This window comes from Neoalteromonas facilis, from assembly GCF_002807665.1.
GTDB lineage: Bacteria > Pseudomonadota > Gammaproteobacteria > Enterobacterales > Alteromonadaceae > Alteromonas_E > Alteromonas_E facilis.
The window spans coordinates 1-57,671 of sequence record NZ_PEAY01000009.1; the positions used below are offsets into that span (position 1 = coordinate 1).

Sequence of the window (57,671 nt, forward strand, 5' to 3'; positions counted from 1 at the left end):
TTATAAACATCCTCTATAGCCTGTTTCTGATTTGGGTACTCCTTTGCCGCGTCATTAAAGGGACGTTTAGAGATAATGTGCATGCGAACTCCAATTGACAATATGGCAACACTAACTCATGGTTGACAAACTGTCAACTTCAGGAATAGACAACTTTCTGCACGTCATCCTCGTGTAATCGAGGATCTCCTTAAGACAAGGAGCCGACGTTCGCATTTTGGGGTTTCAAACATTGGAAATTTTTTGAAATGGAAATAGGGGTAACTCTATACAGTTTCCAATTTGACAACTTGATTTGAAACGCAAACAATGAAGTTTGAGTTCGCAACCAATACGACACAATGCAGTCACCAAATACTTACATGGCCTTTATATCCTATCGGCATGCGGATAATACTGAGCAAGATAGGCAATGGGCCACGTGGCTGCATCAGCAGCTGGAAGTGTATGATGTACCGCCTGAGTTAATTGGTACCACAAACCTTCGTGGTGAAGTCATTCCTGAGCGGATTTACCCCGTGTTTCGTGACGAGGTATCGCTACCGGCTGATGCCGATTTAAGTAATTCTATTACCAGCGCGTTAGATAAATCTGCCTTTATGGTGGTGTTATGCTCGCCCCGAGCCACACAATCCAAATACGTGAATCAAGAAATCCTGCACTTTAAACAAACCGGCAAGCAAGACCGTATCATGGCAGCCCTATTACTCGGTGAGCCGAATGCGTCGATTGATGAATCAAAAATAGAAGACCCCGAAAGTGCAGCTACACTGGAGTGCTTCCCTGAAGCCTTGCAGTATCACTTAGACGCCGATGGCAATCTAAATAAAGGCTCTCAAACCGAGCCCATTGCGGCTGATTTTCGCCTGCCCGGTGGTGGTAAAGGTTTAACCAATCCTTCGGCATATAAAAAACACTTACTTGAGCAAGGCAAAAGCCGCAAGCAAGCAGAGCATTTAGCCACACTGTATGAAGAGCAATTGGCGAATGCCAAGCTGAAAATCATTGCAGGGATACTCGGGGTATCGCTTGAGCAGCTGACAACCCGAGACAAAGTTCACCAATTAAAACTAGCGCGCAAGAAAACGCGCCAAGTCAGCATTGTAGCCGGTGTCTTTGGCGTGTTATTCGTACTGGCAGGAATTGCCGGCACCATTGCTTATCAACAATACACTAAAGCGAATGAAGTGCTTGGCTCATTAAGTAGCAATTTACAGTTTATGAACTTTGAGTTGCGTGACGTGCTTAGAGCTTATGTCCCCACTGAGCAACGCTTACAAGTCAGTGAACAAATCGATGCTATATTGGCTCAGTTAGATGCCTACAGCATGGAAAGCAAAGAAGACCTTTTTCAAAAAGCCGTTGCTTTAACTCAAAAAGCGGATTTGCTCGCACAGAGTGATACAGCGGATTTGTCGCAAATACTAGCACTGTATCAACAAGCGCTGGCGATTAAAAAAGAACTCGCTGCGACTTCCCCGAAGGAAACCAGCTATCAACAAGCACTATCGGTATCGTATGAAAGGTTGGGCGATATCCAGCTGCGGTTAGGCAATACCGAAGCCGCTCTTGAGGCTTATCAGCAGGCGCTGACCATTAGAGAACAACTCGTTACACAAGACCCAGAAAATACCGGTTTTCAGAATGGCCTGTCGGTATCGTATATCAAGGTGGGCGATATCCAACTGCGGTTAGGCAATACCAATGCCGCCCTTGAGGCTTATCAGCAGGCGTTGACCATTAAAGAACAACTCGTTGCACAAGACCCGCAAAATACCGAGTTTCAGCGCAACCTGTCGGTATCGTATAATAAGAATGGCAATATCCAGCTGCGGTTAGGCAATACCAATACCGCCCTTGAGGCCTATCAGCAGGCGCTGACCATTGCGAAGCAACTCGTTGCACAAGACCCGCAAAATGCCGGTTTTCAGCGTGATTTGTCGGTATCGTATGAAAGGTTGGGCGATATCCAGCTGCAGTTAGGCAATACCAATGCCGCCCTTGAGGCCTATCAGCAGTCGTTGACTATAGCTAAGCAACTCATTGCACAAGACCCGCAAAATACCGGGTTTCAGAGTGATTTGTCGGTATCGTATAACAAGGTTGGCGATATCCAACTGCGGTTAGGCAATACCAAAGCCGCCCTTGAGGCCTATCAGCAGGCGTTGACCATTAGAGAACAACTCATTGCACAAGACCCGCAAAATACCGGGTTTCAGAGTGATTTGTCGGTATCGTATAATAAGAATGGCAATATCCAACTGCGGTTAGGCAATACCGAAGCCGCCCTTGAGGCCTATCAGCAGGCGTTGACCATTAGAGAACAACTCGTTGCACAAGACCCGCAAAATGCCGGTTTTCAGCGTGATTTGTCGGTATCGTATAACAAGGTTGGCGATACCCAGCTGCGCTTAGGCAATACCAATACCGCCCTTGAGGCCTATCAGCAGGCGTTGACCATTAGAGAAAAACCGTTGCACAAGACCCGCAAAATGCCGGTTTTCAGCGTAATTTGTTTGTAAGTTTGTGGAAATTGGCAGATACCCTAGAGAGCTTAGAAAAACATGAAGAGGCTAAGGATTTATGGCAACAGTGCCTTGAGCAACTGTTATTAATGCAGAGTAATGACACGCTCCAAGTCGATGACGTCCGATTCATTGAAATAGTCAGAAGTCGACTAGCTAACTACAACTGAAAAGCATGTATTGACTGTCTGCTTTAAGCCCTTCTTAACGTGGAGCTATTTCTGACTATTATCTTGGTGAGTCTGAATGTCTTCTGTGGTCATTAACAGCAATTATTTTGCTCCTTAGGTCCTATTGGTTTTTAGCGCAATACTTATTATCCATTGAACAGTTCATAGCGAGCCTCCTCGATTCAATAAAGTAGCTATTATTAAATAATTTGTTATTATGATTACTAAAGGAGACCGCAATGAACAATCAAGCTATTGCTCACAATCTAAAGCGATTGCGCTCAAACGCGCGATACAATCAGTCAGATCTAGCTGAAAAGGCTGGTATGTCTCTTAGTGGTTACCAAAAACTTGAGCGTGGAAAGGCTACTCCGAGAGCCGAGTCGATCAAAGCTCTAGCTCAAGCTCTACAAGTACCAATTCAAGAAATACTGGCTGAAGTGAAGCCTCTTAAGCATATTCGGTTTAGGTCTCTCAAAAGGCTTAAAACTAGGGAACAAATTATTTCTGATGTGGTTACTTGGTTGTATGACTTTAATTCTCTAGAAGAGCTTACTCAAGACAAGCAAGTAGCCGATTTACAAGAGTTTTACGCTTACAAGGAAAGTAATACCTGCGGAATACCTGAGCTTGCAAACTATTGCAGAAGTAAGTTTGGATTGGGTCCCAAGGAGCCAGTCATGGATATTTGTGGACTTCTCGAAGCAAGAGGAATTAAGGTCCGCTCTATTGAAGTGGAAACTGATTCATTTTTAGGGTTGTCAGTTAGTGAGCAAGAAGAAGGCGGCCCCGCTGTTATCGTTAATACTTGGAAGAGACTGCCGGTAGAAACTTGGATATTTAGCGCAGCCCACGAACTCGGTCACCTCCTGATGCATCTAAATGCATATGATATTGACCAAACTACCGAGATTGAAGAACAAGAGGCAGAAGCTGATCAATTTGCATCACATTTCCTTATGCCACAAGACGCCTTTGAAAGAGAATGGAATGAAGCGGCCGGCTTGAGTTTTGTGGATCGTGTCTTAAAGGTAAAAAAAGTCTTTAAAGTCAGTTGGAGGACTGTTCTTTATCGATACGCTGAAGATATGCCGTCTGAAAAGAAAAATAAGCTTTGGATGAATTTCAATATCGAGTTTAAACATCGTTACCGTAAATCTCTTCAGAAGCATACTGAACCGGTAGGCATTGAAAGCGACCATTACAGGATTAACCATAGGTATACCACTGCAAGCGAGCCCTTCAATCTTGATGTATTTGATTTTAGGGAAGATCGCTTACCATTCCTTGTAAGAAAGGCAGTTGAGAGTGGCAATATTTCACTTTCACGAGGGGCAGAAATACTGAGACTGCAGAATAAAGAAATGCGTCAACTGGCGTCTTCATGGGTTGGTTAATTCGGGAATAAATAGTGCCAGTAATAACAGATGCAAATGTCCTCATTGACTATGCCGATGCCGATATAATGATGCTGGCGTTATATTCAGAGAAGATTGAAAGAGTTGTTATACCTTCAGTTATTCTAGGTGAAGTTGAGCAACTTAGTCATGATGACTGTTTGCAGTATGGATTTGACGTAGTTGAAGAGGATCTAGAAGTTCTTTTTGAAGCATCAAATGCACAACATGGGCCCTTGTCTTTTCAAGACAAGGTTTGCTTGTATTTAGCAAAGAGCATTGGGGATATAACTTGTATTACAAACGAGAAAGCACTCCTGAAATTTTGCGAGGAAGATAACATACCAACGAAGCGAGGGTTGAAGCTGTTACTTGAACTCGCCGAACAAGGTTTTATTTCGAAAGACGAAGCCATTGGTACGGTTTACGCGATACACGAGTGCAATCCGCTTCATATTCACCAAGGCGTGGTAGAGGATTTTATTCGTCTTATCGGGTGACTCATGGTGAAAGCCGCGACGATCTGCATATGGTTACTAGTTACCTTTAACATGCACTAACAGTAACTAATCTGTCTTGATGCCTAAGTCAGAACGGCAGAGTTGGTTGGCATGACGGATTCAAAATCCGCCGCCCGCGAGTGTGCACCGTCCGAGTGTCGGCCCATCGCGTGGCGACCAATCAAAGTCCGCCGACTGGTACCATCTACATGACTCAGGTTTAATGGCCTTTTGTTAAGAGGCCAATTGTTGGTTGCGGTACTGACCAGGTGTTAAGCCTGTAAATTCCTTAAACGCTCGTGTAAACGGAGCCGAAGAAGCAAAGCCACTTTCAATACCAACAACTAATACTGGCCAGTCTTTTTTGTCGTCCGCACTTAACAGCGTCTTTGCATGCTCAACGCGCATTTGGTTAATGTAATGATTAAAGTTTTTGGCATTAAAGTGATTGAGCATAATGGCTCGGATACGATATTCAGGCACATCTAAGTCGCGAGCAATGTCGGCAACCCGCAAATTCGATTCCAAAAAGCGTTTTTCTTCTACAAACAAAGTATGAATTTTTTCGGCGAGTACATCTGCTTCCTGAGCGGAGGGTTCGCCATTTTGCTCTTGTAAGTCGACCTGTTGTCTGCGAAATCGAATCAGCGCGTAGGTACTTGTTAATATCAGGGTATAAGAAAAAACGACAAGCCAGTCTCGTCCTGCGCCAGCTAAGAAATGAGCTGGAAGCGCAGAGGCAATAAACACAACGCTGACAATTCCTGCAATGAGTGTCGATAAGTAAATAATGGATATTTTGCGCTGTATTGCAGTTGCATTTTGCAGTACTCGGTACCCTTCCCAAAACGCGAGGATGAGCATTCCAGAAGATAAAAGAGTAATCGCTTCAGATAAAATAGTGGTTAACACGGGGATCCAGTCTGTATTTGCCAACCACATTTGTTCAATAAAACGCAAAAGGTGCCTGAATATGATTGCTGCGGCTAGCAGCCCGACAAAAACCAGATGATGACGTTTGATTGAGTTAGATTTACGGAAAAACGCTCGAGCAAATATCCAGTATCCACTGCAGGTGGCAAAACCGAGTGAGCCTATCAAATGGTGGTAGGGTGCCCAAAAGTCACTGGTTAATATATATGACATATGCATAGAAGATGATGCACAGAAAAAGGCGAACGCTAAGTGAAAAAGGTTCTTTTCTCGGAGTTGATAATGAATGAAAGCTAGCACAACAGCGAGTACAATGACAAAGAGTTGTGCTATATGTAACAATTCCAATTCTTATTCCTCTTCAAACCTACCGCAATTTTACATCAAACTTTTTCAATTTCGAAAATCTTATTCTTTATTTGTGCATTTCGTAGATCGATTTTCAAATTTGATGCTTCTGGAGCCCTTGTTGATGGCAGCATAGCAGCGAATTTAGAAAACGAGGCATGCATATGCAAAATAAATCAGTTGTAGATATCGAAAAAGAAAACGGGGCGCCTTCAGTACCTCTTTGGAAAACATGGGGGCTGCGATTGTTTTTTGCTGGAATGGTGGTTGTTCTTGGTAAAAATCAGTTACTTTATATTTTAGACGGTGCGTCTGAATGGACGCCATGGAGAGGGTTAGGACATTCAATGTTGTTCGCACTTTCCCTGTTTGCAATAGGGGGGCTGTTGCGTCCATTAGCGTTTTTACCCCTTATGATTTACGAGGTGGTGTGGAAAGCCATTTGGCTGACGGTGGTTGCAATGCCTCCATTTCTGGCTGGAGACGAGATCCCTGCCATTGTCAGTGCAAAAGGATCGTTAATTGGGATTTGTTTAATATGCCTTGTGATCCCATGGAGATACGTTTGGTGGAAATACGTCACTCAACCTATAGAACCGTGGAGAAGAAAGAAGCAAGAGAATAGTAACAAGTATTAACGGTTTAGCAGGAGGCGCCATGACAAAACTTTGTGACTTTGATATCAACATCAAATTAAAGCTCAGTGCCATTTGGGGAACTGTCATGTCTTTATATATCTATTGTGATTATTTTGATTTGTACAGACCCGGAAAACTGGAGTCTATGATGGATGGTACTGCGCTTTTCGGCGGCATGAGTCAAGGGATAGTTCTGGGACTATCCTCAATATTGCTGGTAACAAGCTTAATGATTTGTTTATCGGTCCTTTTGCCACCCAAAATGAATAGGCTACTCAATATTGTTGTCGGGACAATAATGACGGTGATGATGGCATTAATTTGTTATGCTGATGGTTGGTATTTTTACAAAATGTACGCCGGTTTTGAGACAATACTCACGGCGTTGATAATTTGGCTCGCGTGGCATTGGCCGAGAGAAGGTAGCGTTTAGTAAGAGGGGAGTTGATACTTTTTTTAACTCTCCCAGCGTGAGAGTGTAAAAAGATCTGTGTAAGTGGCATTCTTAACCTGTTGAAAGGAATGCAGAATGCCAATATCAAACAAACTTATCGAACAGCTTCTTGATGGCTGTAACTCCCCTGACGATATTCTCGGCGAAGCCGGATTACTTAAGCAACTGACCAAGAAGGTTGCTGAGCGAGCGTTGAGTGCTGAGGTGGAACAACATCTTGGCTACGCCAAACATGCACCAGAGGGGAAAAACTCCGGCAATTCCCGTGACGGTAAATCCAGTAAGAAGGTGCGCTCTGTGCACGGTGAAATCGAGCTGGATATTCCACATGACCGCAATGGCAGTTTCGAGCCGCAGCTGGTCAAGAAAGGCGACAAGCAGCTCAATGGTTTCGATGGCCGTATCATCTCGCTGTATGCGCGAGGCATGACAACCCGTGATATTCAGGCGCATTTCGAAGAATCTTACGGCGTAGAAGTCTCACCAACCTTTATCTCACAAGTTACCAATGAAGAGCTGGATGAGGTAAAGCAATGGCAGCGACGTCCACTGGACGCATTATATCCTGTGGTTTACTTGGAGCTCGGCATCAACACCGATGGTGAAAAAGAGTTACTTGGCTTATGGATGGCACAAACCGAAGGCGCTAAGTTCTGGTTGTCTGTGATGAACGAACTTAAGAGCCGTGGCGGACAGGATATCTTCTTTGCTTGCTGCGATGGCCTAAAAGGCTTCCCTGAAGCCATCGAGGCGGTTTTACCCGAAAACACAGATACAACTGTGTATTGTACATCAAATTCGCCACTCGCTGCGCTATGTGAACTGGAAACAGCGCAAGGTCATTGCCGCTGACCTGAAACGTATTTACGGCGCGGCCTCACTAGCTGAAGCGGAGCTGGTCCTGTCATAGTCAGAGGTAAAAGCTCTACCTTCGCTTGCTGCTTCTTTTTCCGCTTGTTGATATGCCGATTTTGCTCTGGATAATCGGCCACCGCTTTCAAGGCAAGTTTCAAGAGTACTAAAGGCTTCGAAATTCATGGTTCGATTATAGGATGCACTCGACGAATCATGACATATGCCCGATGTGCTTTTCTTTACTTGGGCGTATGCGTTATTCGGAAACGTGCATGCGAATATAAAAAAGCTCAGTAGAATCAGTATTGATGTATTGCGAATTATGATTGCCTTATTCTTATTTCTTTTACATTAACGTTATGATGCCAAGGTTATTGATTATTATCACCGTTAAACGCATTTCTAACTTTTCCGATGTTAGTAATACCGAGTCTAAGAGGCTAGCACGAATCAGCTTCGTTGTAAGGCTTGCTAACTGCCGTGCTGAAAAAATTGAATAGTTGCTTTTAAGCTGCATTTGCCGTTGACTACCAATCAAACCTGAACAGCTGAAATACGTACGCAATTGAAAAAAGGCCTTGTCTGGCAATAAAAGACAAATAAAAGACATTGGAACAAGCAGCAACATTTTTGCTGCTTGATGTTACTCAATGACATTTACCACACTTTCTTTTTGTCTCCGTACCGAGTTATCCATCCCATCACATAAGCAAAAAGAAAAATAGCTGGCGTAAGCGATGCATTAGGCTCAATAAAAACCCAGCTAATAAAACCAAGCAACACCACAGTTATCTCAGCCGATATGGCAGAACGTTTAGTACGAGAGCCTGCCAGAGACATCTTGAACCACCAAGGTAGAGCTTTCCAGTTTTCGGAATCTTTATCTATCACTATGATTTCCTCCGTTAGTATTGAAATATCAACTTCAAAAACAGAGGCAAGGGACATCAATGTTTCAATGCTAGCTTTGTTTCCCGATTCAACTCTTTGAATCGTGCGCACGCTTAGCCCACAAAACTCCGCGAGCTGTTCCTGAGACCAATTACGTTCCATTCTCATCTTTTTGACAATCATTGAATTACCTCACCAATCTGCCGGAGAAAATCTTGCAGTAAATACATCACTGTCGGCCATGACAATGCTACGACATTAACATGACATCTATGATATTTAGCGATAATAACAGGTGAAAACGCTCAGGCTGACGAAATGATGACCTATCGTAAAGTTTGAAATTCAAAACTAGAGAGTGACAAATTGTGAAGGACCGGAAAACGTACGCAATTGAAAAAAGGCCTTGTCTGGCAATAAAAGACAAACAGCAGACGTTCAACGCCCGCATTTGCGGCTGGTTTGGAGCGCAACGGAAAACCAGCCCGACAACATGCGTTTGTTACATGCTTTCTTCAAGACTTTGCCACCTTTATCAATTTTCCTATTTGATCCATGCCGTCAAATGTTGATGGAAGACTGCCATCATCACTTACGATCCCTGAAAACACGACACTCTCAAACTTATCTAAAGAATTTGCATCCTTTTTCTTCATTTCGCTCGAATAATCTGAGTAGTTTTGAATAAATCGACAAAGCGTTTTTCTAAGATCTATCTGCAGAAGCTGTGATTTCACCGACTTATAGTTAAACAAAAGAACTCGAAAGTAATATACGGAAATTGCAACCAAGGACACCGTTGGGAAAATTGAAACCAAAAGCCCGTCCTTAACAGCGGCAATATTATCTAGGTGCATGTAAACAAAGATCAGCTCTGCAAATATTGGGGATACTATCAGAACCGATAAGACCCGGAGCCAAAACAATATCCCATCTCGCTCTTCTTTCTTTTCAGTCGAAAGCTCATCGAAACCTTGATACAAACCAACAAAATTGAACGCATTTTCATATTTTGACAAGGATTCTTTAAGTGAATTAACCCTAGCTTCTCTTTCCGACAGGTCAGAGTCCCAATCATCTTTTAGCTTTTCTGCTTTAGCAGAAACCTCATCGAAATTTTTCAGGCTATCTATAGCGTCGCTATTGGCTATAGCCTTGAAAATATTAATTGGCATATCACGAATCGCATATTCGATTTGTTCTTTTGCGTTGTGTTCAAATGAATCAACGTTGTTAAAAACAAATCGTCTGGCTGCTTCAAACTCCATAGCCAAATCGTTTTTCATGGAAAGGTATAGCTCGAACAGAAAGCGAAAGCACATCGAACAAATATTATCCATCCTTTCCTTGGAGAGCTCTTTTTCTTCATCAGCCAGACGACTAATGAATTGATCGCCAATCCATTGAATGTTTATCTGACAAAGTTCATCCCATTGTTTGGGCTTATTTTCCATTGAGCCTACTACTAACCGAATCAGGCTATTCCTTTGTTTTTCAAAATCGTCCGCAGGAGTCAAGCCGTCGACCTTATGTTTGAACTTAGCGAGAACCGTTTTGCTTTGATTGGTATTAAAGAGTTCTTCCATGTGGTTCCCTATTTATAATGCATGTAACTTCCCACTAAAGGACGTTAACACATGGTCTAAAATTAGTAGCGAAGTGACGCAGCCCATACGTTAGCGTCCCATCGAGAGAAGCGAGAGCCTTGTGTGGTTTGTTATATTGCATCTAAAAATTTCCTTGCTTTACTGATACTTAACTTACCTTCTAATACAGGTTTTGCAAGAATATAAATTAGATTTCTAAATACTTCGTAATTTAAATCTTCGCGCCCCTCTACGAGATAGGCCCACTCTTCAACTTTGTCATCAGATATTTCGCCATTAATATACATGCTCAGGGCTTTTTCAATATGGTGCAGTTGATTACTATTAGCCCCTCATCTGAGTCAAAAGGTAGCCCTTGAAATCTGGTTTTGGCACGCATTAAATTGGGGCCAAAATGGATGATTTCATTTAGTGCTTGGAGTCTATTCATTCTAGGCAATATAACCCCCGCAGCAGAGGTGCGAGTTTGCGAGCGTCCTTTTGCCTGCGTTTGTTATACGTTTTTTCTCGCAACCCACTGTGTATGTTCCCTTGAAAAAGCTGACTCACTGTTGATTATGAACTCGGATAGGTGATTCTCCTCTTTCACAGATACAGATTCACCCTTTATCAAAACAATTTCGTGAGCAGCTAAAGCATATGAGGAATTAAGCTCATTATGTTTTTTTGCTTGCACCCAAGTAAGAACCGCACTCGCCGCAGTAGCGACGACTTCAATAGGCAATGAGGCCGATGGCTCCTTAATACGATATAGCAGCAATAGTATTGCTAGGGAATGTAGCACTATTGAAACAACAAACCATCGTTTTGCTAAACGTTTGTTGAGCTGAGATTTTTTTGAATACCAGTGGGCTTGGTTATCAATTCTTTCTGAAACATATACTTCTAGACGCTTCTCCCAAGGTAACGATCGAACATCAATCATTGCACTTGAAATTGCCTCGCCTAAATCGGGAGTCCATTCCAGTTCATTTGATAACGACCTGTTTTGATTTAAAATTGCTTTAAGGTCATTTAGAAGCTCTTTTTGTATTTGCTGATTTGGTCCATCTGTTTCGTATGGCTCAGCCTTCATCATCCAACGCCACGTCCGTGTTTTAACAGATTCTGCGACAGCCCTTCCGTTGTACCATGTATCCTCTGGCTTCTGAACTTTTAGCCAAATTAGAATGCCTAGAGTGATTAGGAATAACGAAGCAGATGCTATAGCGGCGTATACATTTGCCGGATAAGAAAATGAGACGAGTGCAGCTATGATTAAGAGAATAAGATAGCATCTTAGAGCGTTAAAATATGAGCTTTGAGCTTTTAAAGAAGCACTATCCGCAGAGTTGTACAGTGCTGGAAAATCATCTTCCTTTATAATCACAATTAATACCCTAAGTTCGTGTAGACATGATCTTTGTAGTGATAATTATCGTTGTCATTATGCATTTCATAATTCTGGATTGCGTACGCTACTATTGCAGGCGAAAATGGGACGAAAATGGCTCCTATATCCCTGACTATAGGAGGGCACGTATCTCTGACCATGGATCTTGAGCCATCTAGATTAACCCCTATTATCGTACAGCCCTTTTCTATGGCAACCTCCGCTTCCCAACGAACGTATTTGTGCTTGCTTTTAGTGTCCTGCCCGATTAATAGGACATACTTTCCGGCCAAATTAATTCGTTCGCGACACTTTCGCTTAATGTAAGCTTCATTTTCAGAATTTACTTCAGCCTGAAGCTGACAATTCGCAAAATTGAAGTCAATATTTTTATTAGCTTTCCAAGCTTGCATTAGGCGCCAATAATGAATGTCGGTGCTACTGAATCCTACAAAAGTCCTTGGTAATGACATCGATCTCTCCTTACGAATAACAGCTTATTACCGAGACTTCATAGTAACACCTGTTTCCTGTAAAAAACCATTACCTGTGTTTCCATAGGAAAGAACTTTAGACGTCCGCTATACGTACCAAGCCGATCCTGATTTTCGTCAGGATGATGGGCTGATGGACGTACAAAATAGGCTAGCGACTTGTATATGTCGGGTGTTATACACGTTCAAAATAGCGTTCGATAAGTTCTGCCAACCGCTCATCAAGCGCTTCTTCAAAATCGTCAAATGCGATATTAAATTCAGCGAAGAAAGATCTAACACGCTGGGGTAACGCTATTTCTTTGTCCAATTGATATTCGATTTCAGGAAGAGACTTATCGTAACGCGGCTTTATCGACCAGCGGATGATCCCACCGTGAAAACTTTTAAGTTCAGATTTAGCATGGATACAAAATGCTTCAATATGATTCTTTCCATCAGGGCCCAAGCAACCGGGCTCAAGGCGAATCAATATCGACATCTTCTTGTATAGTGGCAAGCGTTCGGCCATGAGACCCCAACTATGAATGGCTTTGTTTTAAGTATTGGCACAAAACTTAACATGTGACAAATTACTGTGAAAATTCAACGAATACTGATAGCCAAATTGTTCTGCTCATTGTCTCAAGTGATTTCCGGCCTCGCGCTATTGAAGTTCAGGATATCGCACAAAGCTGTTTGAGATTTGTGCCATTCGCAGTCATTGGGCAACTGAGAATTGAATGATCGCTTTGGTTGTTTAATAAGCTGCCAAGAAAGACGCAATAATCGATATGCTTCAAATTGTCTCGGTCCATTTCAAGGCAATATTTCTATAGTATGGTCGTGCTCAGGAATGACTTCTTTTTTTAATTCGCGAGCAATTGTATTGCGGAAATTGATGGTATCTTGATGCAGCCTGATTTGCATACGAGCCATATCATGCTGGTTATTGATAACAATTGAAAGAAGCGCAGAAAGTTCTTTGTCTTGTCTAAGCTCTTTGAAATCAAATCGAGGACTGAGCATGGGGTCGGTCTTGCCGTAGCCTCGATCGATTTTTTTGTAAATTTCAAAAACCGCGGGCGAGCTATCGCGTCTATTCCGCGACACCACATATTTAATACGTTCTAATATTTCTAATAGTTGCCCAATTGCCAGTTTAACGTCTTCAGATTTGATCAGTTTTAAATCGCCCGCAGAAATTAATTCATTTAGCGTTGTTATATTGATATCGATACCGATATCCCTCTCAACCGTACTTATTCCATCTATAAAAGCCTGCTCATCATAAGCAGAGTCATCGGGAGCTCGCAACATTCGGTAGGTTTCAACGAGCTGTTGTCTTCTTTTTTGGAAGGCGGGAATTAGTATCTCTTGAAGCTCAATATTATTATCGAAGTCGATCAGAATACGCTCTAAATATTCAACGCTTCTGTTATTTTCAATCCGTTGATTATTCCATTCAGTGACTTGCAGACCCAGGAAAATCCCTGAGATCACTACCAATAAATCAAGGAAAACCGCTACCCAGTTTTGTTCATTAAGATTCAACATGAAACGACGAAGAAGCATATATAAATTCTCTGTTTTTTTAACTATTCAGAATAGTTAAGGTAACTATGCTGACATCATAGTCTATTTTCATACACATAGACTTTATGTTAGCAATGTTAGCTTCACTTTGAACTCACCGTTCCAAGCAGATCCTGATTTTCATCAGGATGACGGACGAATGTACGTAATAAGCAATTTAAACAAGTGACGACTAAAATCTTTAGTCGCCCCACGAGTAACGCTTAGTCGTTTTTATCTTTCGAGCTAAACAGGCCTATTATCCCTTGGAATAACACGTTGATCCCACCCGCAACAATATCATCATTTTTTATTCTATTGTCGGCGCTTCCCGTTTCTCTGATTTGCTTAGCTTGGCGCTGCTCGTAATTTGATTCAGCACCATCAACAAAGTCGTAGAAGGCTGGTTGATTTTTTGTGCTAGCACAGCCAGCAAACAATGTGGTTAAACAGACCAACACAGCGATCCGCAATCTCGTTTTCATGTATCTCCCTTATATTTAAATTCCCGCCTCATGCCTGCTAAAGGCCGCGATTGGTATTAGTTCATGAGAGCGCTGATTAGTTCACTCAAATGTATACGCTAGCGATTAACGTGCAGCATGAGGAATTGAAGATTAACTGGCTTACTATTGGATGAAATACCCTATTGCTAACCACTCATCTCCTTCTTTTTTCATGGTTAGGGTTTCTATAGCATGTGCTTTGTGAGCAAACTGTGAAGTTATCGACAATACAACGTATTCTCCATCAGGCGCTCCGGGTAAGGAAGCGTGTTCAGAGGAGCCCGATACTTCACGAGCCAACAATTGTCCAAATGGCGCTCTGGCTTTTTGTATAGTCTCAGCCCACTGTTTAACTGATACTTGTGCCTTAAATAAGGGAGCGGTTTCTGCCCAACTAGCCTCGTATTGTTCAGCATCGACGAGCGCCAGCCAAGATAACCCGCGATCAGCGGCTGAAGGAGTATTGGTGTATGCCGAAAATGACAACAACAATGAAAAGCAAAACAAACCTAGTCGTTTCATGATTAATTCCTTTTAATAGAGATTTAGGCAAAAACAAGGCGGTATTCTTCATCAGCAGTGGCCGAACATCAAGCGTACTGGCCACTGCTTAAAATTACTAGAAACATCCTTGTTCAACAAGCGTTGCAGACAATTTCCATATTTACGTTTACACGATGCGACGGTGCATTAATCGATACACGGCCGGGATCACTAACATTGATACGAGCGGACTAACGATCATGCCGCCCAACATAGGTGCAGCGATACGCTGCATCACTTCACTGCCGCTACCATCACCTAGCATCAACGGTATCAGGCCCGCAATAATAGTGAATACAGCAATTGCTTTGGGTCTAACGCGTTGTATTGCGCCATGGCGGATGCGCTCATCTGCACTACCATCATGTTGCTGCCAACTGTTGTTCAAGTACAGCAGCATTACAACCCCAAATTCTGCTGCAACACCAGCCAATGCAATCATGCCCACGGCCAATGCTACCGACAACTGAAAATCAAGCCAATACACCGCCCACAGTGATCCTGACAGGGCTACAGGTAAGGTTGCCATGACGAGCAATGCCTGCCATGTTTGCTTAAATAGCAACTGCAATATCACAAAAATAATCAGCAAGGTCGCCGGTATAATCCAGGTTAACTTTTCCTCAACACGCTGCTGATATTCATATTGACCCGCAACGCTCCACGTTACTTTTTGCGGCAATGTGATATTTTCCATCACCTTATTCAGCTCTTTGACATAATCGCCAATGACCACCTCGGGCTTTAAGTCAATAAACACCCAGCCTATCTTTCTCGTATTCTCAGACTTAATTAACGACGGGCCATCAATGATTTTAATATCAGCCACTTGCTCTAACGTGACCCATGCACCATTAGGACTGACGAAAGGTAGCGTTTTGATAGATTCCAAATCCGTACGGTAACTGCGTGGATACCGGAGGTTGATTGGGAAACGTTCGGTTCCTTGAACGGATTCACCGACAGCTTGCCCTCCTATTGCCATGCGCACCACATCCTGAATATCATCAATACTCAGTCCATACTGATTTGCAGCGAAACGGTTCGGTGTAATATCCAAATAACGCCCTAAAAGCGGCCGTTCTCCGATAACCGAAGACGTACCATCAATTTCTGTTAACGCTTTTTCGATAGTACTTGTCGCTTGCGATATGCTGGCTAAATCGTCGCCTGATAGCTTTATTCCAACAGGTGTTTTGACACCGGTACTTAACATATCGATACGGGTTTTGATTGGCTGTACCCATGCATTGGTGAGTCCCGGAAATTGCACTTTGGAATCTAGCTCTTCAATAATATCGGCTAGTTCAACACCTTGTCGCCAATCAACTCTAGGCTTAAGTTGGATAGTGGTTTCTATCATGGTAAGCGGCGCTGGATCCGTAGCGGTTTCAGCTCGGCCCACTTTACCAAAAACGGTTTCCACTTCAGGTACCGTTCTGATGATACGGTCGGTTTGTTGCAGGATTTGCCCTGCTTCCTGAATAGAGACGCCCGGCAACGTGGTCGGCATATAAAGCAAATCGCCTTCATCAAAGGTTGGCATAAACTCACTGCCTAACTTTTGCCATGGGTAGATAGCAGACGCGCCCACCCCAATCGCTAGCACGACCACCAACCACGGCCAGCGCAACGCGCCATTCAAGAATGGCTTATACAACGCCTTTAAACCTCGATTGAGCCAGTTACTTTCCTCATGTCGGGCTTTGCCGCGCAAGAATAAATAAATCAACGCAGGTACTAAGGTGAGCGATAAGACTGCGGCAGCCGCCATTACGAATGTTTTAGTGTAAGCGAGTGGTGAAAATAGTTTCCCTTCTTGCCCCTCCAACACAAAGATCGGGGTGAAACTTAAGGTGATGATCAGTAACGAGAAAAACAGTGCTGGGCCGACTTCAACACAGGCTTTTCGCACTAATTCTCTATGCTGATGTTTGTCTTTGCTATCAGAAGCAGCCTCCTGATGTTTCTGCACATTTTCAACCATCACAATGGCAGCATCAACAAGTGCACCAATTGCAATTGCAATCCCGCCCAGAGACATAAGGTTGGCATTGATATCAAATGCCCTCATCAATGCAAATCCCAAAAGCAAAGCACTGGGTAGACACACGGCGATGATCAGGGTAGCTCTAACGTGCATTAGAAAAAGTCCGCACACCACTACCACGACAAGCATTTCTTGAATTAATTTGTCTTGTAGGTATTGAATCGCCCGCGTAATCAACCCGGTTCTATCATAAGCCGTTTCAATTGTGACACCATCCGGTAAAGCTGACTTGATTTGCTCGAGCTTCTCTTTCACCGACTGGATGACGGACAGAGCATTCTCACCATCTCGCATGACAACAATACCACCAACGACTTCTCCCTCTCCGTTCCATTCTGCGACGCCACGTCGCGTCTGAGGCCCCAGTCGTAGCGTTGCCACATCTTGCAACTGAACAGGGGTTCCCAATGCGTTTTTTACGCCTATAGGGATCTCAGCTAAATCATCCAACGACGTAAGATAGCCATCACTGCGCACCATGAACTCGGCTTCACCTAACTCTACAACCGAACCACCAACGGAATTGTTGGCGGCGTTAATAGCCATTGATACATCTGAGAGTGTGAGTTTGTAATGTAGCAGTTTGAGCGGATCGACGACCACTTGATAGGTTTGTACCATTCCCCCCACTTTTGCGATTTCACTCACGCCAGATACAGACTGTAACTCAGGCTCAATAAACCAATCTTGCAAGCGAGTCAGGTCAGCCAGATGATGGTCCCCACTCGTATCTCTCAGTATGTATTGAAAAATCCAGCCAACGCCCGATGCATCTGGCCCCAACTCTACTGAGACGTTTTCCGGCAGAAGTCTTTGCGCTTGGTTTAAGTATTCCAGTACCCGAGAACGCGCCCAGTATAAATCCGTTCCTTTTGCAAAAATCACATACAAATAGGCGTCACCAAAAAACGAAAAACCTCGCACAGTCTCACTGCCAGGCACAGACATCAGTAAACTTGAAAGCGGATAAGTGATTTGTTGTTCGACTAAATCGGGTGATTGCCCAGGGTAATTTACTTTTACAATGACTTGGACGTCACTCAAATCAGGTATGGCATCGACCGGCGTATTGATCATGGCGCGATAGCCCAATGCGAGCAACAAACCAGAAATCAGCAACACCAACATTGGCGATCGCAAGCTAGCGGTAATAATTTTAGTTAACATTGACCGCTCCTAATGTTGATGACCCATTGGCATAGCGTCTCCCGCAGTTGCCACGTTGTTCAAATTGGCTTCTGCATCCAACAGGAATTGTCCTGACGTCACTATCCGTTCACCTTCATTCAAGCCATGTCTGATCTCAGCCCTGCCCTGCGTTACAATTCCCACTTCAACATCCCGCCGTTCGAAGCGTCCATTTTCCATTTGCACAAACACACGGTTGTGTTTTTCTGTTTGTATTAAGGCTTCAACAGGAATGTTTAACGCCAATAAAGGCCCAGCGTATATGCGCACCGTGGCCAGCATGTCAGGTTTTAAGCGTTGTTGAGGATTCTCCAAGGCCAATCGAACTTGCAGGGTACGAGAAACGGGGTCGAGAGTTGGATAGATAAACTCTACGTTGCCTTCCAACTGATAGATATCGAGTGCAGGTAAATCGATTTCAACTGCCTTACCCACTTTTACCCAATCAATTTGATGTTCAAATACATCCGCAATAACCCATACGCGTGACAAATCAGCCAATGTCATAATGCTCACGTTGGGCTCTACATACATCCCTTCTCGCACATCAAGCGCTGATACAATGCCATCATGCTGCGCGTAATAAGGAACGCGATAGAACACCTTCCTTTTTTGCATGAGCTCGGCTATCAATTTATCACTGAGCCCAAGCAGACTGAGACGTCGTTTGCTGCGTTCAAGCAAGAGCGAATTTTTTGCATCTGAAGACAGCAGCAAAAGAAAGTCCTCTTGCGCGACTAACAATTCGGGCGAATAGATCTCATAGAGTAACTCGCCTTTTTTTACATTTTGCCCTAGCGAATTGACCGTTAATGTTTCTAACCAACCCGATGTTCTTGGGTGAATATGATTCAAGCCAGTTTCATCAAACTGAACTGAACCGTATGTGTTGATAAAGCGCCACATTCTACTTTCTTGAGCAATTTCAGTAGTAAGCGCCATGGCTTGCTGCATTTCACCCGTAACACCAACATCAACCGACATCGACATTTTTTGCTCTCTGGGCACAAGATCCATTCCGCATATCGGACAGGTGCCCGCATGGTCTTTGACGATATGGCTGTGCATGGGGCATACATAGCGCACAGCCGGTGATGTCAGTTCATCGAGCGCTGACGGATTTGATGATGCTTGCGCAAATACGCCAAGCGGGGAAAAACTTAACAATAATAACGAAAATAGAGCGTATTTCACGCAAACCTCCTGACTAAACCAAAAACGTAAAAAAACGAATGGTTTAACCAATAGGCGGGATGACAGACTCTCTGAAGGGGGATTCGGGCAATACTGCAACGCCACCAATAATGGCATTAGTAGGTGTTACAGGCAAAACGCCACACAATGACACGAGCGCGAGGCTACTAGTACCAATATCTGTGCCGCATTTTCCACAATCATTATCACAATTGTGCACTAAGCCAGACGACATGTTTTGCTCATCACAGCAATCATGCTGGCTATCACTCATAGTCGCTATGGGGTCCATGTCACAACACTCTGATGAGTCATGGCTAGATGTGGGTGCTTGCTTTGAATGAGTCATATTGTTGTGTGCAGTGTCATGCGGCATCGCCGATACATGCTGGTTCGACCCGCTATAGCTGATAGCAGGGAAGCTCAACATGAGTAAACACAGGTACACAAAAACAGTCTTCATGTAAGGCAGTATACTCAAACCACAAAAACATTCCTAGTTGTATAAGATATACGTGATAAGAATAGCGACGAAGCGCAAATACGGCTTAGCCAGACAGGGACGGTAAACTGCTTAATCCTAAGACTAAAACCCACGTAGCGAAAAACACTTTTAATTTGGTCGCTGAAAACATCAGCACAACCCGTTTGGCAATGATCCCCCCTATCACCGCACCAGCGCCGGCAAACAACAGGACCGGCCAATAAATCCCGTCAGTAATAAAAGCGTGATATCCAACAGCGCCCCATACCGTAAAAGCACTCAGTATCACTGCAACTGCAATAGAAAAGGTTACGTTGAAGCCCCTTACAATTAAATACACAGCAACCAACTCACCGACACCAACAGATAACCATGCGGTCACGGCACCACCTAGCAGCCCAATAATCATTAGCGATATCACATCGTAAAATACAAAGGTACGCTCGAATTTTGTTCGCTTGAGCATTGGAATTGAGGCGTAAATCGCAAGCGCCAATAGTACGGAAAATATCCCGAACCAAAGATGCAGTTGATTCACACCTCCACTATGCAAATTAAAACTGTCCGTAAGTTCTAATAACTGCACGATCCAGACACCTACCCAGCTTGTGGGTATCGTAACAAGCAGTGCTTTACCCAACATTTGCCACTCTTCTGAGAGACGATGATTTGCCCGATAATAGCGATACCAGGTCACTGCTCCAGCGGACATACCACAACATTGGATAGCGAAACTTGTGGCAACAATAGTCGTCGCCGAAAACCCTAACTGGTTAAAAAATGGCACAAAAATGACGCCACCACCTGCACCAGTAGCATTTGCAAAGATCGCCCCGGTTATTCCAAGCGCAGCAAAACCACCATACCCCGAGAAAAGTTCTAATGTATTAGGCAAGGTAAAGAGCAAGGCTAACCAAGCCAGTAAAAGCACAAAGCGAAAAGGATGACGCGCGATTACACTGTACAAATTTTATTCTTACCTTTAATTTAAGCGGCTGTGACTGTGCCAGATTTTTTATCGCAGTTCCAACATCTTTAGCGGTGATCACTTGGTTGAATTTTTGAGTATCAAGTACATGATAGAAATAATACAACTCGATGAAAACGCCAGAGCAATACGGATGATGCCAAACCGCTCAGCCACTTGGCTAGACACCAAGTTTTTGATGTTGGCCATGGTCGTGTTTGTTATGTTTATCGCCATAGCATGGGCTTTTGTCGGGGCTTGGGTCATTCTACCATTTGCGGGATTTGAAGTTGGATTATTGGCATTTATTATGTACCGCGTATCACAGCGTACCTATCATAATGAAATCATTACCATTAGCGCTGACAATGTCACAATCCAACGTGGCCAATATCCGTCAACAAGCTTCAAAGAAGAGCTCACATTATCGCGTAACGAATTGCATGTTGACGTTACCGAAACCGAACAGGATTGGCACCTACCTCAAATACACTTCATTACACCGAGTAAGCACTACTGCATCGGTGATTTCTTAAACTTGTCCGATCGAAAAGCGCTGGTTTATGAGTTGAAAGGGTGCGGCATTCCAACCTGTCGCACCCATTGGTGGAAGGAACATTAATCTTGATTAAATCGCATCACATGCATCGTACGAGGGTCAACTTCACCGTTTAAAAAAGCCTGAAACTCCTTCACGATGGCTTGCACACCTGTATGAGACTGCTCTTGTAATATTGATTGGAAATGTTCAATAAAACCACGCCAATGCTGGACGTATCGCTCTTGAAACGTCTTAGCTCCCCATGACTTAGTAAAATTGCGTACCTCATCGGGTGCAAAAAACACATGACCAACAGTGCTAGTGCGGGCAATTTCCTGCGCCCCAACATCCGTTGCACCGATCAATAGCGTTCTTTCTTTTGCATTTTCATGGCTTGCTCGCCACCCGACTAAACGTGATTGGTCCCCGGCAAAATCCAGTAACCAGTCACTGTTACCGATCGTATTTTCATCCAACTGATCATAAGTGAACACGCTGTCGTAACACCCTGTCTGCTCAACAAAATCAACCTGTTTAGCCGATGTAATCCCCATCAAACGTGCATTAGGCATTACTTCTCGCAATATTTGTGCAGTGCCATAAGCCGTTTTGCTAGAGGCACTTGTCATCCAGATAGTCGCTTGTTCATCGCATTTCCGCTCTTTTAACGCATAAGCCAGTACAAACGACGTAGTAAACAAAGGGCGAAACGTCAGGATCCAGGTTTTCAGTGCATCAGAATAACTCGGGTCCGTTTTACAGCGTATGTACTGATCATACACGGGCGATATTGACTGCCGTTTTGGGTTAACGTCCATGAATGAATGGTCGGTGATTTTATCCGCATGCACCACTAGGTGAGTTGCCATCGGTAAGTAACCGTACACTTGCTCACCCACTTCCAGTTCAGGCGTATTAGACTCAATCACGGTAGCAAAGCCCCACACAGGTGTAATGCCATATCCCGCTGAAGCTGGGAAAAAGCCCCAATAGCCAAAACGGTCACCCAGTAGCGCGTAAGTAATGTTGTTTGATGAAAATCCAAATTCTTCCGTTTTCAGCACAACGGCATTATCAGCAGGATCATTATGGAATGAGGAATCAATCTGACGTAGGTTCATCAGTGCATCTTTTTGCACTTCGATTTCACTGCGTGAGTATTGCATGACGGTATCTCCTTAAAAGTCAGAACATAATCCTAGTTAATTCAAAATAGATCTGCGCTCATTTTTATGAATATACGCATACCCAGTTTAATTTATTCGAAAAGCCTAGAAATAATGCTTATGATTGTTTGAAAGCTTAGATGGAGTATAAGTAAATGACCAAACCTTTTGATGTTGTTGTCTTCGGTGCAACCAGTTTCGTCGGTAAAATCACCTGTCGCTATTTAGCTCAGCATTACAGCAACTCAGATGTTAGTTGGGCGATTGCTGCTCGTTCACAATCTAAGTTAGATGAACTGAGTAAAACAATGCAATTAGACAATATTCCCCAAATCATTGCCGATGCTGATGACCAAGCCAGTATTGACGCACTAGCACAGCAAACCCGTGTGGTTATTTCAACCGTTGGGCCTTATGCGTTGTATGGTGAGCCCATGATCAAGGCGTGTTGTGAATACGGAACCGATTATGTGGATTTAACTGGCGAGCCGCAATGGATCAGGGCGATGTTAGATAAATACGAAACGCAGGCTGCAGCTAGTGGTGCACGGATCGTCAATTGTTGTGGCTTCGATTCAATCCCCTCAGATTTGGGCGTTTATTACTTACAGCAAGAAGCGGAGAAAGCATTTGGAGAATGCTGTGACCAAGTAAAAACCCGCGTTAAAGCGATGAAAGGTGGCGCCTCGGGTGGCACTGTTGCGTCACTGATCAATGTCGTCAAACAGGCTTCAAGTGATGCAAAGCTCCGAAAACTCCTCGCAAATCCCTACGCGCTGTGCCCCAAAGAGCATCCTTTTAAGGCTTATCAACATAACGTATCTCATGCGAAGTTTGAAACGGAAACAGGCAGTTGGGTTGCCCCTTTTATAATGGCCAGTATTAATACACGAGTCGTGCATCGCACCAACGCATTGCTCGGCGCGAAGTATGGCGAGCGCTTCTTGTATGATGAAGCAATGATGACCGGTAAAAACGCCAAGGGTGGCATCATGGGTTGGACCGTCACCGCAGCGATCTCTGGACTCATGGTAGGTGCTGCGATTCCTCCCACCCGCTGGCTGTTAGAGAATACCATTCTACCTAAGCCTGGCGAGGGGCCGAGTGAAGAGGAACAAGAGAAAGGATTCTTCGATTTCCGCATTTTTGGCATCACCCCAAGCAACAAACAAATCACAGTGAAAGTAACCGGTGATCGTGATCCGGGTTATGGCTCTACGGCTAAGATGCTTGCAGAATCAGCCATTTGCTTAGCCAAAGATGAAGATATGCAAGAAGTACCAGGAGGCTTTCATACGCCGGCGTTTGCCTTCGGGGAACACTTGATTAAACGATTAGAAACCAATGCTGGGCTAACATTCAGCGTTTTGACACAACAGTAGTATCCAAAGGCTAGCGGAGAACCTATTGGCTTTCCGCTAATTCTGTTGACTCTGCTGACTCTGCTGACTCTGCTGACTCTGCTGACTCTGCTACGCGAGGCTGACACTGCACGACTTCAAAGTCAAAGCCATAATCCGCTTTAGGGTTTCGTGAAACCATCAGCGCTAAATTTTCATCTAAGATAACGGAGCGCTGTTCCGGCCGTTTAACACACATACTGCGCGGATATGCTTCAAGGTTAAATAAGAAGGCCGCAACGACTTTACCTATCGTGCGAGATTTTTGCTCTAGTTTGTCTTCTTCTTGTTCCATTTCCTTGAGCTTTGAGTCAATGGCTTCGCGCTCAATTTCTGATATACGATCTTTCACGCGAGGATCTTCCAACACCATTTTAATATCTTCGGAATCGGTAATAGGCTTAATATCCATCGGCGTTTCATTGCCGTCCTTATCTTTCGTCACCACAAATGGTGTTTGAATACTGACGTCGGAAAAGTAAGGCTGAGTCAATTCAAATAAGCTAACCAACACCACAGGTATCAAGCATATACGTAATAACATTGTAATGAGTGGTCGACGCTTATCTTCCCAATGGATCGCCGTTTTGACACCAATCAAACGCAATGGAAGGCGCAACAATAGCCACATATTGGCCGCCACCATGGCCAATGCAAAGAACACGGTTGACGCAATGGTAAGCCAGAATGGCAAAAGCACTAGCGTTGTAAAGCCCAAGGTAAAAACAAAGGCTGTCGGCTCAACGCCGGTGATCTGATTGATCTGCATGGCCGAATACGCAATTGCAATATTGGCTGTCGCCGCGTATAACACTAATATAAAGGACTTGCCTAACACGGTTGCCCAAATGCGGTGAAAAACCGTTAATAATTCACGCAATAAACCGACAAAGGCAATAATGCTTGGCAATAACAAGCTGGGCTCATCGTTGCCGAATAGTTGGACCAAAATGAAAATGGTGGCAGTGAAATAACACAGCTGTGAGAAATTATAATTGTGCCACCACAAAGTACGTGTTTCCGTGGTGTCAGACATCGACTCTTGTTTGCGCAAACGCTTAAAGCGACCAACCACTGTATTCAGCAAATTGGGGATTCCCCCTTTGCTTTTCGTTTCCTCAAGTTCCTTTTTATCGGTGTGTTCGGTCTCTGTTAACGAATTTTCCATCTCTAGACTCTAGACATTACTGACGATGCCTATCCTATCCATTCATTTTTGATTCGCCAAACGTTTTGTGAGATTCAGCGTTCACGTTCACCTGTACCAAAAATTGCTTGTACTTCATTGACGCTATGTTTAGCCTTGCGCAAAAGGAACCAAAACATAGGAAAGTTTTATGCGCAGATGCTACTTAATCTCTTTATTACTCGCACTTTCATTTAACATCCAAGCCGCGTCTGTTTGGAAAGTAAGCCATGAGGGTAAATCGCTTTACATTGGCGGTACCGTTCATATTTTGAGTGAAAGTGACTACCCATTACCAGCAGAATACAAGCGCGCATACGATGCTTCAGAAAAACTTATTTTTGAAACCGATATGGCCGCCTTGCAGTCGATGGAATTCCAACAAAAAACCATGGCGATGATGACCTATCAAGATGGTCGCACGTTTAAAGACGAGTTATCGGAAAGTGTCAGTCAAGCTGTCGAGACTCATTTAACCGCCCGAGGCGTACCCGTTCAGAACTTATTAACCTTTAAACCGTCGCTACTATCGATCACATTGAGCATGATTGAATTTCAAGTGATAGGACTTACTACTCAGGGGGTTGATAAATATTACGCGACCCTTGCAATGGGCGACAATAAACCAACGGGTTGGCTAGAAACGCCTGATCAGCAACTGAATTTCCTTGCCAGCCTTGGTAAAGGTCAAGAAGATCAGTTGATCCAATATACGCTTGAAGAAATCAAAACGCTCAAACCTTCAATTGACGAGCTACTACAACAATGGCGAGCAGGCGATATGAAAGCCCTAGCGGCGTCTAATGTTGACGAAATGAAAGCGCAATTTCCGGCGGTTTATCATGATTTGTTAGTCGCGCGAAACAATAATTGGCTACCTCAGATAGAGGCAATGCTCAGCGATGATACAACTGAATTTGTTTTAGTTGGCGTATTACATTTAGCTGGTCCAGACAGCGTATTACATCTTCTTGAATCAAAAGGCTATAGCGTAGAGAAACTTTAAATAAAAATAGCGTGATAATTAATGCGAAGAAGGCACCAATAGGTGCCTTCTTACTATTTAATTTGAGATAAAAAGTAGTGATACGAATGCACAAATGCGTCGCGAATTTTCTTCGCTTCTTTTGCATATTCCTCTAATTTCTCATCACTTTCATCTTTCCACTGCTCCAGTTTACTCGCCAGAGGCTTAAGTTGCTCTTTAACAGGTGCCACCTTTTCTTCAATTTCGGCTTTCATTTCAGCTTGGGTTTGATGGGCTTTACTTTCAAGCTCGTCCACCTTGGTGTTAATTTCGTCAATTGCGTTTTTTAACTTTTCAACATATTCGTCACGTGTAGTCATTAGTTTCCCTCTTTTTGAAGTGCTCAGTTAACTGCTGATCAAACTTTAAACAGCTACAACAATATCTACTTTGACTTATATCAACTTTCTATTCGGTAACCTTTAACTGATCGGGATAGTCGAGAGAGATCCTAACAATTGTATTGCGTGTTCAGTGTCTTGTTTAGGAACGAAAATATGATCGTGGTAGTAAGCCGCAATCACGTTTGCGCTGATCCCATTGTCGGCTAGCACTTTCGAAACAGCAGCCGTCAAACCAACCGCTTGAAGGCTGGAATGAACCGACAATGTAATACAACTAAAAATAGCTTCGTAATCTAACCCTGCTTTTTCGGCATCAGATTGCAAACAAACAATCGTTAGGCCTTCGGCTTCCCTGAAAGTCGCTTTGGGCACAAATCCATCTGGAAGCTCGTTACGAGGTGAGCAACAAAAAACGTAATCATGCTTGTCACATATTGGTTGGAGCTGAGAGAGTAATGTAGCGAGATCGTTGATGCCTGACATAGATGTTTCCGTTACACTTTTACAAATAAAGACTATCAATGATCTCCTCATCATTTTGCAAGGTATAAAAAAACCGGTCATGAGACCGGCTTTTTGATTTGGCTCTGTTAAGCAGCCTGCATTTCTGATGTTTCCTCTTCCACTTCATGGCTAAGAAGGTATTCGAATGCAGCTAGCGACGCTTTCGCTCCTTCACCCATTGAAATGACAATTTGCTTATATGGCACAGTGGTCACGTCACCTGCGGCAAAAATACCTGCCTCAGACGTTTGGCACTTTTCATCTACAATAATTTCACCATATTTCGTCAGCTCTACAACCCCTTGCATAAACTGGCTATTGGGGACTAAACCAATCTGCACAAATACACCTGCTAAACCCAACGTATGCACTTCTTCTGTTGCGCGGTCTTGATATTCAATCGCGTTGACCTTGCCACCTTCAGCTAAGATCTGGCGAGTCGCTGCATTTTTAATGATCGTAATGTTTTCGCGTTTGTTGGCCTGATCAATTAATACTTGGTCAGCTTTTAATTCAGGCATAAATTCAAACACCGTGACCGATTTAACTATCCCTGCAAGGTCTAATGCAGCTTCAATTCCAGAATTACCACCACCGATAACCGCAACATCTTTACCCTTGAAGAATGGACCGTCGCAATGCGGACAGTACGCTACGCCATTACCGACATTCTCTTTCTCGCCGGGAACACCCAGTTCACGCCAGCGCGCACCAGTGGCAACAATCACTGATCGAGTACGGATGATCTCTCCTGACGATAGCTGGATTGTTTTCACATTACCCTGCTCAATCGAATCAACACGCACGTGTTCTTTGAGGGTGATGTCGTAATCTTTAACGTGCTCCATCAAGTTTCCAACTAACTCAGGCCCTGTGGTTTTCGGCACCGAAATTAAGTTTTCAATGCCCATTGTATCTTTAACCTGGCCACCAAAACGGTCTGCTACTACCGTTACTTTCAAGCCTTTTCGCGCACTGTAAATCGCTGAGGCAACTCCCGCTGGACCACCGCCGATAACCGCAACGTCTTGAATGGGTAATTTCTGCCCTTTGTTTGCATCTTTGAGCGATGGATCACGTTCTAACAGTTTTTCAATCAAGGTTGACGCATCAACTTTACCGTTCGCAAATAGCTCACCGTTTAGGTAAACACTCGGTACACCTTGAATGTCTCGCTCTTGGATCAACTGTGGATAGACGCCACCATCAATCATTTCTGCTTCAATATGTTTATTCAACAAGGCGAACTGATTCACCGCCTGCACTACGTCTGGACAGTTGTGACAGCTCAGACTGATAAACACTTCAAATTTTAAATCTTCTTTGACGGCTTCAATAATACCCTTAAGGCTCTCGTCAACCTTCAACTCGGTACCTGAGGCATGCAGCACAGCCAATACCAGAGAGTTGAATTCGTGCCCACCTGGCACACCTGAGAATCGGATCCCAGTGTCTTCGCCATCAGCTTCTAATAAAAAGCTAACAGAACTGCGTAGCTTAGCGCCCATATCACGCTGTTCTACTGAAATTTTGTCGCTCACCCCGGCAATGTCCGACAAGAACTTCACAAGCTCTTCGCGCTTGCTGTGGTCACCGGTTTGTACGACGAAAGTAATGTTTTTTTGCATTGACTCAAAATAGCCTTTCAATGCATTTAAGATATCCTGATTTAACACGGTTCTCTGCCTTATCTGTTTGTTCGAGGTAGGGAGCGATTACTCGCTCCCTCGCGATGCTTTATCTAAGTAATAAGACTTAGATTTTGCCTACTAGGTCTAGAGAAGGCGCTAGTGTTGCTTCACCTTCTTTCCATTTAGCAGGACATACTTCACCTGGGTGAGACGCAACATACTGTGCAGCTTTAACTTTACGCACTAGGTCGTCTGCGTCGCGGCCAATACCTTCAGAGGTGATTTCCATTGCTTGGATGATACCGTCTGGGTCAACCACGAAGGTTGCACGATCCGCTAGGCCCATGTTTTCACGCATACAATCGAAGTTGCGCGTGATTTCACCCGTAGGGTCACCAATCATCGCGAACTTGATTTTAGCGATTGTGTCAGACGCTTCGTGCCATGCTGCGTGTGTGAAGTGAGTGTCAGTAGACACTGAAAATACTTCTACACCGCGTGACTGAAGTTCTTCGTATTTGTCAGCAATGTCGCCTAGCTCTGTAGGGCATACAAACGTGAAGTCCGCTGGATAAAATACAAATACAGCCCACTTACCTTGGATGTCGTCACTACTTACTTCAACGAATTCGCCATTTTTAAATGCGTTAGCTTTAAATGGTTTAATCGCAGTGTTAATCAATGCCATGTTTACTCTCCGTTTTTAGAATGAAAGGTGACAACGACGTGTTCTCACCTAGGTTATTTAGTTAACAGTCCACGTTCAGAAGCCCGTGAATGGGTGTTAATTAAGAACTGGTGAGTATAGTAGAGGGGCCTGCAAAAAAAAGATAATTGGTAAAATCGAAAGTCTTAATCATGTTTTTCAATTAACAGACTTAAATCTGTTCAATTGTTCATAATTTCCACATTGGCTGTACATCGAGCGTACAAGACCATTCGCTTTGTTCCGCAATGGCTTGCCCTGTTTACTGTGGGACCGTATGACATCCTTGTCCGGCCACCTGTGACTATCCCCGTTGGGCGGAATCTATCAACGCAGAACGTTGTTTTTTCCAAAGGCTCAGCACTGCAGACTCTTTCTGTGGGCTTATCGTCCCTCTGCCGCCAAATAAGAAACCATCATCGGGATTTCTTGAAAAGTAACCTTTGAGTTGATCATTGATCATGGCCGTCATCGGGCGATTTTCTAAGCCGGCATCGAGCGCTTTTGATACATCGATGTGGTAAAACCCTTTTAATTGCGGACGCCACAGGGGGAGATCGCGATACGGTTGTATATCTTGCTGCTCAAGAAATTCTGGAGTAACCCATACTTTTTGATGCGGTTTACGAGTAACAGCCTCAACCTGTTGCAAATAATCAGAGAAATCATTCGTTGGATAGGCAACATTGAACGCCCCCGTATGACCAACATCAAAACTTTTCAGCATAAACTTCGACATAGACGTGACGTCACAAACTTGCATGACATGGTTATCTTGTTTGGGCAGTAAAATTTCTCCTCCGCGATAAAATCTAACTGGCCAGTATGGCTCATATATTCTCGCAGGCGTCCTATCGCTTCTCATCCCATGAGACCGGAACGTTGAGGATTTATCGGGTAATTCCTCAAATAGAAATAACTCGGCAAGCGTTTTACGTTGTGCATAGTGTAAATTGTCGGCTTTGGCATCGACCGAAGACACATCCAACAGTGGATACTCCTCGTTTATGCCAACATGCTGACGATCTTTATACACTGAAATACTTGATACATATTGATAGTGTCCGATCTTACCTTTTAACAAGCGGACCATATCTAAAACGGCTTGTGGCGATTTTTGCCATGTATCAATGACCAAATCATACCGGTGTGAGCGTATATGGGCTTTTAAGTTGGCCAGACCGCTACCGTCTTTAATTTCTCGGTCGCCGCGGATCCAAGTCAGCTCTTTAAATAAATCTGGATTAGTAAAGCCTCGATTAAATAAGGTTACCGTATACCCTTGCTTTAATAACGCATTGACAATATTGGGCCCAAAGAAATCCCTACCGCCTAACACTAATGCGCGTTTCTGCGCTGATGCATACGCGGGAAAACTTGTGGTCATTGCGACTGTTGCTGAGGCGGTAATAGCCGCTTTGATAAAATCTCGTCTGTCCATAAGTACCTCTAGATGTAACTACTATGGACATGAGAATGTAACACTCGTCCCTTGAATCAAAGGGGCTAGGGACGAATGTTCGGGCTATGGGGACGTGTGTAAGCAATCGTGCACTAACTTGGTGTAAGTACGACCGATATTCACCGTTATCTGATTTGGCAGTACAGCCCGATAACTCGCGTTAGAGTATTTCTCAATCTGCTTAATTTGTGTTTTGTTTACGATGGCTGATCGGCTAACTTGAACAAACTCGCCCTGCTCTAACAGTGTTTGCATGTTTTTCAAGGTTTCCCTAATCACGATTTCTTTATCCATTGTGTATACAGAAAGATAATTCTTTGCAGCTACAACGGCTAAAACCTCATTATCCTCTATCTGGTATGTATGTAATCCATCATTTAACAGTAGAGGCTGCTTTTTTATCTTATCGGCATGGGCTGATTTTATTGCGATCAATTGACGTAAGTACAAAACAGTGGAAGCAATTGCTGCGGCAATCAACATGTTTTGTAGCCAGCGTTTATTCATTAAATGGATAAACGATTGCCAAAGTGTTTTATCCACCTCTAGCAGCAGCTGATAAATGGATGAAGAGACCATAATTTGCGCAGGGCCGGCAAACAAAATAAACCCGAAAAATATCCATCGGCGATGATGCTCAGGCATATACTGGATTAACAATAACGTTAACCCGGACCAGCACAGCCAATCCACCAAACTCCACAGTAATGATATGGCGACTGGTTGGTTAAAATACACAGAAAAATGGATCCACTGGAAAACCACAACCAGTACCAAGCCGGCTAAAAACATCATTCGGTGTTGCTTAGATTGAAAGAGCTCCATGCCTCGCCTCCTAGAGAAACTCACTTCATTGTATAATACGGACTTGCAGCACTAGCCTCTAATTCAAGCACCTTAAAATTCGACAAAACACAAAAAATCCGCGTTGTGACAACGCTGTTTACAATTTGAAATGGGTTTAAGCACCAAAGCGCCTCACGACTGGCTTTGCAGAAGCTCCAATGCGGCACGGATGTTGGCGGGAATTGGCACACTTTTATCACTAACCCGATCGACGAATACATGAACGAACCGTCCCAAAGCCGCTGCGGTTTGATGTCCTTCAGCAAATACGCCGAGCTCGTAAGTCACCGAGCTGTTGCCCAGTTTAGCCACCCGCAAGCCAATCTCTAAAGATTGAGGGTATGCTAAAGGCGCATAATAGTCGCAATGAGAATTCACGACATAAGCGACCGTGTCACTATTGTGAATATCTAGCCCACCTTCTTCTATCAGGAAGCGATTTACTGCACTGTCAAAATAGCTGTAATACACAACATTATTGATGTGCCCATATATGTCATTGTCTGACCAGCGTGTAACGATGGGTAAAAAACGATGAAACTGAAGTCGTTGTGGACGTGAGTGAGCCGTCATTTTTCTAGAACGCCTGTTGGTAGATCGTCAAGGCATCATGCAATTCGACTGGCCTTGGATTGTTTATCAATAACCGTTGTTGCAACATCGCGTCAGCAGCTAACGTATCCAAACTGTTTTCTGTCACGCCGCATTCACGGAGTTGGGTGGGTAATCCTAATGTCTTCGAAAGTGAGGCTACATGTTCAATCATCGCCATCGCAGCCTTTTCTTTGCTGTTCCCCGCTATCGCATCAGGACACAAGATTTTAGCCAACTCAGCGTACTCAGTAACAGCATGACTGAGATTAAAACGCAGCACATGGGGAAGTACCAGTGCATTACTCAAGCCATGAGAAATATGATAGTGCCCACCTAACGGGTACGCCAACGCATGCACACCAGCCACCGGCGCATTGGCGAAAGCTTGCCCAGCCAACATCGCACCAAACAACATATTGACTCGCGCTTCTCTATTGCTGCCATTTTCAACTGCTTGTTGAATATTGCTATTGAGTATCTCCAACGCTTGACGCGCCAACATATCTGAATAGGGGTTCTTGCGCAGCTTACTGGTGTAGGCTTCTATCGCATGCACCATGGCATCAATACCCGTCGCAGCCGTTATATGCGGCGGTAGTCCAAGGGTAAGATCCGGATCTAAGATGGCTAAGTCAGGTTGAAGCTTATCGGATACAACGCCCGCTTTAGTCGTGCCTCCGGTCGTCACAATAGAAATAGGCGTAACTTCTGATCCTGTGCCAGCTGTTGTCGGCACTTGCACTAACGGCAAACGGTAGCCGCGAATTTGATCAACCCCATATATGTCGTCTAAGTTTTGCTGGTTCTCAGGGTGAGCCAATAGTGCGACCAATTTAGCAACATCCATAGAACTACCGCCGCCAAATCCAACCACTGCTTCAACAGACTGCTGCTTACCCAACTCAACCGCGGTTAATACGGTTTGACTCGATGGGTCAGCCTCAACCTGATCAAAAATGGTTAAACTGATGTTGCCTTCCTCTAGCGTGGCTTTTGTCTTATCCAGCAAACCCACGCCACAAATACCGGGGTCAGTGACTAACATGACGCGGGAAAAACGATGCTTCTGACAATACTCCAGTAAAGCCTGATCGACAGACTTGCCCAATATCATCTTAGCTGTAGTGGCAAAGGTAAATTCGTTCATAGCGTTCTCATTTAAAGCCGCAAGCCTTAAGTAAAAACGAAGACACCAAACCAAGTCAAATCACTGAAATTAAGTCGTACCAATTCATCAAGTGCATGGTGGTTAAGCATCAATAAGGGGGTTGAAACCGAGGTTAAACCGTAATGTCCAAATGCACGCTCGGACCGTCGTCGTCGTCGTCGTCTTTTTTCTCCTCTGATTCACCCTGCGCATATTCCGCTTTAGAATGAATTATTGGCTCATCATCAGGTGTTACCGATTCGTCAGTGGTATCAATGATAAGTCCGACGTGTTCGTCGCTGTAATCTTTAGCTTGAGAGTCATCTTCTTGTGATTGATGACGAGATTCTTTTTCTCTAAATAACGCAAGGTTTTCACCAATTAAAGGCAGATTTTCTTCATCACGAGACGCGTGCACAGGGGTTTTCTTCGCCACCTTTTTGACATTACCACGGTCAGTTTTTACCGCTACGGTGCCACGTCGCGGCAACACAGAAAATAATAAGTCATTACTCATAGGCCCTCCCTGAATGGCCTCACCGGCAATATGCATGCCTCTATTACTCGTTTGGACGCCACATATAACTAAAAGTTTTATGCTATAGCCAACAAACGTGAATATTTCTTTAATGTTTATAGCAAAAACGTTGCAATATTGCTGCCACTTCGCTAATGTTTCGGCCCATTGAGGCTTTTATTTAATCGTTCGAGCCAATTAAGGATTCAAATTAACATGATTTTCATTTGCGCTGCTCATCACCATCAAAAAGCATAACCTTTCAGGTTTGTGCTGGAAGGTATATTGTCCTTCCGGCGGCGCGAAAGTAATTGACACCCTCGGAAGGCTCTTCCGGGGGTTTTTTGTTTCTAGCGCTGTGAAAACACTTATCAACAAGAGGATAAACACTCATGAGTGACGTAAAACGACTGCGAATAGCCGTGCAGAAGTCAGGCAGATTAAGTGATGACAGCATTGCACTGCTCAAAGCTATTGGGATCAAATTACAAATCAGAGACCGATTGCTCATTGCGCATTCAACTAACCAACCGATTGATCTCTTGTTAGTGCGTGATGATGATATTCCGGGCTTAGTTATGGACGGCATCGTAGATCTCGGATTCATCGGCCAGAACGAACTCGAAGAGAAAATGCTTGAGCGAGAAGCCGCTGGCCGCCCGCATGAATTTAAGACCTTGCGTGAGTTAGATTATGGTGGCTGCCGCCTGTCTATCGCCGTACCGAATGAAATGAATTATACCGATGTCAGCGCGCTTGAAGGTAAACGCGTCGCGACAACCTACCCTTTCTTGCTAGAACGCTTTTTCAGTCAGAATAATATTAAGGCATCTGCCGTAATGCTAACCGGATCTGTTGAAGTTGCACCGCGTGCTGGCGTAGCCGATGCGATATGTGACCTAGTTTCAACCGGAGCCACGTTGGAAGCTAACGGACTGCAAGAAAAGGATACGGTATTTGAATCTAAGGCTGTATTGATCCAAAACGCGCGTCCACTGGATGACAACAAACAAGCACTGATCAATCGGCTATTACCCCGAATAGATGGGGTGACGCAAGCTAAAGAAAGTAAATACATCATGCTGCATGCGCCGAAAGCCTATCTAGATCAGGTGAAACGATTGTTGCCCGGCGCCGAAAATCCAACGGTATTACCGCTTGCCAGCAGCGATGAAATAGTTGCTGTTCACGTTGTCAGCCCTGAAACCTTATTTTGGGAAACCATGGAAAAATTAAAAGCACTGGGATGTAGCTCTATCCTCGTGATGCCAATCGAAAAAATGATGGGATAGGTCTGGGTGCACATATGATCACGTGGAATTCATTAGATCCAGCGAGCCAAGCAAAGGCGCTGGCAAGACCGGCACTCGCTGACAATCAAAAACTGACCGAGACGGTCCGGAATATTGTTAACGACGTCAGGCAACGTGGCGATAGTGCTATATTATCGTTGACCCAACAATTTGACGGTGCCGCGCTGCAACAGTTACGTTTAAACCCGTCTACGATTAAAGCCGCCGCCAGCGAGCTGGATGCTGCGACTAAGCAGGCTATCCACACAGCGTATGACAACATAACGCGGTTTCACGCTGCGCAAAAACCACAAAGTATCAGTATTGAGACCATGGCTGGTGTTCGCTGTGAACAACATACCGTCGCATTGTCTAAAGTGGGTCTTTACATTCCCGGAGGAACCGCCCCGTTGCCTTCCACCGTACTAATGTTAGGCGTTCCGGCACAAGTGGCAGGATGCGAACAAGCAATATTATGTACCCCACCGAATTCAAACGGACAGATAGCTGCGGAAATACGGTATGCGGCCAGTTTGTGTGGCATCACTGACATTTTCCTGTGCGGTGGTGCCCAGGCGATTGCAGGCATGGCGTTTGGTACCGAAAGCATCCCTAAAGTGGATAAAATTTACGGGCCAGGTAACAGCTTTGTCACTGAGGCCAAGCAACAAGTGAGTACGCTATCACAAGGCGCGGCAATTGATATGCCAGCCGGCCCATCAGAAGTATTGGTATTAGCTGATGAACAAGCAAACCCCGTCTTCGTTGCGGCAGATCTCCTCTCTCAAGCGGAGCACGGAAAAGACTCACAGGCTATTTTAGTCAGCAACAGTGAATCGCTGATCACGCAAGTGAAATTCGAAGTTGAAAAACAGCTGAAAGACTTAAGCCGCAATGAGATTGCTACCGCAGCCATGCAGCACAGCCGCTATATTTTGACCCAAGACTTTGAGCAAGCCATTCTGGTCAGTAACCAGTACGCGCCTGAGCATTTGATTATTCAGGCTCAACAAGCTCGCCAATGGTTACCGAAAATCCAGCATGCGGGTTCAATTTTTGTCGGAGAGTGGTCACCGGAATCAGCGGGAGATTATGCGAGCGGCACTAACCATGTATTACCTACATATGGATATTCACGTATGTACTCGAGCCTCGGTTTACTCGATTTTATGCGACGTTTTACGGTACAGGAGCTTAGCCAATCTGGCTTTCGAGCATTAGCGCCGACGTTATTGTCTTTGTCAGATTCTGAAGGATTAGACGCACACGGAAAGGCTGTTTCACTGCGTTTACAAGCTATAGAAAAGGAGGGGTTGTGAGTACATTGGTTGAACGTTTAACAAACCCTAATATCGCCAAATTAAAACCTTACGAAAGTGCGCGTAGACTCTACAGTGGCGGACAAGATTGGCTAAATGCCAATGAATCGCCATTTGCGAATCCTTATCGCGTAGATGACACCAAGCTGAACCGTTATCCAGCGTGCCAGCCCGAACAAGTCATCAAAGGTTACGCCGAGTATGCACAAATTTCGGCTGACCAAGTGTTAGTCACACGCGGGGCCGATGAAGGGATCGAGTTGCTGATCAGAGCGTTTTGTCAGCCGGGTAGCTCCAACATTATGATTTGCCCGCCAACATACGGCATGTACGCTATCAGTGCTGAAACCTGTGATGTAGGCATTATCAGCGTACCGCAAACACATGATTTCATGCTTGACCTTGAGACAATGTCTTCTCATGTGGGTGACGTGAATCTTGTATTTGTATGTTCACCGAACAATCCTACCGGAAATGTAGTCCCGAAAGAGCAGATTGAAGCGGTATTAGATTGCTTCTCCGAAAGTGCCCTTGTTGTCGTCGATGAAGCCTATATTGAATTCGCCTATGGCTCCGAATGGTCATCACAACTTAACCAATATCCGCACTTGGTGATTTTGCGCACGTTGTCAAAGGCATTTGCATTGGCTGGCTTACGCTGTGGATTCACCCTAGCGTCGCCCGCTATTATTCAAACTCTGCTCAAGGTGATTGCCCCCTATCCGATCCCGGAGCCAGTGGCACAAATTGCAGCGCAAGCATTGGCCGCTAACCCACTAGCCCGCATGCGCGAGCAGGTTGATGTTATTGCGCAAGAAAGAGCTCGATTGTTCAAGTCGCTTACACAATTTTCCGGCGTTGAATTAGTCGGCAAACAAGACGCGAATTTTATTCTGTTTAGATTTGATCGCAAAGACGCATTAATGAGCTATCTGGTTGAAAATGGCATGCTCATTCGCGATCAGTCTAAACAACTCAATCTATCTAATTGCCTACGAATTTCTATTGGTAGCCCACAACAAAACGAACGCCTCATTGAATTGATGCGCTCCTTTTTCACAGCAGGGGAACAAGCGTAATGTCAAATGCCATATTATTTATCGACCGTGACGGCACTTTGGTTGAAGAACCGCCGATAGACAAACAACTAGACAGCTTAGAAAAGCTGGTTTTTGAACCTTATGTGATCCCTGTGTTGCTAAAGTTGCAGCAAGCCGGCTATCGACTAGTCATGGTGAGCAATCAAGATGGTTTGGGTACCGACAGCTTCCCACAAGCTGACTTCGATGCCCCCCACAATGCGATGATGAACGTTTTTGCAAGCCAAGGGATCACATTTGACGACGTGCTGATATGCCCTCACTTTGAGCAGGACAATTGCAGCTGCCGAAAGCCTAAGCTGGGCTTAGTTAAAGATTACTTGCAACAAGGCAAAGTCGACTTTACCCGCTCATTCGTCATTGGCGACCGGATCACCGATATTCAGCTCGCAGAGAATATGGGGATCAAAGGTATTCAATATAATCGTGACGCCTTAGGGTGGCGGAAAATTGAACAGCAGCTATTGCATTCATCTCGTGTCGCAGAAGTGGTACGCAAAACCTCTGAAACCGATATTTATGTCAAAGTAAATTTAGACTCAAACAACAAATCATCCATCAATACGGGGATTGGCTTCTTTGACCATATGCTTGACCAAATTGCCACTCACGGCGGTTTCGAGCTGACGCTTAAGGTTGATGGCGACCTGCATATTGATGATCACCACAGTGTTGAAGATACGGCTTTGGCGCTTGGGGAAGCATTGAAGAAAGCACTAGGCGACAAACGCGGTATCGGCCGATTCGGGTTTGCCTTGCCTATGGACGAATGCCGTGCTGAGTGCATTTTGGACATCTCTAACCGCCCTCACTTGGTTTTCAACGCTAGTTTCACACGTGAATCAGTCGGTGAAATGGCAACCGAAATGGTCCAGCACTTTTTCTATTCCCTTGCGCAATCCATGGGACTAAGCCTTCACTTATCGACGACAGAAGGAAATGCTCACCATCAAGTAGAAAGCCTGTTTAAGGTATTTGGTCGGGCATTGCGCCAGGCCATTCAAAAAAGCGGTGACGCCCTACCAAGCAGCAAAGGAGCGCTGTGACCATGCAACAACGCATTGTTATCGTCAATACAGGTTGCGCCAACATATCCTCGGTCAAATTCGCATTTGACCGACTTGGCGTACACGTTACGGTAAGTGACGACCACTCCATTATTCAAGCTGCAGATAAAGTGCTGTTACCGGGTGTCGGTAGTGCTAGTGCTGCTATGGCGAGTATTCAGTCTAAGCAATTAACCGAACCTTTACGCGCACTGACTCAGCCAGTACTGGGTGTGTGTCTGGGTATGCAATTGATGGTAAGTAGCTCAGAGGAAAGTCGAGAAGGCCGTACGGCGTGTTTAGATTTAATACCCGGCGAGGTTAAACGTATGCAGGTGGGCGAAAAACGCTTGCCGCATATGGGATGGAATTCGGTCACGCCAACGCATCAGCAAGACCTATTCAAGCATATCCCCAGCGGTAGTTTCTTTTATTTCGTACACAGTTACTGCGTGGAACCCTTTGCCCATACCCTGGCAACATGCGAATACGGCCAAACATTTTCTGCTGCGATCCAGAAAGACAACTTTTTCGGCGTGCAATTTCACCCAGAGCGTTCAGGTGATGCAGGCGCGCAGTTACTCAAGAATTTTGTGAGTTTATAATGATAATACCCGCCATAGACTTAATTGACGGTAAAGTGGTTAGACTTTACCAAGGTGACTACCAACAGAAAACCGATTACGCTTTCGATCCCGTTGACGTTGTGCATGACTATGCTGATCAGGGTGCAAAGTGGCTACATATCGTTGATTTAACCGGTGCGAAAGACACCAGCAAACGTCAACTACAATTGATCAAACGTATGGTCGACACGCAGCGCATGCAATTTCAAGCAGGTGGCGGCATACGCTCTGAAGCCGATGTTGAGCAGTTGCTTTCAATAGGAGTTTCGCGCGTTGTGATTGGTTCTTTAGCGGTCAAAGAGCCCGATTTAATGCGTGAATGGTTACAACGTTATGGTGGCGAACGTATTGTACTCGCCCTCGACATCAACATTGATAATAGCGGTAATAAACTGATTGCTACGCATGGATGGCAAGAAAACAGCGGTGTGGCGTTGGATGAGCTGCTCAATCAACTATTGGATGCGGGCGCAAAACACGTCTTATGTACCGATATCAGTCGAGACGGTACCTTGCAAGGTGCCAACCACCAGCTTTACAGCGAAATGAGCGCGCAGTTCCCTACCGTTCAGTGGCAAGCCTCGGGTGGCATCGGCTCATTAAGCGACATCGAAATACTCAAACCAACGGGCGTAAGTGGCGTTATTTTAGGCCGGGCTCTACTGGAAGGTAAGTTTACAGTTGAGGAGGCGATCCAATGCTGGCAAGGCGAATAATCCCCTGTTTAGACGTCAAAGACGGTTTGGTTGTTAAAGGCGTCCAGTTCCGCAATCATGAAATCATCGGTGATATTGTGCCGCTTGCGCAACGTTATGCAGAAGAAGGCGCAGACGAGCTGGTTTTCTATGACATTACCGCCTCCAGTGACCAGCGCGTGGTAGACAAAAGTTGGGTCAGTCGTATTGCTGAGGTCATAGACATTCCGTTTTGTGTTGCTGGTGGCATAAAGTCAATTGAAGATGCTGGTCGTATCTTAGAAATGGGGGCTGATAAAATTTCGATTAACTCCCCGGCTTTAAGTAACCCTGATTTAATTAATCAACTACACGATATCTTTGGCCAACAATGTGTGGTGATCGGCATTGACAGCTTTTTTAATCAAGAAAACGGCCTATACGAAGTCTACAAGTTCACGGGTGACGAATCGCGCACACAGCAGACTCACTGGCAAACGATCGATTGGATCAAGGAAGTACAATCCCGCGGTGCAGGCGAAATTGTGCTTAACTGTATGAACCAAGACGGCGTACGCAAAGGCTACGACATTGCTCAATTGAAAGCGGTGCGAGAAGCTTGTTCAGTCCCCTTGATAGCGTCGGGAGGCGCTGGTGAGATGCAGCACTTTGTCGATGCGTTTCTAGATGCAGATGTTGACGGTGCGTTGGCCGCCTCTGTTTTTCATAAGTCGATTATTGACATCAGTGAGTTAAAAGCCTTTCTGCGTGAGCAAGGTGTAACAATCCGACCAGACTTTCAACCCCAAGGATAAAGGTGCGAGATGAAAATAACCTCAACAAATAGCGAGAGTATCGCATGGGACAAAATGGATGGTTTAGTACCCGCCATAGTGCAAGACCGCACCAGTGGAAAAGTATTAATGCAAGGCTACATGAACCAAGATGCATTGGCGAAAACCTTTGAATCAGGATTAGTAACCTTTTTTAGCCGCTCCAAACAACGTTTATGGACGAAGGGAGAAAGCTCTAACAATACGCTGGGCTTGGTAGAGGTGCACGCCGATTGTGACAATGACTCCTTGCTCATATTGGCGGATCCCGCCGGACCCACTTGTCACAAAGGCACTGAAAGTTGTTGGGATAGTTGCCGCGCACCTGATGCCACTTTCTTAGCCGATCTTGAACGTGTGATTGCCTCACGCAAAGGTGCCGATCCGGGGTCGAGCTATACCGCATCCCTGTACAGTAAAGGTATCAAGCGCATTGCGCAAAAAGTGGGAGAAGAAGGCGTTGAAACCGCACTCGCAGCTACAGTTCACGATTTACATGAATTAAAAAACGAATCTGCTGATTTGTTGTATCACTTGCTGGTATTATTACAGGCATCAGAACTTAGCCTATCTGACGTCATTGCAGTATTGCGTGAGCGTCACAAGTCTCGGTAATAATTCACGTACATGACAATTCACTATATTCCACTAACGCCAGCGCACTTCTCCGCTGTAATAGCATTAGGCAATGAAGTACAAGGCGATAATTATCTCGATCCGGTGTCACTTCGCGCAATCTATGACAAGAGTTGGCACAACGATATAAATGCCAGCTTGGTTGCCGTTGCCTCGCGAGATCAGATCACCAACAATGAGTATGATCCTGAATGCATGGTAGAAGAGGGTCTGCTGGTTGGATTTCGACTCACATTCGCGGCCGACCAATGGGTCCCTGATGAATGGTGCTCTCCGGCACTTTGGCCGCTACCCACGGAAAAAGTGTGTTACTTCAAATGTAATACCGTGGATAGTCACTACCGTGGCCTTGGCATTGGCGCTACATTGCTTAAAAAATCCATTGAAAAAGCACAAGAACAAGGTGCTGAAGCTGGTATAGCGCATATATGGCTGGCCAGTCCCAACAACTCAGCGTTTGGCTACTTCAGCGCCTGTGGCGGGAAGTTAGTCAAAGAGCACCCTAACCGTTGGCAGCGGCTGGCACTTGAAGACGGATACGTATGCCCGGTATGCACTGAACTGTGTACCTGCACAGCCGCCGAAATGATTTTACCGTTTAGCTGATACAACAATGTACGATCCGTTAGTTAATAGTCTTCCTCCAAGTGAATATGTAAAACCGGATAGCTTTTGGGCTGATGGCTTCGAGCCCAGCCATTTTCCGCAACTGGAAGGCAACGTAGACACAGACGTCGCAATCATTGGTGGCGGATACACCGGCTTATCGGCTGCCTACCATTTAGCCAATCAATACGGTGTTAAATGCTGCATTGTAGAGGCTAATCAACCCGGATGGGGATGCAGTGGGCGAAATGGTGGATTTGTGTTACCCGGCTCTGGGCGACTCGGCGTAGAGCAATTGCGCAAGCGTTTTGGCCAGGCTATGAGCCAAACGTTATATGCCGAGTACTTGTCATCCATTGATAGCGTGGATCAACTCATCGAAGCAGGGATTGAATGTGACAAAGTACAAGGCGGTTACTTAAAAGTCGCGCATAGCGAAGGTGCGATGCAACAGCTACAAGCTCTTGCAGGCATGCTCTCTCAGCAATATAACAATGATATTGAGGTCGTCAATGCCGATGAGGTGCGCGAGCAATATCTTGCCGGCACATCCTCTCATGGTGGTATTTACTTTCCCAGCGCATTTGCAATCAACCCGTGGCGTTTATGCAAGGGCTTGGCGGGATTAGCCGAGAAAGCTGGCGCCAATATTTATGGGCATAGCCCGGTAAACAATGTGATCTCTGAGGCAAAACAACACCGACTGATTACGGCTAAGGGAGAGGTAAGGGCAAAGCATCTGATTGTGGCGAGCAATGCATATGGTCAACGGAAACTCATTCCTCAGCTTAAAGACCGTTTATTTCCAGTTCTGTCTTCCATCTTGGTAACCCCTCCGTTAACGGACGCACAAATTGCTGCTATTGGCATGAGCAAAGGGTTAATGGTGATGGATACGCGCCCAATGAAATACTATTACCGTTTACTACCCGACAATCGGTTACTGTTTGGCGGAAGAGGTGCGGTTTATGGAAAGGACGCTAACGAACAGGTCTACAAGGAAGGACTACTAAAAGGCCTACAAGACACTTTCCCAGCCCTTCGCGATGTCAGCATAGATAAATTTTGGAGTGGCTGGGTCGACATCTCGTTTGATGACTTTCCGCGCATATATCACCAGCAACAATCCCGTATATTGTATAGTGCAGGTTATTGTGGTTCTGGGCTAGCCTTCTCAATACATGCGGGTAAACGATTGACTCAATTATTGATGGCACCTGAAACACTTTCATCATTGCCTTTTTGGCAAACGCCACTAAAACGCTTCCCTTTTGCCTTTGCGAGACGCCCTGCACTGCAGTTTTATTACTGGTGGCAACAGCACAAGTAATGACCTTCATTACACCCAACCTAAACCGCTCTTAACCAATATAATGTTGACTCGAGCACGGGGTTGACCTGCAAACTACAAACCTCTTTGCATGAAACATGTGTTTACACAATTGCTCTGATTTTCATTGAGTTTCTCTCTACACTAACGGGGTTAGATGATGGGGAATGCTCGATGTCTGGATTAAAAACACTGGTAAGGCAAAACTATGGCTTTGCACTATTTTTAGTATTACTGTTTGCGTGCAGAAGTAGTATCGCTGACTGGTATCATGTACCGAGCGGATCGATGCTCCCCACAATCATTGAAGGTGACAGAATATTTGTCGAGAAAATGGCGTACAGACTCGATGTCCCTTTTTCAGATATTCCAATCATGCAATTTGGTACACCTCAACGCGGTGATATAGTTACGTTTGAATCCTCTGCCGCTAATGAGCGCTTGATTAAACGTATTATCGGTTTACCGGGTGATAAAGTGGCCATGTTAAACAATCAACTTTTTATTAACGGCCAACTACAACCTCAAGAAGGGCAAGGCACCGATCGCTTGGAACATTTATTTCAGCGAGAACATGCATTGAGAGTAACCGACTCGCCAAGCGAATTATCAAGCTTTCCTGTCGTTACCGTACCCGAAGGCCAATACCTCGTACTCGGCGATAATCGCAACCACAGTGCTGACTCTCGCGTGTATGGTTTCATTCCCCTTGAGGAAATCAGTGGGCGTGCCGTTTTGGTGATCACCTCATTGGATTTAGACAACTACTACCTGCCCCGAGCTGACCGTTGGTTTGCATCTTTGATGTAAGATTCAACGAGTATGATCACGTACAATGCTGAGGTTGATTGAGCGAATAACAAATCAGCCCGAGCTACGTCAATTACGCTAGCGTGAATTTACTGGCGTAATTGACCATCTTAAATATTCGGCATGTTCAATTAAGAAATGATATTACGCCGCCTGAGAAGCAGTGCGGCTCACAGTCGCACGAACGGCATGTAGCATGAGTTGCTGTCGCTTATCCAAAAGCTGTTCTTGGTCAGCTCTTGAGCGCGCCCAGTTAAATTTTTCAGTTAAACGATTGAAGTCGCTGACTATCGAGTCACCAAACTCAGCACCTCGATATTGTTTCCCTAATGCTTCGGCGCTAACCAAGCGTTGTTTAGGTAGTAATTTATAGCCCGCAAAGTAACGTTGATAGTTCATGATATACCCTCTCTCTCACAAAGATATATCGCCAAATACTGAAAAAACTTAATGACTTTCTATTCAATACTGGTCCACCGGATCTCTAACTCCCAATTCAACAGAGATTAAAATTCATTAATTTCAATGGGTTGAATTTTTTTTGAAAAATAACCTTGAAATAATATGGATGGAACATACATCTTAATTGTCGATGCTCAAGAGAGGTCGATACAACCGCCGCCGATTACCGGGGCACATTTTTTAAACATATTGCTTTATTTTAAGGATATGAACATGCGTAATATAGATCTATCTCCACTTTACCGTTCTTTCATTGGTTCTGACCACTTAGCGTCATTAGTCGACGCAGCGACCCGCGCAGAAAAACAAAGCGGCTATCCCCCCTATAATATTGAACTGGTTGGTGACGATAAATACCGAATCACGATGGCTGTTGCTGGCTTTAGCAAAGACGATGTGGTCATTGAAGTACAAGACAATTCACTGTCGGTGACAGGCAACAAAGAAGCAAAATCTGAAGAACGAAAGTTCCTGCATAAGGGCATTTCAGAAAGAAATTTTGAGCGTAAATTCCAATTAGGCGACCATGTTAAGGTACTCGCTGCAGACATGGAAAACGGCCTACTGCATATCGATTTAGAACGGGTTATTCCTGAAGCGAAAAAACCCCGTAAAATAGAGATTGGCAGTCAGTTGCTAGAAAATAGATAAGCAACTAACGTAAATAAACTCCCTGTTAACGAAAAACGGCGCCAAATGGCGCCGTTTTTTCATCTCTTCATATTCAGAAATATAGCCATACCAAATTAAATGCACTCAACAGAACAATGGCTGCAAAGGTCGATAACATGCCCACTACACGTTGCCAACTGGCACCAATATGATGCCGTAAACCATATGCATGTGTTAAACGTCCGAACAATAGCGCAACACATGCAATGTGTACCACTAAGTCAAAATCGGTATTAATTTCTAAACACAGTGCCAATATCAATGTTATCGGCACATACTCTGCAAAGTTGCCGTGCGCTCTAGACAGCTGCTGCAAGGACGCATCACCGCCATCACCCAGACTTACTTTTGCAGAACGCCGCGCACTGATCACCAATGCAGATAAATACAGGTAGCAAACTGCCAACAAGCTGGCATAAAAACCAGTAATTTCTATCGCGGCGTTATCCATCATTAGCCCAACATATCAGCTAATTGGTGACTTACCGCACTAACAGCTTGGGTACCATCAATTTTATGATATTGGCATTTGCCGCCAGCTGCTGCTGTCTGGTAGAAGTCCACAAGTGGCTTAGTTTGCTCATGATAGACCGCTAAACGTTTACGTACCGTTTCCTCTTTGTCATCATCGCGAATAACAAGATCTTCACCCGTCACATCATCCTTGCCGTCAGCCTTAGGCGGATTGTACTCCACATGGTACACACGACCCGATGCAGGATGAACTCGACGGCCACTCATGCGGTCTACGATGACATCGTCAGCCACATCAAATTCAATAACGTGATCAACCACAATGCCACCGCTTTCCATTGCTTCAGCTTGCGGAATAGTGCGAGGGAATCCATCTAATAGAAAGCCATTCTCGCAATCCGCTTGCGCGACACGCTCTTTAACTAAGCCAATGATGATATCGTCAGATACTAATTGGCCTGCATCCATTACCTTTTTAGCAGCAAGGCCTAATTCGGTACCTGCTTTAATGGCTGCGCGCAACATGTCGCCAGTGCTAATTTGAGGGATGTTATATCGACCCATTAGGAATTGGGCTTGTGTGCCTTTTCCGGCGCCAGGTGCGCCCAAAAGTATGATCCGCATTGTGCGTTCTCCGCTGATTTTTATTTTCTGCCAGCACTTTACACATTCAGCCTCATACTGACAAGGCAAAGCCCCGTATTATCGACCTGCATTAGACTAATTGATGATATTGGCAGCAATAAAATCAACGTGAAAAATGTTAAATGTTAACTCCAATTTATAAAACAACTTTTATTTCATTAAGTTAGTAAATGTTCTTTATTTTTTTAAGCCATATAGAAAAAGCGAGCTATAAAGCCCGCTTTTCATGTAACTAACTATGCTAAAAATAGCGCTATTTTGATAGGCTCATTAGCAAGCTGTTCAATTTACGCACAAATGAAGAAGGGTCTTCCAAACTGCCTTGCTCTGACAGCGCAGCCTGATCAAAGAGTACTTCAGCCCACTGTTTGAATGCGTCTTCATCCTGTATATCTGCTACATGTTGAATCAACTGATGTTCAGGGTTGATTTCAAAATGATATTTCACCTCAGGGACCGGCTGGCCAGCCGCCTGCATCAGCTTCATCATCTGTGTTGTCATACCGTTGTCGTCGGCAACAATAACCGCAGGTGAATCAGTGAGTCGGTGGGTATACTTAACTTCAAGTACTTTATCACCTAGAGCTGCTTTAAGACGTTCGTTAACACCTTCCACCTGCTTTTCAGCTTCTTCTTGCGCCTTTTTGCTTTCTTCATCATCTAGATTTGATAAATCAACATCAGCACGCGCAATAGACTGCAGCGATTTCTCTTTGTAATCGGTCAAATGCGACATCAACCACTCGTCAATACGCTCTGACAACAACAGCACTTCGATACCCTTCTTACGGAAGATTTCTAAGTGAGGGCTGTTTTTAGCAGCTTGATAACTATCAGCGGTCACATAATAGATCTTATCTTGACCTTCCTTCATACGCTCAATGTAATCATCCAGTGATACTGACTGCTCATTGCTATCATTGTGCGTAGAGGCAAAGCGCAATAAACCGGCTATTTTTTCGCGGTTTGCGAAATCTTCAGCAGGCCCTTCTTTCAACACATTGCCGAATTCAGCCCAAAACTTTTTATAATCTTCTGCAGAATTCTTAGCCATCCGCTCTAACATCTGCAACACACGTTTAGTACAACCTTGGCGTAGGGCCTGAGATACTTTGTTATCTTGTAGGATCTCTCGCGATACGTTGAGCGGTAAATCGTTGCTATCCAACAAACCTTTTACAAAGCGTAAATAAGTCGGCATAAATTGCTCAGCGTCGTCCATGATGAACACACGTTGGACATACAATTTCAAACCGTGCTTGTGGTCACGATTCCACAGATCAAAAGGCGCTTTACTTGGGATATACAACAAACTGGTGTATTCCGTTTTACCCTCTACTCGATTGTGAGCCCACGTTAGTGGGTCAGCAAAATCATGAGATACGTGCTTATAGAACTCTTTGTATTCATCATCTGAAATCTCAGATTTGTCGCGAGTCCACAGCGCTGTTGCTTTGTTTACCGCTTCCCACTGGCCCGGTTCAGCCGGTATTTTCTCACCGTCAGGCCCTTCACGTTCGTCAACAGGATCTTTCCACATCAGAACAGGTATGCTGATGTGATCGGAATACTTGCCTACGATTGAACGAAGTTTCCAGTTATCAACGAATTCCTTTTCATCTTCACGCACATGCAGGACAATTTCAGTACCACGCGTGGTCTTTTCGATATCCGCAATGGTAAATTCACCTTCACCTTCAGATGTCCATTCAACACCTCGGGCCGCGTCTTCACCCGCAGCTCGCGTACGTACGATAACTTTATCGGCAACGATGAAAGCTGAATAGAACCCGACACCAAACTGACCAATCAGTTTAGAATCTTTGGCTTGGTCGCCAGTTAACTTACTAAAGAAATCTTTTGTACCCGATTTAGCAATTGTACCTAAATTCTCTATGACTTCATCGCGCGTCATGCCGATGCCGTTATCTGAAATGGTGATAGTACCGGCGTCTTGATCAACACTCAGTTTAACGTTCAGATCACCATCATCTTCATAGAGTTTGTCATCAGACAATGCTTTAAAGCGCAATTTATCTGCAGCATCGGCTGCGTTAGATACTAACTCTCTTAAAAATATTTCTTTATTTGAATACAGTGAATGGATCATCAACTGAAGCAATTGTTTTACTTCAGTTTGGAAACCATGAGTCTCTTGATGTGTCGCCTGCGACATAAGACCTCTTCTCCTTTAACGTGCTAATACAACGCCAGTAGACAAGACTGGCAAAGCTAATCTATAACATTGCCAGAGGTAAGGTCTTTTAAACGGATTTCAAGTTTGAATGGAAATTTTTGTGACAGTTAAAGTGCTTTTCTACCACTTAAGGCGTGCCCCAGAGTGTTGCCATCAATATATTCCAGCTCACCACCAACCGGTACTCCATGAGCTATGCGCGTGGCACTAATCGAACGCTTGCGACACATATCGGCAATATAGTGTGCGGTTGCCTCACCTTCTACCGTAGGGTTAGTCGCTAATATAATTTCAGTGATGTCACCCTTGTCCAACTGTGCGGCTAGCAAATCTAAGCCAATATCTTCAGGACCTATGCCATCGAGTGGTGAAAGGTGCCCCATCAACACAAAGTATCGCCCACTAAATTGAGCCGTTTGCTCAATCGCAAACACATCCTGAGGCGCTTCTACGACGCATATAGTATCAGCACTGCCTCTACTGGGATGAGCACAAATATCACAACGTTCTTTTTCAGTGAACGTGCGGCACTGGCTGCAATGCGCAATATGCTCCATCGCATCGTGTAGCACTTGACTCAATCGCAGAGCTCCATCTCTGTTTCGCTCTAACAAGCTAAATGCCATGCGCTGGGCACTCTTAGACCCTACACCGGGTAAGACTCGCAGCGCATCAATCAATTCGCTTAGTAATGGACTAAATTGAGTAGGCATAGTACGTCAGGGCAATTAAAATGGCATCTTCATGCCCGGAGGCATTTGCATTCCCCCCGTGATCGATGACATTTTTTCTTGTGTTGTGGTTTGTACACGACGAACGGCATCATTGATCGCGGCTGCAACCAAATCTTCCAACATATCCTTATCATCATCCATCAATGATGGATCCACTTCGACTCGACGTACGTTGTGATTGCACGTCATGGTCACTTTAACCATACCAGCACCTGACTCGCCGGTTACTTCAATCGATTGAAGCTCTTCTTGCGCTTTTTGCATTTTTTCCTGCATTTGCTGCGCTTGCTTCATGATATTACCCATGCCACCTTTAAACATGTATAACTCCTAAATTATTGCGGCTTGATACTGTCTTCCAGTACTTTGCCATTGAATGTTTGAATTAAATGTTGAATTGACTCATCAGCATCTACGGTCTGACGAGCATGAACTTGACGCATATCATCAATGCGTTGCTGTATGGAAAATGGCGTTTGTTTGCCCTCACCTACAGTGATATTTAACTCTACTGATTGACCTAAGCAATTCGACATTGTTTGCTTGAGGGTTTTTACTATTCCCTCATTTAATAAATGCTCTTGCGCGGTATCCAGTAGCAAGTTCACTGTATTACCGACGTAGCTATATTCTGCATGAATTGCCACTTGCTTAACCAGTCCACCCAACCCCATATCATCAATCATGGCCGCCCAGCTATCTATCTGAGCTGCAGTAACGAGTTTACTGCCATTGGGTAAGACAGGTGTAAGGTCACTGACCGATTGAACAGGCTCTATCGCAGACTGAGCGTCTAGCGCTCCCTCTGAAATTAGGTCATTTTCTTTAGCAGCCTCAGTAGCAGAGACGTGAGCGACGGGTTGGGCTGAATAATCATCTATTGGCGCGTGTGATTGAGCACTATGCTGTACGCTATTGTCTAATTCTGAAGCCGCTTGCGCCGGTTGAATATCGTGTGTCGACGCTTCGTTGTGCACAACTTGGGGATCTGGTTCTACTGCCTGACGAGTCTCTGTAGCTTCTTGCGATTGAACTGATGCAACTAGCTCATTTTCTTGCTCTACTTTCGTGAACTGCGTTTGCGCGGCAGGAGTCTCTGCTATTGTGTCGGCATGTGTTTGAGTTTGTTCTACCGTTTCCGGCTCAACGGACTTTTTTGTCGGTGGTTGCTCCTCACTCGACAAAGACTGCGCCATGCGTTGTTGCATTTCCAACATAGCTTTAGTTCGCGCTAGGTTTGCATCATCTTCGCTTGCGGGTGCATGTGAGCTGGTTGTCTCGGCTTCTCTGTATTGGTCAGCTTGTTCCTCAATCGCAGCTTGCTGCGCCAATAGCTCTGCATGACCATCATCACCAAAATCATCTTGGGGAGGAGGTTGCTGAATCGAAGTAGTGGCTTGTTCTACTGGTTCAGCTGGTTGTACTGGAAGTTCTACCGATTGCTCTGAAGTCGTAATTTGCTCATTCGATACTGGCTGAACTGCATGGCTGCTGTTCTCTGTGCTTTGCGGTGGCTCTTGAATGATAGACTCAAGACTAGAAAGACTAGCTTTGGGCGAAAAGGCAAGCATTCGCAGCAATACCATTTCTACCCCTGAGCGTGGATCAGGCGCAAAACTCAGCGACTTTAGTCCGTCCACACCAATTTGGTACAGCAACTGCACATGTTCTGGTGTAAAGCTTTTCGCCAACTGATAAATAACCTTGGCGTGATTAGTGTCCAAACGACAAGCGTCTGGTACCAACTGAGTCAGCGCAACTTGGTGTAATGTTGCATTCAGTTCACTTAGCACTTGCGCAAAATCTGGGGCCTGCTGACTCAACTCTTCAACTAGCGTCATCACAGCGTTAGCATCGTTGCCAGCCAAACTTTGCGCTAAGCGCAATACTTGATTGCGGTCCAGTAAACCTAACATGCTAACAACGGTTTGTTGTGTAACTGAATTGTTGCCTTGTGCGATCGCTTGATCGGTTAAGCTCAGTGCGTCACGCATACTGCCTTGCGCGGCACGAGCAATTAAGTTCAATGCAGGGCTTTCAAACGCAATACTTTCTTGACTCAGCACATGCTCCAGCTGTTGAGTAATTTGCTCACGAGATAGCGCTTTCAAATTAAACTGTAAACAACGGGACAATATGGTGATCGGTAATTTTTGCGGGTCCGTCGTCGCCAGAAGAAACTTCACATGCGGAGGAGGCTCTTCCAGTGTTTTCAGCAAAGCATTAAAACTATGCTTAGACAACATGTGCACTTCGTCGATCAAGTACACTTTATAGTCACCGCGAGTAGGACGATATTGAACGTTGTCTAACAACTCGCGCGTATCTTCAACCTTGGTGCGAGAAGCCGCATCTATCTCTAGCAAATCAACAAAACGACCTTGCTCAATATCTTGGCACGTATTGCATTTTCCACACGGATTAGCGCCCTGCCCCTGCTCACAATTCAAGCTTTTCGCAAAGATGCGCGCAATAGTAGTCTTGCCCACTCCCCGCGTACCCGTAAACAGATAAGCATGGTGTAATCGGTTATTGTCTAACGCATTGGAGATTGCAGACACAACATGCTCTTGCCCAACGAGTTGAGAAAAAACCTGAGGTCGCCATTTGCGAGCAAGAACTTGATAGCCCATTAAGTATTATTCGCCTTCAAATTCACACAACGTAAACGCTTTGATACCGTGATCAGCCAGGCGTTTCTCACCACCAATATCAGGTAGAGAAATAACAAATCCGGCATGTTCCACAATACCGCCTAAGCGCTTGATTAGATTTGCCGTTGCGATCATGGTACCGCCTGTCGCCAGGAGATCATCAATCATCAAGACTCGTTCCCCAGGTTTTACGGCGTCGCTGTGTATTTCCAACGTATCCATGCCATATTCTAGTTCATAGCTTTCAGACACGACATCTCTGGGTAGTTTGCCTGGCTTGCGAACCGGAATAAAACCAATTCCCAATTCTATTGCCAGTGGAGCACCGAATAAAAAGCCTCTGGCTTCCGTTCCCGCCACTTTGTCAAACTTCATCGGACCGAAGTGCTCTACCATCAGCGATAAACAACTCGAAAATGCAGTATGATCTTCAAGTACGCTGGTGACATCCCTAAATTGGATCCCTGGTTTTGGATAATCAGGGATCGTTTTTACAACAGATTTTATATATTCAGTAGTCACAACAATTACTAACGGCTAAAGAAAAAAACAAACCAACCCAACACGATATGCATCAGAGGTAAAGCCACGAGAGTCGCTACAGCAGCGAAAAAGTACCACCAATTGAATACTTCTTTGAATTCAGAATGATCAGCCATTTAAAACACCAATATTGAGTCTTTAAAAACAGCCGCAAATGGTACTGTAATGTCGAGAAAAATGACAGAGAAAATCACGTATGGGGGTGAAGCTGAATATCTTTAATGCAGGTTACAACCCTATAATTGTCTTACTCGCAAAGTCTTGCAAGATCTCCAGTGTAGCTCTTTCTAACTGTTCATAGGGTAGATCGGGTAAAAGTTGCGTCATATGTTGGGCAACCGCTTTTACCTTTACCGGTGAAACATTCTCAATATGATTCAGCAATGCGGCTGTGGCCTGATTAAGCACACTAAATTCGACCTTATCATCTTGATTTCTATACACAACAATGAATGTAGCATCACCGGGCTCTGTTGGTTGATAGTCTGGTGAAATCTGATGAACGGGATACTGATAGCTAACCAAAGACGCTACGGGGGACATCACCACTTCGCTTTCAGGCTGCAATGGTTGTTCAATCAAATGTGGAGCCTCACCTTTACGCACAGAGATGTCCAGTTCAAGCCATTCGTAGTGAGCTAATTCAGCCGCGAATACTGGTTCACTGGGTAAAGCTTCATGTTCATTGGCCAAATACTCGACAAACTCCTTACTGATATCAACAAACAACGGCGAGCGGCATTGATGATGGATAAAAAAAGAGCGCGTCAGATCTAACCAAGCTTGCCCAGAATACAATGATTTTAAAACCGGAAACGCGGAGTCAACAAAACCCGACACATTGTTGAAAAACAACTCTCGGTATACTTTTAAGCGGCGATCTTCAACACCATAATCAAACGGTTGAACATTCGGATCTCTTATGTGAGAGGCAAATGCGTGTTGGATTTGCTGGAAATCTTTCATGCTGTTTGTGTACTCTGAATTTGTTGTTCATTTTCACGTTGAATTCGCTTAATCATGTCAACTTCATTTAGTAATACATCGAGTGCTGGAATATTAAAATCACGCTCTAACAATGTTGGGAAAACCCCATGCTCTTGATAAGCCAGACGCAATAAATTCCATACTTCCTCTTTTACATCTGAACCGTGCGTGTCCACTTTTAAATCGTCTGCTTCATCGTAATGCCCCGCTATATGGCCGTACACGATTTTTCCTGTTGGCATCGCTCGGATAAATTCGGACGCGGAGTAGCCATGGTTAATACTGTTCACATAGACATTATTAACATCGAGTAGCAATTCGCAGCCTGACCTCTCCAGAATCTGCTGAGTAAATTCTATTTCGCTCATTTGCTGACCCGGAGCAGCATAGTAGGACACATTCTCCAAAATAAGTGCATGCCCTAAAATATCCTGTACTTGCTGTATGCGCTCTACCACATGGTCAACTGCCGAGGGAGTAAAAGGAATAGGCATTAGGTCATACATATGCCCTTGGTTTGAACAATAACTTAGGTGTTCACTGTAATACTGAATGTCATGCTCTATCAGAAACTGTTTTACTTGCTTAACAAAATTCACATCGAGCGGATCAGAGCTGCCAATAGATAAAGACAATCCATGGGTTGTAAACGTATGACGACGCGTCAATGTTTGCAGTTTTCGTTGGTAGCTACCGCCAAAACTCAGCCAGTTTTCCGGCGCTATTTCCCAGAAATCCACCGCTAAATCTTTCGCCTCTAGTACGTCATCTAACATCTCTCGACGTAAGCCTAACCCAGCGCCAGTTAGCTTTCCCATTATATCCTCGCTCAGCGTAATTATTTTTTAAAGCTAAAAAAGCCGGCGTTAAACCGGCTTATTTCTATGCGTTCAGCTGATTAAGCTTGGCCACCACATTTGCCTTCGCCACACTTACCTTCTTTCTTGGCTTTGTCGCCGCCACATTTGCCTTCGCCGCACTTGCCTTCTTTCTTGGCTTTGTCGCCGCCACATTTACCTTCGCCGCACTTGCCTTCTTTCTTGGCTTTGTCGCCGCCACATTTGCCTTCGCCGCACTTGCCTTCTTTCTTGGCTTTGTCGCCGCCACATTTACCTTCGCCGCACTTGCCTTCTTTCTTGGCTTTGTCGCCGCCACATTTACCTTCGCCGCACTTGCCTTCTTTCTTGGCTTTGTCGCCGCCACATTTACCTTCGCCACACTTGCCTTCAGCCGCGAATGTCATGTAACCAGAATCTAAATGTTCAGCACCGAATGGAGTTGCATTGGCTTGCAGACTCACAGTAGATAGTGAGCCAATTACAACAGCACCCAGTGCAGTTGCGATAGTGGTTTTCTTAACTTGTTTCATAATATCTTCCTTTAGGGTTGTGAGTCTTCATGCTTGTACCGCACGTACACATGTAGACCCTATTGGCTAAAAAATCATTTCATTTTTTTCTTTATTTTAACCAATAAATTATAATTCTTTGTAATTTAAAGGTTTTATTATACGGAATCATTCGAACGCTGAGAACTTGCTGTTAGCACTTCTTCATTGGGCTCGTATCGGACTTTCTGTCCTTCACGTAATCGTTCTGCCCCTCGAATGACAACAGGCAATGTGTCGCTAACATCCCCAAAAACTTCGATACGATTATATTGCCCAATGCCAGTTCGTACTGCAATACGACGTACTTGGTTTTCTTCATCTACCTGAAAAATGTAGGTCCCCGTTTTCCGCAATACTAACGCGTCTCTTGGGACGGTTAACCCTTGGTGAGCATTACTGTGTGGTAAGGCGACTCGAACCGCACTTCCAATTGCATACGACTGTGGATCTAATGCCACACGCACTTCCATCAGGCGAGAACGAGCATCTCCAACAGGTACGATGGCTCTAATAGGCTGCTGAGCACTGTTGCTTTGCTGTTCAATTGAAACCAATGTGCCGGCTTGCAAATACGGCAGAGTAGTCAATGGTGCCCTTACACTTACTTCGATGTTTTGGGTATCGACTATACGCAAGAGGTTTTGGCCAGTAGCAGTGTATTCACCCGGCGATTGTATGCGCTCTACAATCATGGCTGTAAAAGGCGCTTTCACATGACTCTGGTCAATTTGATATTGCACGATATCCCTATCATATTTTGCTTGCGCTAATTCTTGCCTCGCCATTTCTAACTCGATACTGACATCATCTAATTGGTCCTTAGATGTATTGTTTAACGCTGCCATTTGACTAAACCGAGCAACCTTTCGTGTTAACAAATCGACTCTAGCTTGCCATTTTTCTATCGCGACCTCATGCTGCCCTTTAACCAACTGTAATCTTGTATCATCAAGGCTGGCGAGAATGTCACCTTGTTGCACTATATCGCCAACATCAGCCAACCAATGGATACGGCCTGCAACCTCAGATGCGATATTGGCGTCTATGCGACTCACCACCGTGCCAGGCATCCATACCTGCTCTGAAATTGATTCTGATTTAACGCTTTCCACCTCGACCAACGACGGTGGCGGCTCTGTTTGCTGCGCGAGAGCGGCAGAAGAAGTCAGCAATAAACAGAGGACAATCTTGCTATTTAAGTGAGAAAAAATATTCATCGTTCGTGTCCTTTAAGATTAAAATTTGTTTTCGAATTTGTTCAATTTAGCCGCCGACAACTGACCTGTTCCGGGCGCTATTGCTCGTTTTTGTTTTCCCCAGCTAAACTCAATCTGTAACAACGTGGGTAGTAGCACGAGTGTAAATAAAGTACTGACTAACATACCGCCTACAATTACCGCTGCTAAGCCCCTATAAATCACGCTCCCAGCGCCTGGCATCAACAACAAGGGCAACATGCCGAAAATAGAGGTTAAGGTACTCATGAAAATGGGTCTTAATCTAAGCAAAAGAGATTGCTTAACGGCTTCGCGTCGCGTGAGGCCCTCGCGCTCCCCACACCGAGTTTGGTGGACTAATAAGATCGCGTTATTAACCACTAACCCCAGCAAAATGATAAAGCCAATCATGGTCAATAGATCTAAAGATTGGAAACTGACGAGATTCAGTAATCGGATTGCAATAACACCACCAACGGTTGCTAACGGGATCGAGAGCACAACCAAAATGCTATCTTTTAACGATTTAAACAGACCTGCCATTAACACTAAAAGCAGCCCCATGGCGAAAGCAAAATTCTGACTCATGGTAGTGATTGCCTGCTTCAAACTGTCAGCACTACCACCGTAAGCAATGTTGCCATCAGACGGCATCGTCGCAAGAAGTTGTGGCTCAACTTTTTCTTCGATAATCGCCATCGCTTCTTCCAACGTCATTTCATCCGGTGGATTTACACTTAAGGTCAGCGTACGTTTACGATCGATCCGTTGTATTTGGCTTGGACCTACTGCGCGATCTATATCGACGAGTTCACCCAGTGGCACTACTTCCCCGCTAGGCGTCATCATCGGCGTGGTAGCCAGGGCTTCTGGCGTATCCCAATCTTGCGAACGCAGAATAATATTCATACGTTTAACACCATCGAAATATTCGCCCACGTAGACACCATCTCCCATAGCGCGAACTAGATTGGCCACTCGCGAACGGTCAAAGCCAACTTCCATAATACGTGCATCTTTCGGAAAGAATTGCAATTCAGGTTCAGCTTGTTCAAGTGACGGATTTGCCCGAACATTCGCATTGGGAAATGCTTCCCGCAGCAAATCCATTCCCCGCTGAGCCGCTATTGCAAGACCATCCTGATCGGTAGCTTGCAAACGTAAATCTATTGAACGGCCATTACCAAAACCACCAAATAGATTTCCCTGCATTGCGAATGCTTGCGTATCTGGAAGATCTTTTAATATTTCATCTCGTACCAATGTCTCCAACACTTTTACCTGAGACTGGTCTTGTGCACGGACGCCCAGCGTTCCGCCATTCCCCCAAACGATAATGTAGTAATTTTTCAGCGCTGGCTCTTTAACACCATCCATGTAGGGCTGCAAACGAGACACCACAAGCGACAAGACTTCGTCTTCGACAAATGCTTCACTTGCGCCGGCTGGAAAGTTAAAGAAAGCATCAACTGCATCTCGTTTTACCGGTGGTAAATAGTCCAGTTTAGGCACTAATAGCACGGTAGCGACCAAAGGTAGTGCCATTAGAACGCTAGCAGCAACTAACCGTTTAGTTTGAGTTGACGAAAGGCGCATGATCCCATTCGCCATACGCTCCCACAATTTTGAGTGCCTATCATCGGGCAGAGCTTTATGCAAAAAGCGGTTCGCAATAACCGGCAA

General features: G+C 44.7%; 58 protein-coding genes, 1 pseudogene and 1 other annotated feature (1 of these 60 running past the window's edge). Of the genes and pseudogenes, 21 read left to right on the top strand and 38 right to left on the bottom strand.

Translation table 11 applies throughout. The annotated features are described in order from the left end of the window. Positions 1 to 341: 341 nt before the first annotated feature. The 3 genes from CSH93_RS17145 (at position 342) to CSH93_RS17155 (ending at position 4,592) form a co-directional block, all read left to right on the top strand. Positions 342 to 2,522 carry a toll/interleukin-1 receptor domain-containing protein gene (locus CSH93_RS17145; protein WP_100644596.1) on the top strand — a complete coding sequence of 727 codons (2,181 nt, stop codon included), beginning with the start codon at positions 342 to 344 and terminating at the stop codon, positions 2,520 to 2,522. A 412-nt stretch (positions 2,523 to 2,934) separates the two neighbouring features. Beyond that, positions 2,935 to 4,092, top strand: a complete 1,158-nt coding sequence (locus CSH93_RS17150; protein WP_100644597.1) for a helix-turn-helix domain-containing protein — start codon at positions 2,935 to 2,937, stop codon at positions 4,090 to 4,092. A 14-nt stretch (positions 4,093 to 4,106) separates the two neighbouring features. Then, the gene (locus CSH93_RS17155; RefSeq protein WP_100644598.1) at positions 4,107 to 4,592 is read left to right on the top strand and encodes a PIN domain-containing protein; all 486 of its coding nucleotides are present in this window, start codon (positions 4,107 to 4,109) and stop codon (positions 4,590 to 4,592) included. Between the two features lie 234 nt (positions 4,593 to 4,826). Here CSH93_RS17155 and CSH93_RS17160 read toward each other — a convergent pair whose 3' ends face one another. Next, a complete protein-coding gene (locus CSH93_RS17160; RefSeq protein ID WP_100644599.1) occupies positions 4,827 to 5,873 on the bottom strand; it encodes a helix-turn-helix domain-containing protein in 1,047 nt (348 codons plus the stop codon). A gap of 164 nt (positions 5,874 to 6,037) precedes the next feature. Here CSH93_RS17160 and CSH93_RS17165 point away from each other — a divergent pair, with 164 nt between their 5' ends. From CSH93_RS17165 to CSH93_RS17175, 3 genes and pseudogenes are all read left to right on the top strand, one after another. Beyond that, positions 6,038 to 6,511, top strand: coding sequence for a hypothetical protein (locus CSH93_RS17165; RefSeq protein ID WP_100644600.1), 474 nt, complete (start codon positions 6,038 to 6,040; stop codon positions 6,509 to 6,511). 19 nt (positions 6,512 to 6,530) lie between these two features. Further along, positions 6,531 to 6,944 (top strand): DUF6326 family protein, encoded by a 414-nt coding sequence (locus CSH93_RS17170; protein ID WP_100644601.1) that lies wholly within the window; start codon positions 6,531 to 6,533, stop codon positions 6,942 to 6,944. A gap of 96 nt (positions 6,945 to 7,040) precedes the next feature. Beyond that, positions 7,041 to 7,869 (top strand): annotated as a pseudogene (locus CSH93_RS17175) (IS256 family transposase); the annotation flags it as partial. 608 nt (positions 7,870 to 8,477) lie between these two features. Here CSH93_RS17175 and CSH93_RS17185 read toward each other — a convergent pair. The 12 genes from CSH93_RS17185 to CSH93_RS17235 form a co-directional block, all read right to left on the bottom strand. Beyond that, positions 8,478 to 8,894, bottom strand: a complete 417-nt coding sequence (locus CSH93_RS17185) for a helix-turn-helix domain-containing protein (protein WP_100644603.1) — start codon at positions 8,892 to 8,894, stop codon at positions 8,478 to 8,480. A gap of 332 nt (positions 8,895 to 9,226) precedes the next feature. Further along, a complete protein-coding gene (locus CSH93_RS17190) occupies positions 9,227 to 10,297 on the bottom strand; it encodes a hypothetical protein (protein WP_100644604.1) in 1,071 nt (356 codons plus the stop codon). Between the two features lie 514 nt (positions 10,298 to 10,811). Beyond that, positions 10,812 to 11,687, bottom strand: coding sequence for a DUF4231 domain-containing protein (locus CSH93_RS17195; RefSeq protein ID WP_240615649.1), 876 nt, complete (start codon positions 11,685 to 11,687; stop codon positions 10,812 to 10,814). 2 nt (positions 11,688 to 11,689) lie between these two features. After that, on the bottom strand, positions 11,690 to 12,163 hold the full coding sequence (locus tag CSH93_RS17200) for a TIR domain-containing protein (protein ID WP_100644606.1): 474 nt from the start codon (positions 12,161 to 12,163) through the stop codon (positions 11,690 to 11,692). Positions 12,164 to 12,359: 196 nt separating this feature from the next. Then, entirely contained in the window at positions 12,360 to 12,695 is a 336-nt protein-coding gene (locus tag CSH93_RS17205) for a hypothetical protein (RefSeq protein ID WP_100644607.1), read from the bottom strand. 287 nt (positions 12,696 to 12,982) lie between these two features. Then, a complete protein-coding gene (locus tag CSH93_RS17210; RefSeq protein WP_100644608.1) occupies positions 12,983 to 13,738 on the bottom strand; it encodes a hypothetical protein in 756 nt (251 codons plus the stop codon). A gap of 224 nt (positions 13,739 to 13,962) precedes the next feature. Next, positions 13,963 to 14,223, bottom strand: a complete 261-nt coding sequence (locus CSH93_RS17215) for a hypothetical protein (protein WP_100644609.1) — start codon at positions 14,221 to 14,223, stop codon at positions 13,963 to 13,965. 144 nt (positions 14,224 to 14,367) lie between these two features. Next, the gene (locus CSH93_RS17220) at positions 14,368 to 14,766 is read right to left on the bottom strand and encodes a DUF4019 domain-containing protein (protein ID WP_100644610.1); all 399 of its coding nucleotides are present in this window, start codon (positions 14,764 to 14,766) and stop codon (positions 14,368 to 14,370) included. A gap of 148 nt (positions 14,767 to 14,914) precedes the next feature. Beyond that, positions 14,915 to 18,004 (bottom strand): efflux RND transporter permease subunit, encoded by a 3,090-nt coding sequence (locus tag CSH93_RS17225; protein WP_100644611.1) that lies wholly within the window; start codon positions 18,002 to 18,004, stop codon positions 14,915 to 14,917. A 9-nt stretch (positions 18,005 to 18,013) separates the two neighbouring features. Then, positions 18,014 to 19,219, bottom strand: a complete 1,206-nt coding sequence (locus CSH93_RS17230) for an efflux RND transporter periplasmic adaptor subunit (protein WP_164078404.1) — start codon at positions 19,217 to 19,219, stop codon at positions 18,014 to 18,016. A 43-nt stretch (positions 19,220 to 19,262) separates the two neighbouring features. Beyond that, positions 19,263 to 19,682 carry a hypothetical protein gene (locus CSH93_RS17855; protein WP_124749002.1) on the bottom strand — a complete coding sequence of 140 codons (420 nt, stop codon included), beginning with the start codon at positions 19,680 to 19,682 and terminating at the stop codon, positions 19,263 to 19,265. Between the two features lie 85 nt (positions 19,683 to 19,767). After that, entirely contained in the window at positions 19,768 to 20,670 is a 903-nt protein-coding gene (locus tag CSH93_RS17235) for a sulfite exporter TauE/SafE family protein (RefSeq protein WP_100644613.1), read from the bottom strand. A gap of 109 nt (positions 20,671 to 20,779) precedes the next feature. Here CSH93_RS17235 and CSH93_RS17240 point away from each other — a divergent pair, with 109 nt between their 5' ends. Beyond that, positions 20,780 to 21,292 (top strand): DUF2244 domain-containing protein, encoded by a 513-nt coding sequence (locus CSH93_RS17240; protein WP_124749003.1) that lies wholly within the window; start codon positions 20,780 to 20,782, stop codon positions 21,290 to 21,292. On the opposite strand, the gene CSH93_RS17245 is transcribed toward CSH93_RS17240, so the two are convergent. Beyond that, positions 21,289 to 22,377 carry a DUF2855 family protein gene (locus CSH93_RS17245; protein ID WP_100644615.1) on the bottom strand — a complete coding sequence of 363 codons (1,089 nt, stop codon included), beginning with the start codon at positions 22,375 to 22,377 and terminating at the stop codon, positions 21,289 to 21,291. The two genes, CSH93_RS17240 and CSH93_RS17245, sit on opposite strands and share 4 nt — an antisense overlap. Positions 22,378 to 22,532: 155 nt before the next feature. On the opposite strand from CSH93_RS17245, the gene CSH93_RS17250 reads away from it, so the two are divergent. Then, positions 22,533 to 23,759, top strand: coding sequence for a saccharopine dehydrogenase family protein (locus CSH93_RS17250; protein WP_100644616.1), 1,227 nt, complete (start codon positions 22,533 to 22,535; stop codon positions 23,757 to 23,759). Between the two features lie 22 nt (positions 23,760 to 23,781). On the opposite strand, the gene CSH93_RS17255 is transcribed toward CSH93_RS17250, so the two are convergent. Further along, on the bottom strand, positions 23,782 to 24,945 hold the full coding sequence (locus tag CSH93_RS17255) for a hypothetical protein (protein ID WP_100644617.1): 1,164 nt from the start codon (positions 24,943 to 24,945) through the stop codon (positions 23,782 to 23,784). 169 nt (positions 24,946 to 25,114) lie between these two features. On the opposite strand from CSH93_RS17255, the gene CSH93_RS17260 reads away from it, so the two are divergent. After that, complete coding sequence (locus tag CSH93_RS17260; RefSeq protein ID WP_100644618.1) at positions 25,115 to 25,969, top strand: TraB/GumN family protein; 855 nt, start codon at positions 25,115 to 25,117, stop codon at positions 25,967 to 25,969. Between the two features lie 53 nt (positions 25,970 to 26,022). Here the strand turns inward: CSH93_RS17260 and CSH93_RS17265 are convergent, their stop codons facing one another. From CSH93_RS17265 to CSH93_RS17305, 9 genes are all read right to left on the bottom strand, one after another. Next, positions 26,023 to 26,310: a sll1863 family stress response protein gene (locus tag CSH93_RS17265; RefSeq protein ID WP_100644619.1), complete on the bottom strand. Its 288-nt coding sequence runs from the start codon at positions 26,308 to 26,310 to the stop codon at positions 26,023 to 26,025. A 102-nt stretch (positions 26,311 to 26,412) separates the two neighbouring features. Further along, the gene (locus tag CSH93_RS17270; RefSeq protein WP_100644620.1) at positions 26,413 to 26,817 is read right to left on the bottom strand and encodes an ACT domain-containing protein; all 405 of its coding nucleotides are present in this window, start codon (positions 26,815 to 26,817) and stop codon (positions 26,413 to 26,415) included. A 107-nt stretch (positions 26,818 to 26,924) separates the two neighbouring features. Continuing rightward, positions 26,925 to 28,514: an alkyl hydroperoxide reductase subunit F gene (ahpF, locus tag CSH93_RS17275; protein WP_100644621.1), complete on the bottom strand. Its 1,590-nt coding sequence runs from the start codon at positions 28,512 to 28,514 to the stop codon at positions 26,925 to 26,927. 79 nt (positions 28,515 to 28,593) lie between these two features. Continuing rightward, complete coding sequence (gene ahpC / locus CSH93_RS17280) at positions 28,594 to 29,151, bottom strand: alkyl hydroperoxide reductase subunit C (protein WP_476692336.1); 558 nt, start codon at positions 29,149 to 29,151, stop codon at positions 28,594 to 28,596. 328 nt (positions 29,152 to 29,479) lie between these two features. Then, positions 29,480 to 30,616, bottom strand: coding sequence for a Rossmann-fold NAD(P)-binding domain-containing protein (locus CSH93_RS17285; protein ID WP_100644623.1), 1,137 nt, complete (start codon positions 30,614 to 30,616; stop codon positions 29,480 to 29,482). 84 nt (positions 30,617 to 30,700) lie between these two features. After that, positions 30,701 to 31,462, bottom strand: a complete 762-nt coding sequence (locus CSH93_RS17290) for a LytTR family DNA-binding domain-containing protein (protein WP_100644624.1) — start codon at positions 31,460 to 31,462, stop codon at positions 30,701 to 30,703. A gap of 153 nt (positions 31,463 to 31,615) precedes the next feature. Further along, positions 31,616 to 32,056 (bottom strand): acyl-CoA thioesterase, encoded by a 441-nt coding sequence (locus CSH93_RS17295; protein WP_100644625.1) that lies wholly within the window; start codon positions 32,054 to 32,056, stop codon positions 31,616 to 31,618. 4 nt (positions 32,057 to 32,060) lie between these two features. Beyond that, a complete protein-coding gene (locus CSH93_RS17300) occupies positions 32,061 to 33,224 on the bottom strand; it encodes an iron-containing alcohol dehydrogenase (protein ID WP_100644626.1) in 1,164 nt (387 codons plus the stop codon). A gap of 133 nt (positions 33,225 to 33,357) precedes the next feature. After that, complete coding sequence (locus tag CSH93_RS17305) at positions 33,358 to 33,741, bottom strand: hypothetical protein (RefSeq protein ID WP_124749004.1); 384 nt, start codon at positions 33,739 to 33,741, stop codon at positions 33,358 to 33,360. Positions 33,742 to 33,974: 233 nt separating this feature from the next. Continuing rightward, positions 33,975 to 34,087, top strand: a sequence feature (His leader region). Positions 34,088 to 34,133: 46 nt separating this feature from the next. Here CSH93_RS17305 and hisG point away from each other — a divergent pair. The 11 genes from hisG (at position 34,134) to lepB (ending at position 44,013) form a co-directional block, all read left to right on the top strand. Then, a complete protein-coding gene (gene hisG / locus CSH93_RS17310; RefSeq protein WP_100644628.1) occupies positions 34,134 to 35,033 on the top strand; it encodes an ATP phosphoribosyltransferase in 900 nt (299 codons plus the stop codon). 14 nt (positions 35,034 to 35,047) lie between these two features. Then, positions 35,048 to 36,352: a histidinol dehydrogenase gene (hisD, locus tag CSH93_RS17315; RefSeq protein ID WP_100644629.1), complete on the top strand. Its 1,305-nt coding sequence runs from the start codon at positions 35,048 to 35,050 to the stop codon at positions 36,350 to 36,352. After that, positions 36,349 to 37,431, top strand: a complete 1,083-nt coding sequence (gene hisC / locus CSH93_RS17320; protein ID WP_100644630.1) for a histidinol-phosphate transaminase — start codon at positions 36,349 to 36,351, stop codon at positions 37,429 to 37,431. Before hisD ends, hisC begins: the two co-directional genes overlap by 4 nt. Next, positions 37,431 to 38,498, top strand: a complete 1,068-nt coding sequence (gene hisB / locus CSH93_RS17325) for a bifunctional histidinol-phosphatase/imidazoleglycerol-phosphate dehydratase HisB (RefSeq protein ID WP_100644631.1) — start codon at positions 37,431 to 37,433, stop codon at positions 38,496 to 38,498. The genes hisC and hisB overlap by 1 nt, the downstream gene beginning before the upstream one ends. A 2-nt stretch (positions 38,499 to 38,500) precedes the next feature. Continuing rightward, entirely contained in the window at positions 38,501 to 39,103 is a 603-nt protein-coding gene (gene hisH, locus CSH93_RS17330; protein ID WP_100644632.1) for an imidazole glycerol phosphate synthase subunit HisH, read from the top strand. Then, positions 39,103 to 39,840, top strand: a complete 738-nt coding sequence (gene hisA, locus CSH93_RS17335) for a 1-(5-phosphoribosyl)-5-[(5-phosphoribosylamino)methylideneamino]imidazole-4-carboxamide isomerase (RefSeq protein ID WP_100644633.1) — start codon at positions 39,103 to 39,105, stop codon at positions 39,838 to 39,840. The genes hisH and hisA overlap by 1 nt, the downstream gene beginning before the upstream one ends. Further along, the gene (hisF, locus tag CSH93_RS17340) at positions 39,822 to 40,613 is read left to right on the top strand and encodes an imidazole glycerol phosphate synthase subunit HisF (RefSeq protein ID WP_100644634.1); all 792 of its coding nucleotides are present in this window, start codon (positions 39,822 to 39,824) and stop codon (positions 40,611 to 40,613) included. The genes hisA and hisF overlap by 19 nt, the downstream gene beginning before the upstream one ends. 9 nt (positions 40,614 to 40,622) lie before the next feature. Next, entirely contained in the window at positions 40,623 to 41,246 is a 624-nt protein-coding gene (gene hisIE, locus CSH93_RS17345; RefSeq protein ID WP_100644635.1) for a bifunctional phosphoribosyl-AMP cyclohydrolase/phosphoribosyl-ATP diphosphatase HisIE, read from the top strand. A gap of 12 nt (positions 41,247 to 41,258) precedes the next feature. After that, positions 41,259 to 41,873, top strand: a complete 615-nt coding sequence (locus tag CSH93_RS17350; RefSeq protein WP_100644636.1) for a GNAT family N-acetyltransferase — start codon at positions 41,259 to 41,261, stop codon at positions 41,871 to 41,873. 7 nt (positions 41,874 to 41,880) lie between these two features. Beyond that, complete coding sequence (locus tag CSH93_RS17355; RefSeq protein WP_100644637.1) at positions 41,881 to 43,203, top strand: NAD(P)/FAD-dependent oxidoreductase; 1,323 nt, start codon at positions 41,881 to 41,883, stop codon at positions 43,201 to 43,203. Positions 43,204 to 43,377: 174 nt separating this feature from the next. Next, entirely contained in the window at positions 43,378 to 44,013 is a 636-nt protein-coding gene (gene lepB, locus CSH93_RS17360) for a signal peptidase I (protein WP_100644638.1), read from the top strand. Between the two features lie 144 nt (positions 44,014 to 44,157). On the opposite strand, the gene CSH93_RS17365 is transcribed toward lepB, so the two are convergent. After that, positions 44,158 to 44,412: a hypothetical protein gene (locus tag CSH93_RS17365; RefSeq protein WP_100644639.1), complete on the bottom strand. Its 255-nt coding sequence runs from the start codon at positions 44,410 to 44,412 to the stop codon at positions 44,158 to 44,160. 276 nt (positions 44,413 to 44,688) lie between these two features. Here CSH93_RS17365 and CSH93_RS17370 point away from each other — a divergent pair, with 276 nt between their 5' ends. Beyond that, positions 44,689 to 45,126 carry an Hsp20 family protein gene (locus CSH93_RS17370; protein WP_100644640.1) on the top strand — a complete coding sequence of 146 codons (438 nt, stop codon included), beginning with the start codon at positions 44,689 to 44,691 and terminating at the stop codon, positions 45,124 to 45,126. Positions 45,127 to 45,199: 73 nt separating this feature from the next. Here the strand turns inward: CSH93_RS17370 and CSH93_RS17375 are convergent, their stop codons facing one another. The 13 genes from CSH93_RS17375 to CSH93_RS17430 all read right to left on the bottom strand — a co-directional run. After that, complete coding sequence (locus tag CSH93_RS17375; protein WP_240615650.1) at positions 45,200 to 45,601, bottom strand: MAPEG family protein; 402 nt, start codon at positions 45,599 to 45,601, stop codon at positions 45,200 to 45,202. After that, the gene (gene adk / locus CSH93_RS17380) at positions 45,601 to 46,245 is read right to left on the bottom strand and encodes an adenylate kinase (protein ID WP_100644642.1); all 645 of its coding nucleotides are present in this window, start codon (positions 46,243 to 46,245) and stop codon (positions 45,601 to 45,603) included. The genes CSH93_RS17375 and adk overlap by 1 nt, the downstream gene beginning before the upstream one ends. Before the next feature lie 274 nt (positions 46,246 to 46,519). Next, the gene (gene htpG / locus CSH93_RS17385) at positions 46,520 to 48,442 is read right to left on the bottom strand and encodes a molecular chaperone HtpG (RefSeq protein WP_100644643.1); all 1,923 of its coding nucleotides are present in this window, start codon (positions 48,440 to 48,442) and stop codon (positions 46,520 to 46,522) included. 128 nt (positions 48,443 to 48,570) lie between these two features. After that, complete coding sequence (gene recR / locus CSH93_RS17390) at positions 48,571 to 49,176, bottom strand: recombination mediator RecR (protein WP_100644644.1); 606 nt, start codon at positions 49,174 to 49,176, stop codon at positions 48,571 to 48,573. A gap of 15 nt (positions 49,177 to 49,191) precedes the next feature. Further along, positions 49,192 to 49,518 carry a YbaB/EbfC family nucleoid-associated protein gene (locus CSH93_RS17395; RefSeq protein WP_100644645.1) on the bottom strand — a complete coding sequence of 109 codons (327 nt, stop codon included), beginning with the start codon at positions 49,516 to 49,518 and terminating at the stop codon, positions 49,192 to 49,194. Positions 49,519 to 49,532: 14 nt separating this feature from the next. Further along, complete coding sequence (dnaX, locus tag CSH93_RS17400) at positions 49,533 to 51,830, bottom strand: DNA polymerase III subunit gamma/tau (RefSeq protein ID WP_100644646.1); 2,298 nt, start codon at positions 51,828 to 51,830, stop codon at positions 49,533 to 49,535. Between the two features lie 6 nt (positions 51,831 to 51,836). Beyond that, a complete protein-coding gene (apt, locus tag CSH93_RS17405) occupies positions 51,837 to 52,373 on the bottom strand; it encodes an adenine phosphoribosyltransferase (RefSeq protein WP_100644647.1) in 537 nt (178 codons plus the stop codon). Between the two features lie 8 nt (positions 52,374 to 52,381). Continuing rightward, complete coding sequence (locus CSH93_RS18235) at positions 52,382 to 52,510, bottom strand: hypothetical protein (RefSeq protein WP_276307713.1); 129 nt, start codon at positions 52,508 to 52,510, stop codon at positions 52,382 to 52,384. A 112-nt stretch (positions 52,511 to 52,622) separates the two neighbouring features. Next, complete coding sequence (locus CSH93_RS17410; RefSeq protein ID WP_100644648.1) at positions 52,623 to 53,360, bottom strand: HvfC family RiPP maturation protein; 738 nt, start codon at positions 53,358 to 53,360, stop codon at positions 52,623 to 52,625. Then, positions 53,357 to 54,199, bottom strand: coding sequence for an HvfB family MNIO-type RiPP peptide maturase (locus tag CSH93_RS17415; protein ID WP_205663389.1), 843 nt, complete (start codon positions 54,197 to 54,199; stop codon positions 53,357 to 53,359). Before CSH93_RS17415 ends, CSH93_RS17410 begins: the two co-directional genes overlap by 4 nt. Positions 54,200 to 54,279: 80 nt before the next feature. Then, complete coding sequence (locus tag CSH93_RS17420) at positions 54,280 to 54,750, bottom strand: HvfA family oxazolone/thioamide-modified RiPP metallophore (RefSeq protein ID WP_100644650.1); 471 nt, start codon at positions 54,748 to 54,750, stop codon at positions 54,280 to 54,282. A gap of 137 nt (positions 54,751 to 54,887) precedes the next feature. Continuing rightward, positions 54,888 to 55,988 carry an efflux RND transporter periplasmic adaptor subunit gene (locus CSH93_RS17425; RefSeq protein WP_100644651.1) on the bottom strand — a complete coding sequence of 367 codons (1,101 nt, stop codon included), beginning with the start codon at positions 55,986 to 55,988 and terminating at the stop codon, positions 54,888 to 54,890. Positions 55,989 to 56,006: 18 nt separating this feature from the next. Then, positions 56,007 to 57,671 carry the 3' portion of an efflux RND transporter permease subunit gene (locus CSH93_RS17430; RefSeq protein WP_100644652.1) on the bottom strand. The gene runs 1,458 nt beyond the window's last position, so 1,665 of the gene's 3,123 nt are visible here — the last part of the coding sequence; its start codon lies off the right edge, out of view; the stop codon is at positions 56,007 to 56,009.

Coding starts and splice junctions, on each gene's coding strand:
- hisG (WP_100644628.1), top strand. CDS start 34,134: ATGAGTGACGTAAAACGACTGCGAATAGCCGTGCAGAAGTCAGGCAGA.
- CSH93_RS17410 (WP_100644648.1), bottom strand. CDS start 53,360: ATGAAAGATTTCCAGCAAATCCAACACGCATTTGCCTCTCACATAAGA.
- CSH93_RS17285 (WP_100644623.1), bottom strand. CDS start 30,616: ATGGACAGACGAGATTTTATCAAAGCGGCTATTACCGCCTCAGCAACA.
- CSH93_RS17425 (WP_100644651.1), bottom strand. CDS start 55,988: ATGAATATTTTTTCTCACTTAAATAGCAAGATTGTCCTCTGTTTATTG.
- CSH93_RS17200 (WP_100644606.1), bottom strand. CDS start 12,163: ATGTCATTACCAAGGACTTTTGTAGGATTCAGTAGCACCGACATTCAT.
- dnaX (WP_100644646.1), bottom strand. CDS start 51,830: ATGGGCTATCAAGTTCTTGCTCGCAAATGGCGACCTCAGGTTTTTTCT.
- CSH93_RS17300 (WP_100644626.1), bottom strand. CDS start 33,224: ATGAACGAATTTACCTTTGCCACTACAGCTAAGATGATATTGGGCAAG.
- CSH93_RS17210 (WP_100644608.1), bottom strand. CDS start 13,738: ATGCTTCTTCGTCGTTTCATGTTGAATCTTAATGAACAAAACTGGGTA.
- CSH93_RS17150 (WP_100644597.1), top strand. CDS start 2,935: ATGAACAATCAAGCTATTGCTCACAATCTAAAGCGATTGCGCTCAAAC.
- CSH93_RS17225 (WP_100644611.1), bottom strand. CDS start 18,004: ATGTTAACTAAAATTATTACCGCTAGCTTGCGATCGCCAATGTTGGTG.
- lepB (WP_100644638.1), top strand. CDS start 43,378: ATGTCTGGATTAAAAACACTGGTAAGGCAAAACTATGGCTTTGCACTA.
- CSH93_RS17170 (WP_100644601.1), top strand. CDS start 6,531: ATGACAAAACTTTGTGACTTTGATATCAACATCAAATTAAAGCTCAGT.
- hisF (WP_100644634.1), top strand. CDS start 39,822: ATGCTGGCAAGGCGAATAATCCCCTGTTTAGACGTCAAAGACGGTTTG.
- CSH93_RS17245 (WP_100644615.1), bottom strand. CDS start 22,377: ATGCAATACTCACGCAGTGAAATCGAAGTGCAAAAAGATGCACTGATG.
- CSH93_RS17190 (WP_100644604.1), bottom strand. CDS start 10,297: ATGGAAGAACTCTTTAATACCAATCAAAGCAAAACGGTTCTCGCTAAG.
- CSH93_RS17350 (WP_100644636.1), top strand. CDS start 41,259: ATGACAATTCACTATATTCCACTAACGCCAGCGCACTTCTCCGCTGTA.
- htpG (WP_100644643.1), bottom strand. CDS start 48,442: ATGTCGCAGGCGACACATCAAGAGACTCATGGTTTCCAAACTGAAGTA.
- CSH93_RS17205 (WP_100644607.1), bottom strand. CDS start 12,695: ATGGCCGAACGCTTGCCACTATACAAGAAGATGTCGATATTGATTCGC.
- CSH93_RS17260 (WP_100644618.1), top strand. CDS start 25,115: ATGCGCAGATGCTACTTAATCTCTTTATTACTCGCACTTTCATTTAAC.
- CSH93_RS17255 (WP_100644617.1), bottom strand. CDS start 24,945: ATGGAAAATTCGTTAACAGAGACCGAACACACCGATAAAAAGGAACTT.
- CSH93_RS17375 (WP_240615650.1), bottom strand. CDS start 45,601: ATGATGGATAACGCCGCGATAGAAATTACTGGTTTTTATGCCAGCTTG.
- CSH93_RS17265 (WP_100644619.1), bottom strand. CDS start 26,310: ATGACTACACGTGACGAATATGTTGAAAAGTTAAAAAACGCAATTGAC.
- CSH93_RS17215 (WP_100644609.1), bottom strand. CDS start 14,223: ATGAAAACGAGATTGCGGATCGCTGTGTTGGTCTGTTTAACCACATTG.
- hisIE (WP_100644635.1), top strand. CDS start 40,623: ATGAAAATAACCTCAACAAATAGCGAGAGTATCGCATGGGACAAAATG.
- recR (WP_100644644.1), bottom strand. CDS start 49,176: ATGCCTACTCAATTTAGTCCATTACTAAGCGAATTGATTGATGCGCTG.
- CSH93_RS17165 (WP_100644600.1), top strand. CDS start 6,038: ATGCAAAATAAATCAGTTGTAGATATCGAAAAAGAAAACGGGGCGCCT.
- CSH93_RS17355 (WP_100644637.1), top strand. CDS start 41,881: ATGTACGATCCGTTAGTTAATAGTCTTCCTCCAAGTGAATATGTAAAA.
- CSH93_RS17415 (WP_205663389.1), bottom strand. CDS start 54,199: ATGGGAAAGCTAACTGGCGCTGGGTTAGGCTTACGTCGAGAGATGTTA.
- adk (WP_100644642.1), bottom strand. CDS start 46,245: ATGCGGATCATACTTTTGGGCGCACCTGGCGCCGGAAAAGGCACACAA.
- CSH93_RS17365 (WP_100644639.1), bottom strand. CDS start 44,412: ATGAACTATCAACGTTACTTTGCGGGCTATAAATTACTACCTAAACAA.
- CSH93_RS17370 (WP_100644640.1), top strand. CDS start 44,689: ATGCGTAATATAGATCTATCTCCACTTTACCGTTCTTTCATTGGTTCT.
- CSH93_RS17270 (WP_100644620.1), bottom strand. CDS start 26,817: ATGTCAGGCATCAACGATCTCGCTACATTACTCTCTCAGCTCCAACCA.
- hisH (WP_100644632.1), top strand. CDS start 38,501: ATGCAACAACGCATTGTTATCGTCAATACAGGTTGCGCCAACATATCC.
- CSH93_RS17240 (WP_124749003.1), top strand. CDS start 20,780: ATGATAGAAATAATACAACTCGATGAAAACGCCAGAGCAATACGGATG.
- hisD (WP_100644629.1), top strand. CDS start 35,048: ATGATCACGTGGAATTCATTAGATCCAGCGAGCCAAGCAAAGGCGCTG.
- CSH93_RS17145 (WP_100644596.1), top strand. CDS start 342: ATGCAGTCACCAAATACTTACATGGCCTTTATATCCTATCGGCATGCG.
- CSH93_RS17305 (WP_124749004.1), bottom strand. CDS start 33,741: ATGAGTAATGACTTATTATTTTCTGTGTTGCCGCGACGTGGCACCGTA.
- CSH93_RS17220 (WP_100644610.1), bottom strand. CDS start 14,766: ATGAAACGACTAGGTTTGTTTTGCTTTTCATTGTTGTTGTCATTTTCG.
- hisA (WP_100644633.1), top strand. CDS start 39,103: ATGATAATACCCGCCATAGACTTAATTGACGGTAAAGTGGTTAGACTT.
- CSH93_RS17250 (WP_100644616.1), top strand. CDS start 22,533: ATGACCAAACCTTTTGATGTTGTTGTCTTCGGTGCAACCAGTTTCGTC.
- CSH93_RS17420 (WP_100644650.1), bottom strand. CDS start 54,750: ATGAAACAAGTTAAGAAAACCACTATCGCAACTGCACTGGGTGCTGTT.
- CSH93_RS17185 (WP_100644603.1), bottom strand. CDS start 8,894: ATGATTGTCAAAAAGATGAGAATGGAACGTAATTGGTCTCAGGAACAG.
- hisB (WP_100644631.1), top strand. CDS start 37,431: ATGTCAAATGCCATATTATTTATCGACCGTGACGGCACTTTGGTTGAA.
- CSH93_RS18235 (WP_276307713.1), bottom strand. CDS start 52,510: ATGGCTGATCATTCTGAATTCAAAGAAGTATTCAATTGGTGGTACTTT.
- CSH93_RS17395 (WP_100644645.1), bottom strand. CDS start 49,518: ATGTTTAAAGGTGGCATGGGTAATATCATGAAGCAAGCGCAGCAAATG.
- CSH93_RS17855 (WP_124749002.1), bottom strand. CDS start 19,682: ATGAAGACTGTTTTTGTGTACCTGTGTTTACTCATGTTGAGCTTCCCT.
- CSH93_RS17290 (WP_100644624.1), bottom strand. CDS start 31,462: ATGGAGCTCTTTCAATCTAAGCAACACCGAATGATGTTTTTAGCCGGC.
- CSH93_RS17295 (WP_100644625.1), bottom strand. CDS start 32,056: ATGACGGCTCACTCACGTCCACAACGACTTCAGTTTCATCGTTTTTTA.